At 73.9% G+C, this 57,671-nt stretch carries 45 protein-coding genes and 1 tRNA gene (2 of these 46 only partly in view); 26 read left to right on the top strand and 20 right to left on the bottom strand.

Features of this window, described 5'->3' with window-relative positions:
• Nucleotides 1–291: the 3' end of a Gfo/Idh/MocA family protein gene (locus Q5694_RS22970; protein ID WP_333935112.1), read on the top strand. The gene continues 729 nt to the left of window position 1, outside the view; only the last 291 of its 1,020 coding nucleotides appear in the window; the start codon falls outside the window, past its left edge; the stop codon is at nucleotides 289–291.
• A gap of 83 nt (nucleotides 292–374) precedes the next feature.
• Here Q5694_RS22970 and Q5694_RS22975 read toward each other — a convergent pair whose 3' ends face one another.
• Genes Q5694_RS22975 through Q5694_RS22985 form a run of 3 tightly spaced genes read right to left on the bottom strand, consistent with a single transcriptional unit; the run spans nucleotide 375 to nucleotide 3,367 of the window.
• Nucleotides 375–1,379, bottom strand: coding sequence for a Gfo/Idh/MocA family protein (locus Q5694_RS22975; RefSeq protein ID WP_333935113.1), 1,005 nt, complete (start codon nucleotides 1,377–1,379; stop codon nucleotides 375–377).
• Nucleotides 1,380–1,424: 45 nt separating this feature from the next.
• Nucleotides 1,425–2,201: an SDR family oxidoreductase gene (locus Q5694_RS22980; protein WP_333935114.1), complete on the bottom strand. Its 777-nt coding sequence runs from the start codon at nucleotides 2,199–2,201 to the stop codon at nucleotides 1,425–1,427.
• An 8-nt stretch (nucleotides 2,202–2,209) separates the two neighbouring features.
• Complete coding sequence (locus Q5694_RS22985) at nucleotides 2,210–3,367, bottom strand: phytanoyl-CoA dioxygenase family protein (protein ID WP_333935115.1); 1,158 nt, start codon at nucleotides 3,365–3,367, stop codon at nucleotides 2,210–2,212.
• A 108-nt stretch (nucleotides 3,368–3,475) separates the two neighbouring features.
• On the opposite strand from Q5694_RS22985, the gene Q5694_RS22990 reads away from it, so the two are divergent.
• Together Q5694_RS22990 and Q5694_RS22995 are read left to right on the top strand one after the other, a co-directional pair.
• The gene (locus Q5694_RS22990) at nucleotides 3,476–4,504 is read left to right on the top strand and encodes a LacI family DNA-binding transcriptional regulator (protein WP_333935116.1); all 1,029 of its coding nucleotides are present in this window, start codon (nucleotides 3,476–3,478) and stop codon (nucleotides 4,502–4,504) included.
• Between the two features lie 64 nt (nucleotides 4,505–4,568).
• Nucleotides 4,569–5,180, top strand: coding sequence for a TMEM175 family protein (locus Q5694_RS22995; protein WP_333935117.1), 612 nt, complete (start codon nucleotides 4,569–4,571; stop codon nucleotides 5,178–5,180).
• An 81-nt stretch (nucleotides 5,181–5,261) separates the two neighbouring features.
• On the opposite strand, the gene Q5694_RS23000 is transcribed toward Q5694_RS22995, so the two are convergent.
• Nucleotides 5,262–6,425 carry a Gfo/Idh/MocA family protein gene (locus tag Q5694_RS23000; RefSeq protein ID WP_333935118.1) on the bottom strand — a complete coding sequence of 388 codons (1,164 nt, stop codon included), beginning with the start codon at nucleotides 6,423–6,425 and terminating at the stop codon, nucleotides 5,262–5,264.
• A 110-nt stretch (nucleotides 6,426–6,535) separates the two neighbouring features.
• On the opposite strand from Q5694_RS23000, the gene Q5694_RS23005 reads away from it, so the two are divergent.
• A complete protein-coding gene (locus Q5694_RS23005) occupies nucleotides 6,536–7,543 on the top strand; it encodes a LacI family DNA-binding transcriptional regulator (RefSeq protein WP_333935119.1) in 1,008 nt (335 codons plus the stop codon).
• A 19-nt stretch (nucleotides 7,544–7,562) separates the two neighbouring features.
• On the opposite strand, the gene Q5694_RS23010 is transcribed toward Q5694_RS23005, so the two are convergent.
• Entirely contained in the window at nucleotides 7,563–7,907 is a 345-nt protein-coding gene (locus tag Q5694_RS23010; RefSeq protein ID WP_333935120.1) for a cupin domain-containing protein, read from the bottom strand.
• A 251-nt stretch (nucleotides 7,908–8,158) separates the two neighbouring features.
• On the opposite strand from Q5694_RS23010, the gene Q5694_RS23015 reads away from it, so the two are divergent.
• Entirely contained in the window at nucleotides 8,159–8,473 is a 315-nt protein-coding gene (locus tag Q5694_RS23015) for a hypothetical protein (RefSeq protein ID WP_333935121.1), read from the top strand.
• Nucleotides 8,474–8,515: 42 nt separating this feature from the next.
• A tRNA-Pro gene (locus Q5694_RS23020) sits at nucleotides 8,516–8,589 on the top strand.
• 122 nt (nucleotides 8,590–8,711) lie between these two features.
• Here Q5694_RS23020 and Q5694_RS23025 read toward each other — a convergent pair.
• Complete coding sequence (locus tag Q5694_RS23025; RefSeq protein WP_333935122.1) at nucleotides 8,712–10,379, bottom strand: FAD-dependent monooxygenase; 1,668 nt, start codon at nucleotides 10,377–10,379, stop codon at nucleotides 8,712–8,714.
• Nucleotides 10,380–10,804: 425 nt separating this feature from the next.
• Here Q5694_RS23025 and Q5694_RS23030 point away from each other — a divergent pair, with 425 nt between their 5' ends.
• Nucleotides 10,805–12,514, top strand: coding sequence for a LuxR family transcriptional regulator AbsR2 (locus Q5694_RS23030; protein WP_443040921.1), 1,710 nt, complete (start codon nucleotides 10,805–10,807; stop codon nucleotides 12,512–12,514).
• A 111-nt stretch (nucleotides 12,515–12,625) separates the two neighbouring features.
• Here Q5694_RS23030 and Q5694_RS23035 read toward each other — a convergent pair whose 3' ends face one another.
• Complete coding sequence (locus Q5694_RS23035; protein WP_333935123.1) at nucleotides 12,626–15,232, bottom strand: CHAT domain-containing protein; 2,607 nt, start codon at nucleotides 15,230–15,232, stop codon at nucleotides 12,626–12,628.
• A 138-nt stretch (nucleotides 15,233–15,370) separates the two neighbouring features.
• Between Q5694_RS23035 and Q5694_RS23040 the strand changes: the two genes are divergently transcribed.
• The 3 genes from Q5694_RS23040 (at nucleotide 15,371) to Q5694_RS23050 (ending at nucleotide 18,035) form a co-directional block, all read left to right on the top strand.
• The gene (locus tag Q5694_RS23040; protein WP_333935124.1) at nucleotides 15,371–16,801 is read left to right on the top strand and encodes a S8/S53 family peptidase; all 1,431 of its coding nucleotides are present in this window, start codon (nucleotides 15,371–15,373) and stop codon (nucleotides 16,799–16,801) included.
• A 62-nt stretch (nucleotides 16,802–16,863) separates the two neighbouring features.
• The gene (locus Q5694_RS23045) at nucleotides 16,864–17,439 is read left to right on the top strand and encodes an RNA polymerase sigma factor (RefSeq protein WP_333935125.1); all 576 of its coding nucleotides are present in this window, start codon (nucleotides 16,864–16,866) and stop codon (nucleotides 17,437–17,439) included.
• A gap of 5 nt (nucleotides 17,440–17,444) precedes the next feature.
• Nucleotides 17,445–18,035: a hypothetical protein gene (locus Q5694_RS23050; protein ID WP_333935126.1), complete on the top strand. Its 591-nt coding sequence runs from the start codon at nucleotides 17,445–17,447 to the stop codon at nucleotides 18,033–18,035.
• Between the two features lie 64 nt (nucleotides 18,036–18,099).
• Here Q5694_RS23050 and Q5694_RS23055 read toward each other — a convergent pair whose 3' ends face one another.
• Nucleotides 18,100–18,915, bottom strand: coding sequence for an N-formylglutamate amidohydrolase (locus Q5694_RS23055; RefSeq protein ID WP_333935164.1), 816 nt, complete (start codon nucleotides 18,913–18,915; stop codon nucleotides 18,100–18,102).
• 82 nt (nucleotides 18,916–18,997) lie between these two features.
• Here Q5694_RS23055 and Q5694_RS23060 point away from each other — a divergent pair, with 82 nt between their 5' ends.
• A complete protein-coding gene (locus Q5694_RS23060; protein ID WP_333935127.1) occupies nucleotides 18,998–19,339 on the top strand; it encodes a DUF5713 family protein in 342 nt (113 codons plus the stop codon).
• Between the two features lie 84 nt (nucleotides 19,340–19,423).
• Here the strand turns inward: Q5694_RS23060 and Q5694_RS23065 are convergent, their stop codons facing one another.
• The 3 genes from Q5694_RS23065 to Q5694_RS23075 form a co-directional block, all read right to left on the bottom strand.
• On the bottom strand, nucleotides 19,424–21,643 hold the full coding sequence (locus Q5694_RS23065; RefSeq protein WP_333935128.1) for an NADP-dependent isocitrate dehydrogenase: 2,220 nt from the start codon (nucleotides 21,641–21,643) through the stop codon (nucleotides 19,424–19,426).
• A gap of 246 nt (nucleotides 21,644–21,889) precedes the next feature.
• The gene (locus Q5694_RS23070) at nucleotides 21,890–22,987 is read right to left on the bottom strand and encodes a mechanosensitive ion channel family protein (RefSeq protein ID WP_333935129.1); all 1,098 of its coding nucleotides are present in this window, start codon (nucleotides 22,985–22,987) and stop codon (nucleotides 21,890–21,892) included.
• A gap of 345 nt (nucleotides 22,988–23,332) precedes the next feature.
• Entirely contained in the window at nucleotides 23,333–24,316 is a 984-nt protein-coding gene (locus tag Q5694_RS23075; protein WP_443040922.1) for a lysylphosphatidylglycerol synthase transmembrane domain-containing protein, read from the bottom strand.
• A gap of 216 nt (nucleotides 24,317–24,532) precedes the next feature.
• Between Q5694_RS23075 and Q5694_RS23080 the strand changes: the two genes are divergently transcribed.
• The 4 genes from Q5694_RS23080 (at nucleotide 24,533) to Q5694_RS23095 (ending at nucleotide 28,014) form a co-directional block, all read left to right on the top strand.
• The gene (locus Q5694_RS23080) at nucleotides 24,533–26,410 is read left to right on the top strand and encodes an ABC transporter ATP-binding protein (protein ID WP_333935166.1); all 1,878 of its coding nucleotides are present in this window, start codon (nucleotides 24,533–24,535) and stop codon (nucleotides 26,408–26,410) included.
• 223 nt (nucleotides 26,411–26,633) lie between these two features.
• The gene (locus tag Q5694_RS23085; RefSeq protein WP_333935130.1) at nucleotides 26,634–26,969 is read left to right on the top strand and encodes a hypothetical protein; all 336 of its coding nucleotides are present in this window, start codon (nucleotides 26,634–26,636) and stop codon (nucleotides 26,967–26,969) included.
• Nucleotides 26,970–27,163: 194 nt separating this feature from the next.
• On the top strand, nucleotides 27,164–27,322 hold the full coding sequence (locus Q5694_RS23090) for a hypothetical protein (RefSeq protein WP_333935131.1): 159 nt from the start codon (nucleotides 27,164–27,166) through the stop codon (nucleotides 27,320–27,322).
• Nucleotides 27,319–28,014 carry a response regulator gene (locus Q5694_RS23095; protein WP_333935132.1) on the top strand — a complete coding sequence of 232 codons (696 nt, stop codon included), beginning with the start codon at nucleotides 27,319–27,321 and terminating at the stop codon, nucleotides 28,012–28,014. The genes Q5694_RS23090 and Q5694_RS23095 overlap by 4 nt, the downstream gene beginning before the upstream one ends.
• A 28-nt stretch (nucleotides 28,015–28,042) precedes the next feature.
• Here the strand turns inward: Q5694_RS23095 and Q5694_RS23100 are convergent, their stop codons facing one another.
• Entirely contained in the window at nucleotides 28,043–28,990 is a 948-nt protein-coding gene (locus tag Q5694_RS23100; RefSeq protein WP_333935133.1) for a methionyl-tRNA formyltransferase, read from the bottom strand.
• A gap of 247 nt (nucleotides 28,991–29,237) precedes the next feature.
• Between Q5694_RS23100 and Q5694_RS23105 the strand changes: the two genes are divergently transcribed.
• From Q5694_RS23105 to Q5694_RS23140, 8 genes are all read left to right on the top strand, one after another.
• Nucleotides 29,238–30,593, top strand: coding sequence for a lysine N(6)-hydroxylase/L-ornithine N(5)-oxygenase family protein (locus tag Q5694_RS23105; RefSeq protein ID WP_333935134.1), 1,356 nt, complete (start codon nucleotides 29,238–29,240; stop codon nucleotides 30,591–30,593).
• Between the two features lie 114 nt (nucleotides 30,594–30,707).
• Entirely contained in the window at nucleotides 30,708–31,766 is a 1,059-nt protein-coding gene (locus Q5694_RS23110) for a FecCD family ABC transporter permease (RefSeq protein WP_333935135.1), read from the top strand.
• Complete coding sequence (locus Q5694_RS23115; protein WP_333935136.1) at nucleotides 31,763–32,824, top strand: FecCD family ABC transporter permease; 1,062 nt, start codon at nucleotides 31,763–31,765, stop codon at nucleotides 32,822–32,824. Before Q5694_RS23110 ends, Q5694_RS23115 begins: the two co-directional genes overlap by 4 nt.
• A 38-nt stretch (nucleotides 32,825–32,862) precedes the next feature.
• Nucleotides 32,863–33,720, top strand: a complete 858-nt coding sequence (locus Q5694_RS23120; protein WP_333935137.1) for an ABC transporter ATP-binding protein — start codon at nucleotides 32,863–32,865, stop codon at nucleotides 33,718–33,720.
• Nucleotides 33,721–33,809: 89 nt separating this feature from the next.
• Nucleotides 33,810–34,853 carry an iron-siderophore ABC transporter substrate-binding protein gene (locus Q5694_RS23125; protein ID WP_333935138.1) on the top strand — a complete coding sequence of 348 codons (1,044 nt, stop codon included), beginning with the start codon at nucleotides 33,810–33,812 and terminating at the stop codon, nucleotides 34,851–34,853.
• The gene (locus tag Q5694_RS23130) at nucleotides 34,850–36,643 is read left to right on the top strand and encodes an ABC transporter ATP-binding protein (RefSeq protein WP_333935139.1); all 1,794 of its coding nucleotides are present in this window, start codon (nucleotides 34,850–34,852) and stop codon (nucleotides 36,641–36,643) included. Before Q5694_RS23125 ends, Q5694_RS23130 begins: the two co-directional genes overlap by 4 nt.
• A complete protein-coding gene (locus Q5694_RS23135) occupies nucleotides 36,640–47,544 on the top strand; it encodes a non-ribosomal peptide synthetase (protein WP_333935140.1) in 10,905 nt (3,634 codons plus the stop codon). Before Q5694_RS23130 ends, Q5694_RS23135 begins: the two co-directional genes overlap by 4 nt.
• Entirely contained in the window at nucleotides 47,534–49,234 is a 1,701-nt protein-coding gene (locus tag Q5694_RS23140) for an ABC transporter ATP-binding protein (RefSeq protein WP_333935141.1), read from the top strand. Before Q5694_RS23135 ends, Q5694_RS23140 begins: the two co-directional genes overlap by 11 nt.
• Nucleotides 49,235–49,284: 50 nt before the next feature.
• On the opposite strand, the gene Q5694_RS23145 is transcribed toward Q5694_RS23140, so the two are convergent.
• The gene (locus Q5694_RS23145; RefSeq protein WP_333935142.1) at nucleotides 49,285–50,391 is read right to left on the bottom strand and encodes an alpha/beta hydrolase-fold protein; all 1,107 of its coding nucleotides are present in this window, start codon (nucleotides 50,389–50,391) and stop codon (nucleotides 49,285–49,287) included.
• Nucleotides 50,392–50,485: 94 nt separating this feature from the next.
• On the opposite strand from Q5694_RS23145, the gene Q5694_RS23150 reads away from it, so the two are divergent.
• Nucleotides 50,486–50,698, top strand: coding sequence for an MbtH family protein (locus tag Q5694_RS23150; protein WP_333935143.1), 213 nt, complete (start codon nucleotides 50,486–50,488; stop codon nucleotides 50,696–50,698).
• An 8-nt stretch (nucleotides 50,699–50,706) separates the two neighbouring features.
• Nucleotides 50,707–52,305, top strand: a complete 1,599-nt coding sequence (locus Q5694_RS23155; protein WP_333935144.1) for an amidohydrolase — start codon at nucleotides 50,707–50,709, stop codon at nucleotides 52,303–52,305.
• Between the two features lie 73 nt (nucleotides 52,306–52,378).
• Here the strand turns inward: Q5694_RS23155 and Q5694_RS23160 are convergent, their stop codons facing one another.
• Nucleotides 52,379–52,564 carry a hypothetical protein gene (locus Q5694_RS23160; RefSeq protein ID WP_333935145.1) on the bottom strand — a complete coding sequence of 62 codons (186 nt, stop codon included), beginning with the start codon at nucleotides 52,562–52,564 and terminating at the stop codon, nucleotides 52,379–52,381.
• Nucleotides 52,565–52,671: 107 nt separating this feature from the next.
• Here Q5694_RS23160 and Q5694_RS23165 point away from each other — a divergent pair, with 107 nt between their 5' ends.
• Nucleotides 52,672–52,995 carry a deoxyxylulose-5-phosphate synthase gene (locus Q5694_RS23165; RefSeq protein WP_333935146.1) on the top strand — a complete coding sequence of 108 codons (324 nt, stop codon included), beginning with the start codon at nucleotides 52,672–52,674 and terminating at the stop codon, nucleotides 52,993–52,995.
• A 13-nt stretch (nucleotides 52,996–53,008) separates the two neighbouring features.
• Here Q5694_RS23165 and Q5694_RS23170 read toward each other — a convergent pair whose 3' ends face one another.
• The 6 genes from Q5694_RS23170 to Q5694_RS23195 all read right to left on the bottom strand — a co-directional run.
• Nucleotides 53,009–55,018, bottom strand: coding sequence for a serine/threonine-protein kinase (locus Q5694_RS23170; RefSeq protein ID WP_333935147.1), 2,010 nt, complete (start codon nucleotides 55,016–55,018; stop codon nucleotides 53,009–53,011).
• Nucleotides 55,019–55,875: 857 nt separating this feature from the next.
• Nucleotides 55,876–56,508 carry a DUF6875 domain-containing protein gene (locus Q5694_RS23175; RefSeq protein ID WP_333935148.1) on the bottom strand — a complete coding sequence of 211 codons (633 nt, stop codon included), beginning with the start codon at nucleotides 56,506–56,508 and terminating at the stop codon, nucleotides 55,876–55,878.
• Complete coding sequence (locus tag Q5694_RS23180; RefSeq protein ID WP_333935149.1) at nucleotides 56,505–57,068, bottom strand: hypothetical protein; 564 nt, start codon at nucleotides 57,066–57,068, stop codon at nucleotides 56,505–56,507. The genes Q5694_RS23175 and Q5694_RS23180 overlap by 4 nt, the downstream gene beginning before the upstream one ends.
• A 9-nt stretch (nucleotides 57,069–57,077) precedes the next feature.
• On the bottom strand, nucleotides 57,078–57,278 hold the full coding sequence (locus tag Q5694_RS23185; protein WP_333935150.1) for an MbtH family protein: 201 nt from the start codon (nucleotides 57,276–57,278) through the stop codon (nucleotides 57,078–57,080).
• Between the two features lie 45 nt (nucleotides 57,279–57,323).
• Nucleotides 57,324–57,560 carry an acyl carrier protein gene (locus tag Q5694_RS23190; RefSeq protein ID WP_333935151.1) on the bottom strand — a complete coding sequence of 79 codons (237 nt, stop codon included), beginning with the start codon at nucleotides 57,558–57,560 and terminating at the stop codon, nucleotides 57,324–57,326.
• Nucleotides 57,557–57,671: the 3' end of a class I adenylate-forming enzyme family protein gene (locus Q5694_RS23195; RefSeq protein ID WP_333935152.1), read on the bottom strand. It continues 1,289 nt past the right edge of the window; the window shows 115 of its 1,404 coding nt (coding positions 1,290–1,404); its start codon lies off the right edge, out of view; the stop codon is at nucleotides 57,557–57,559. The genes Q5694_RS23190 and Q5694_RS23195 overlap by 4 nt, the downstream gene beginning before the upstream one ends.

The raw sequence follows: 57,671 nt of genomic DNA on the forward strand, positions 1-57,671 counted from the left end.
CTGGTCTGCGAACGCGGCACCGCCCGCGTCGGCGACGGCCACGCCCTGGTCACCAACATGGCCGGCCGCTGGGGCGGCACCATCGCCCAGGACTGGACCGAACGCTTCGAGACCGCCTACGACCGCGAGATCCAGAGCTGGGTCGACGCCACCCGCCGCGGCGAGGTCACCGGCCCGAGCGCCTGGGACGGCTACGCGGCGACGGCGGTGTGCGAGGCGGGCGTACGGGCGCTGCGGGACGGCGGCCGGGTGGAGGTCGAGCTCGTGGACAGACCCGCGCTGTACGCCTGACAAGCCGCTCGCAGGAGGAAGGGCCCGGTGCCGGCACCGGGCCCTTCCTCCTGCGAGTCAGCCACGCGGCGGCCGCCGTCCGCTCACGCCTGGCGCACCTCGTCGATCGTCACCGGCCGGTGCTCGTGCAGCGACAGGGTGCACGCGTCGGCGATCCAGCCCGCCTCCAAGGCGTCCTCGATCGTGCAGGGGGAGGGGCGGCTCCCGGCCACGACCTCGGTGAACGCGGTCAGTTCGGCGCGGTAGGCATCGGTGAAGCGGTCCATGAAGAAGTCGTGCGGGGTGCCCGCCGGGAACGTCACGCCCGGCTCGACCGAGCGCAGCGGCAGCTTGTCCTCCAGGCCGACCGCGATGGAGTCCTCGAAGCCGTGGATCTCCATGCGGACGTCGTAACCCCGGGCGTTGTGGCGGGAGTTGGACACGACCGCGATGGTGCCGTCGTCCAGGGTGAGGATCGCGCCGGTGGTGTCGGCGTCGCCGGCGTCCTTGATGTAGCCGGCGCCGCGGTTGCCGCCCACGGCGTACACCTCGGTCACCTCGCGACCGGTCACCCAGCGGATGATGTCGAAGTCGTGCACGGAGCAGTCGCGGAAGATGCCGCCCGAGGCGGCGATGTACGCGGCCGGCGGCGGCGCCGGGTCGAGCGTGGTCGAGCGGACCGTGTGCAGCGGCCCCAGCTCACCTGCGAGCACGGCCGCGCGGGCGTTGACGAACCCGGTGTCGAAGCGGCGGTTGTAACCGATCTGGACCGGCACGTCGCTGCCCCGCACGGCCTTGAGCACCTCGACGCCCTCGGCCATGGTGCGGGCCACGGGCTTCTCGCAGAAGACCGGCACCCCGGCCTCGACCCCGGCCAGGATCAGCGCCGGGTGGGCGTCGGTGGCGGCCGCGACGACGATGCCGTCCACACCGGCGGCCAGCAGCGCCTCCGGCGAGTCCACCACCTCGGCCCCGAACCGTTCGGCGGCGGCCTTGGCCGCGTCCGCGAACGGGTCGGTCACGACGAGGGAGCCGACGGCGTCGAGTCCGGAGAGGGTCTCGGCGTGGAAGGCGCCGATGCGGCCGAGGCCGAGGATTCCGATACGCATGGGGTGTTGCTCCTGGAGAGGGTGAGTGGTGCGTGCGGGTGGTGCTCAGTCGAGTCCGCCGAGGACGTTCTGGTCCCAGTCGATCACCGACCCGGTGACCACCCCGGACCGGTCCGACAGCAGCAGGACGACGAAGTCGGCGATCTCGTCCGGCCGGCCGAGCTTGCCCATGGGCAGTTTCGCGGCGGCTTCCTCGCGCCAGTCGTCGCCGGCCCCGTGGAAGGCCCGCTGCGTGGCGTCCTCGCCCTCGGTCGCCGTCCAGCCGATGTTCAGCCCGTTGATCCGGACCCGGTCCCACCGGTGCGCGTGCGCGGCGTTGCGGGTCAGGCCGACCAGCCCGGCCTTCGCGGCCACGTACGGGGCGAGGAACGGCTGGCCGCCGTGGGCCGACGACGTGATGATGTTGACGACCGTGCCGGGCGCCCGGCGCGCCACCATGTCGGCGACGGCCGCCTGCATCGCGAAGAACGGCGCCTTCAGGTTGATCGCGATGTGCTGGTCGAACAGCTCCGGCGTGGTGTCCAGCAGTGTGCCCCGGGACGTCAGCCCCGCGGAGTTGACCAGGCAGTCGATCCGCCCGTAGGCGCCGACGGTCGTCGCGACGGCGCCCTTGGCCTGCTCGGCGTCCGCGAGGTCCGCCCGGACGAAGCGGGCCTTGCCGCCCGCGGCGGTCAGTTCCGCGACCAGCGCCTCGCCCGGCTCCGCCCGCCGGCCCGTGACGGCGACGACCGCGCCCTCACGGACCGCGGCCCGCGCGACGGCCGCGCCGACCCCCTGGCTGCCGCCGTTGACCAGCACGACCTTGTCGTCGAGAAGTCCCATGGAGTTCCTCAGCTCTCTCGCCGTTGCGCGGCGGCCCGCAAGTGCGCCCGGAGCACCGCCGGTTCCCACTGCTCGGTGAGCGCCCGCCGCACCAGATCCGCCTGCGAGGGCGGGGCCAGTCCGTCCAGCGGCGGGTCGCTGTCGAGGTTGGTGGGGAAGGGGTAGCCCTCGGCGCTCGCCGCCACCACGTTGTCCAGCCACGCCCGGTCGGCGCCCTCGGCCTTGCGCCGGAGCAGCACCGGGTACACGGCACCGGCGACGGCCTCCCGGTCCACCGTCTCCATGGCCCGCCCGAACGCCGACGACACCTGCAGCAGATTGGCCGTGCGCCGGATGCCGGACGAGCGGTTGGTGCCGGCGGCGTGGAAGAGGGCGGGGTTGAAGAACACCGCGTCGCCCTTGGCCAGCGGCAGCTGCACCTGGTGCGCCTCGAAGTACGCCCGGAACTCGGGGCGCCGCCAGGCGAGGTAGCCCGGCTCGTACTTCTGCGAGTGCGGCAGGTACATCGTCGGCCCGGACTCCACCGGCATGTCGCAGTGCGCGACCGCGCCCTGGAGGGTCAGCACGGGGGACAGGCGGTGCACGTGCGCCGGGTAGGCGGCGGCCGTCTCGCTCGACAGGAAGCCCAGGTGGTAGTCGCGGTGGGCGCTCTGCGCGGCGCCGCCCGGGTTGACCACGTTCACCTGGGAGGTGACCTGGTAGCCGGGGCCCAGCCAGGCGGTGGCCACCAGGGCGAGGACGTCGTTGGCGTAGTAGTCGGCGAACGCCTCCGGGTCGTACAGGGCGGTCTTCTCCAGCGCGTTCCACACGCGGTCGTTGGCGCCCGGGGCGGCGAAGTGGTCACCGGCCGCGGCGCCGGAGGCGCGCTGGTCGGCGATCAGCGCCTCGAAGACTGCGGTGACCCGGTCCACGACCTGCGGATCGGGGAAGGCCCCGCGGAAGACGACGATGCCGGGACCGTCGGCGAGGGCCCGCACCAGCTCGGCCTGCACCACGCGGTCGCCCTCGAGCAGTGCGCAGTCGTACACCGGCACGTTGCGTTCCACCGCCGAGGCGTGCGGATGGTCGGACGGGTCCGTCGCCTGCTCGACCAGGTCGCGGAACGCGTCGAGGTCGCAGTCCTGCTCGGACAGCCAGGCGCGGTGATGAACGGAAGTGAAGGACATCGTCGTCCCTTCGGGGTCACGGAGCGACGCAGCTCTGCCATTCTTGTCAGTACAAACCCCTCGAACAACCGGCAGCGAGCCGTCAAAAACCCCTCAAGGAGCCGGCGCATGGGCCATCCCTTCCCGATCCGTGAGATCGCACGTCAGGCGGGGCTGAGCGAGGCCACCGTCGACCGGGTCCTCAACGGCAGGGGAGGCGTGCGCGAGAGCACCGCGCGGGAGGTCCACCGGGCCATCGCCGACCTCGACCGGCAGCGCACCCAGGTCCGGCTGGTCGGACGGACGTTCATGGTCGACATCGTCATGCAGGCACCGGAGCGCTTCACCACGGCGATCCGCGCCGCCCTGGAGGCGGAACTGCCGTCCCTGCACCCGGCCGTGCTGCGCTCGCGCTTCCACTTCCGCGAGACCGGCGCCGCCGAGCTGGTGCGCATCCTCGACCGCATCGCCCGGCGCGGCTCGCAGGGCGTCATCCTCAAGGCGCCCGACGTCCCCGAGGTCACCGCCGCGGTCGGCCGCCTGGAAGCCGCCGGCGTGCCCGTGGTGACGCTGGTGACCGATCTGCCCGCCAGCGCCCGCCGCGCCTACGTCGGCATCGACGACCGGGCGGCGGGCGCGACGGCCGCCTATCTCACGGGCCAGTGGCTGGGACGGCGGCCGGGCAACGTCCTCACCAGCCTCAGCAGCGGCTCCTTCCGCAACGAGGAGGAGCGCGAGATGGGCTTCCGCAGCGTCATGCGCGCCCGCCACCCCGAACGCACGCTGGTCGAGATCGCGGAGGGACAGGGCCTGGACGCCACCCAGTACGACCTCGTGCGCGCCGCGCTGGAACGCGACCCGGACATCCGCGCGGTCTACTCGATCGGCGGCGGCAACATCGCCACCCTGCGGGCCTTCGACGACCTGGGCCGCGAGTGCGCCGTCTTCGTCGCGCACGACCTCGACCACGACAACACCCGGCTGCTGCGCGAGCACCGCCTGTCCGCCGTGCTCCACCACGACCTGCGCCAGGACGTGCGCGAGGCCTGCCACACCGTCATGCGCGCGCACGGCGCCCTGCCGCCGGCCGGCCCCACGCTGCCGTCGGCGATCCAGGTGGTGACCCCCTACAACATGCCCCCGCAGGCGGCCGTGTGATCCGCCCGGTCGACCGGGCGTGGGTGCGGGAGAAGGCCCGGCCCGCGCCCTACCGTCGGGCATCATGTGGACCTCGCGCCCGGACGGCGGCCCCGAGCGGCTGGTGACCCTGGTCGACGGCGTGTTCGCCATCGCGGTCACCCTGCTCGTCCTCGACCTCTCCGTGCCCCGGGACCTCGAACCCGCCGCCTACCGCGACGCGCTGCGCGACCTGCTGCCCGACCTCGGGGCCTACGCGATCAGCGTCGCGGTGCTCGGAAGCTTCTGGCGCGACCACCGACGCATCTTCCAGGACGTCCGGGAGATCGACGGGCAGGTCATCGGCATCTCCATGGCCGGCCTCGGGATCGCGGCCCTCGTCCCCTTCCCGACCAGGCTGCTCGCCGAGTACGGCGCCCAGCCCGTGTCGGTCGCGATCTACTCCGGTGCGGTCGCCGCGCTGGCCGCCGCCCACCTCGCCGTCGCCGCCGTCCTGGCCAGGCGCCCCTGGCTGCGTCACGGCCGCATCTCCGAGGCGGCCACCCCGCTCTACCTCCTGGACAGCGCCGCGTCGGTGGCGGTCTTCACCGCGACCGTCCCGCTGGCCCTGGTGGCCGGCCCGCGGATCATGTGGGTGTGGCTGGTGCTCGTGCCGGTGAAGGTCTACCTGGGCCGCCGACTGCACGCCCCGGACTGAACCGGGCGTACGCGGGAGACGGAGCCGGGCCGCGGATTCGAGCCCGCGGGATCTTCGGCGTCCGTCCGCCGGCAGCGGCCCTCACCGCGGCCCGGCCACGTCCTCCCACGTCCCGCTGCCCGCCGACCGGGCCATCGCGTCCAGGGCGGCCGCGCTGTGCACGGCGTCCCGCAGTGTCGCCCCGTACGGGGTCCCCTCGGCGACCGACCGCAGGAAGCGGTACGCCTCGACGACCTTCAGGTCGTCGTAGCCCATGGCGTTGGCCGCCCCGGGCTGGAACGCGGCGAACTCCCCGTGCGCGGGCCCGGCGTAGACCGTGGTGACGGACTGGTCCTGGTACGTCGTGCCGCGGCTGACGCCCAGCTCGTTCATGCGCCGGAAGTCCCAGAAGACCGCGCCCTTCGTGCCGTGCACCTCGAAGCCGTAGTTGTTCTGCTCGCCGACCGAGACCCGGCAGGCCTCCAGCACGCCACGCGCCCCCGAGGCGAAGCGCAGCAGACAGCTGACGTAGTCCTCGTTCTCGACGGGGCCCGGCTCCCCGCCGGAGGCGCGGCTGTGGCCCGCCGTCGCGCCGGTGGGCCGGGCCCGCTCGGGCAGGAAGATCGCGGTGTCGGCGGTGAGGGAGGCGATGTCGCCGAGCAGGAACCGGGCCAGGTCGACGCCGTGCGAGGCCAGGTCGCCCAGCACTCCGCTGCCGCCGCGTTCCCGCTCGTAACGCCAGGTGAGCGCACCGTCCGGATGGGCGGCGTAGTCGCTGAACAGCCGGATGCGGACATGGGTGACCGTGCCGAGCTCCCCGGCGGCGATCAGGTCGCGGGCCGCCTCGACGGCGGGCGCGTTGCGGTAGTTGAAGCCGACCGTGCCCTGCACGCCCGCCGCGGCGACCGCGTCCGCCACCGCACGGGCGTCCCCGGCGGTCAGGCCCACCGGCTTCTCGATCCAGATGTGCTTGCCCGCCTCGGCCATGGTGACGCCGATCTCGCGGTGCAGGAAGTTCGGCGCGGTGATGCTGACCGCCCGCACCCGCGGGTCGGCGGCCACCTCGCGCCAGTCCCGGGTCGTGGCGGCGAAGCCGAACTGCGCGGCCGCCTCCTCCGCGCGGCCGGGCACCTCCTCGGCGACGGTCACCAGCTCCGGGGCGAGGGGCAGCTGCGGATAGTGGTGCCGTACGCGCGCGTACGCCTGGGTGTGCACCCGCCCCATCCAGCCGAATCCGATGACGGCGACGCCGAGCGTGTCCACCATGAGAACCCCTCTTGGACCGTTCCAGAACCTGTCCACGCCACCCTGGGCGGGGTTCGAGCACCCTGTCAACCCTTTGACAAGCACGGGGCGCGCATGGAACGGTCCATGGCATGACGAGACCGCCGACGATCCGGGACGTGGCCGAGCGGGCCGGTGTCTCCAAGTCGCTGGTCTCCCTGGTCCTGCGCGGCTCCGGCCAGGTCCGCCCGGAGAAGCGGGAGGCGGTGCTGCGGGCCGCACGCGAGCTGGGCTACCGGCCCAACGCCGCCGCCCGCAGTCTCAGCGAGCAGCGCACCCGTACCGTCGGCGTCCTGCTGAACGACCTGCGCAACCCCTGGTTCGTCGACCTCCTCGACGGCCTGAACTCCCTGCTGCACGCGAACGGCCTGCGGATGCTGCTCGCCGACGCCCGCCTCAACCGCCGCACCGGTCAGGACCCGGCCGACCCGTTGCTGGACCTGCGGGTCGACGGACTGGTCGTGGTCGGGACGCTGCCCGACCCGGCGGCCCTCGAAGCGGCGGCCGGGCGCATCCCGGTCGTGCTGGCCGGCTCCCGCGAACCGGCGCCGCCCGGCGCCGACGTCGTGGCGGGCGACGACGAGCAGGGCGCCCGGCTGGCCACCGAGCATCTGATCGGCCTCGGGCACCGCCGCATCGCGCACGTCGCCGGCTACGGCGCGGTGGCGGGGCTGAGGCGCCGGAGCTTCGAGGCGACGATGCGCCGCAACGGCCTCGCGGGCCCGGCGGTGGTGGAGCCGAGCGACATGACCGAGGAGGGCGGCTACCGCAGCACCGTCCGGCTGCTGAGCCGCCCCGAGCGGCCGACGGCCGTCCTGGCCGTGAACGACATCGCCGCCGTCGGCGTGCTCTCGGCGGCCGAGGAACTGGGGCTCCGGGTCCCGCGGGACCTGTCCGTCGTGGGCTACGACAACACCAGCATCGCCAGGCTGCGGCACGTGTGGCTGACGACGGTCGACAACGCCGGCCACGAGGTCGGCCGCCGCGCGGCCCGCTGCCTGCTGGACCGCTTCGACGACCGCGCCGCGCCGGGCCGCGAGCAACTGGCCGCCCCCGCCCTGGAGATCAGGGGGACCACGGCCGCCCCGCCCGCGGGCTGACGGCGTCGGGACCGTTCGTTCACAGGCTGATCGCGTAGGCCTTGCGCAGGGTCTCGTGCACCGTCCACGTCGTGCGGTCGCCCGCGCGCAGCACGGCCATGTCCCCGGGGCCGACCGTCAGGGTCGGTCCGCCCTCCACCTCGATCGTCGCCGATCCGCTGACCACCACGAACAGTTCGTCGGCCTCGGTGTCGGTGACCACGCCGGGCGTGATCTGCCAGATGCCGCGCACCTGCCGGCCGTCCTGCGACTCCCAGACCACCTTCCCGGTCACCTCGGGGTCCCCGGCCAGGATCTGCTCGGGCGCGAGGGGCTCGGGTTCGAGCCCGGCGTCGGGGATGTGCAGTGCGAAGCTGTGCGTCATGCGGCGACCCTAGCCGCGGCGGCCCCGGGAGCGGCCTGGACACAGTGTGCGGTGTCCGCGGCGTGCGGCGGACACTCCGTCCCGCCCGGCCCGTGGACGCCACCGCGCGGTGTCCGTCTCAACCCCTATGCCCTGGTCGGGAGTTCCCGCCATTTGGCGTATTGTTTGCGGCATATGCCCGTGCGACGTGGTCCGGGTGTACGAGCACGGCCGAGCAGGCGTACCTGCGCGGGTGAACGGGGGAGCGGCACATGGACGAGACGCGGCACCGATCCGTCCGGCGCGCCGGGCAGGCGGGAGGGGCCGTCACGGCGCTCCTGGCCGTCGCGGCCTGCGCCGGGCACGCGACCAAGACGGGACTGCCCTGGTGGGCCGTCCTCGCCGTCGCGGTGTCGGCGGCCGGTCTGGCGGGCTGGACCGGGGCCCGCATCGGCCGCCGGCCCGGACCCCGGGACGAGCCCTTCGGCTCGGCCCTCCACGTCCACGTCCACACCCCCGGCCCCGTCCGCTCACCCCGCCCCCGCCTCCGCCACGGTGACACCGAGGCCCCGCTCGGTATGCGGTAGGGTTGACCTGCGTGATCACCCGTTCATCCGGGTGGTGCGCATCGGGACGTGGCGCAGCTTGGTAGCGCACTTGACTGGGGGTCAAGGGGTCGCAGGTTCAAATCCTGTCGTCCCGACGTACGAGGCAGCGGGCGGAGGCCGGGCCGGAGCGATCCGGTCCGGCCTCCGACGCGTTTCCGGCCCGCCCGGGCGGGCTCAGGTGCCTCACCGTGTCAGCCGCGTCATCGCCGCAGCCGCCTCACCCGCCGAAGACCCGTTCCACCGCGTCCGCCAGTGGCGAGCCGGCACCCGGTGCGGCGGGCGGGGACTGCCGGGCGGCCAGGTACCCGTCCGGGCGGATCAGGAAGGCCGTGGCGCCCCCGCCGTACTGCCGGGCGAACTCCCCGTCGTCGTCCCGGAAGACCGGCAGGGTCCGGCCGTCCGCGTCCATCTGTCCCCGGGCCACTTCGGGGGCGTCCACGCCGCGCGCGGCGACGACGAACGCCGGCACCCTGCCGGCCGTCAGCCGGTCCACCCCGGCGGCGGCCTCACCGCATCCGGGGAGCGCCTCCACGCCGTCGGCGTACAGGGCGAGGACGTGGCCGCGCTCGCGCAGCAGGTCGTACAGGCGCAGGGGGGCCGCGGCCAGGCGCGCGGTCAGCCCGCGGCAGTCGGGAACCCGCTGCCCGGGCAGCGGCCCCGCGCCCCCGGCCCCGCCGTCCGGCGCGATCAGGGGACTGTCCGGATAGGAGACCAGCAGCTGCGCCTCGCGCAGCATGACCGTCGTCAGGTCGCCGGGAGCGGCCCCGACACCGTCCTGGGCCGCGTTGCGCACCGTACGCCCCACCACCTCCTCGCCGACCGGGCGGCGCTCGGCGTCATAACTGGCCAGCAGTCGCGGACGGGCGCCGCCGTCCAGCACGAGGGCCAGCTTCCAGGCCAGGTTGCAGGCGTCCTGAATGCCGGTGTTCATGCCCTGGGCCCCGGTCGGGGGATGGATGTGCGCGGCGTCACCGGCGACGAGGACCCGGCCCTCGCCGTACCGGTCGACCAGGCGGTGGCTGATGCGGAAGACCGACGACCAGCGCAGCGCCGACGCCGTCGTGGGCTCGGGGGACATCCGGTCGAGTACCGCCTGGACGTGCTCCAGCCCGGGCGCGCGTCCGCTCTCCAGCCCGTGCGCCACCGCGTCCGGCGCCCCGCCCCGGCCGGCCGCCGACAGCTCGGGCGGCACCAGCATCGACATGCGGTACCTGCTCTCCCCGGGCAGCGGGATGCACACCAGCAGGTCGTCGACCCGGCCCTCGGTGTCGTGGTGCGAGGCGCGCACGCCGTAGCCCTGCGGCAGGCTCCAGTCGACCTCCACGTCGGCCAGCATGTACTCCTCGGGGAACCGGGCCCCTTCGAAGGCGAGGCCCAGCTTCTTGCGGACCGTGCTGTGCGCCCCGTCGCAGCCGACCAGGAACCGCGACCGCACCTCCTGCTCCTCGCCCGACGCCGTGACCACGCGGCTGACGACCCCGCCGGCGTCCTGGGTGAAGTCCACCAGCTCCGTCCCCCGCTCGATCACCGTGCCGAAGCGGGCCAGGTGCTCCTCCAGGATCCGTTCCGTCTCGTACTGCGGCAGCGCCGCGAAGACGTACGGAACGTCGGGCGGCAACCGCAGCTCCAGGCGGGCCTGCTCCACGCCGTCGGAGTACCTCACCTGCCCCCGCATCGGCACGGCGGCCTCCAGGACGGCGCGGACCAGGCCCATGCGGTCCCACATCTCCAGGGTCCGCGGCTGTACGCCCACCGCCTTGGCGTACGGCAGCCGGGCCGGCAGCCGGTCGACGAGGCGGCAGGTGGCCCCGTGCCGCCGCAGCTCCGCGGCGGCGGTCAGTCCGACCGGTCCGGCGCCGGCGATCAGTACGTCTGTGTCCACCACGGAGGTCTCCCGCCGAGAGCCCCCCTGCAGCTCCGCCTCCATCGTCCTCCCCCCGGGGACGGCCTGCGAGTCGGCCACCCGGCCCCGGACACGGCGCGGCCGGGGGCGTCACGCACCCCCATGGGTGACGTCCCCGGCCGTTCCCCCGGTGCCGGACTGTGACTCGGGTGCCCGCGCGGCGGTGCTGCGCCCTCACCGGCACCTCACCGCCGTCCTGGCGGAACCGAGGCCGGAGAGCGGGCGACGCGGACGGTTGCGGCCGCCAGGTGGCGGGATCCCCCGTCGTCCCGTTCCTCGCGGAGCACCGCGCCGGCGTCGCCGTCACCGGTGGTGCACCATCCTGCCCGCCGCCCTCCGCCGGCGCCTGAGTCGAGGTCTGCTCAATTCGCCCTGTATCAAGGCTGAGCAGTCGCGCTCATAGGGGTGTGACGACTTACGAGAGGGACGCGACGATGCCGGTGCCGCCCTGGCCGTTCACCGGGCGGGAGGCCGAACTGGAACTGTTGGGGCGGTCGTTGACCGGCGCCCGCCGCGGGACGGTGGTGACCGGTCCGGCGGGTTGCGGGAAGACCCGCCTGCTCACCGAGGCGGTTCGCGGCCGCGACTGCGTACGGGCCGCCGGTACGCCCGAGGGCCGGGCGATCCCCTTCGCCGCCTTCGCCCATGTGCTGCCGGGGGCCGTCACCCTGCCCGGCGCGGTCGACCTGCTGTCCGGGGCGGGCACCCTGGTGGTGGACGACGCGCACCTGCTCGACGACGCCTCGGCGGCTCTGGTCCACCAGCTCGCCGTGCAGGGCCGCACCCGCCTGCTGGTGGCCGCCCCGGCGGGCTCACCGGCGCCCGGGGCGATCTCCCGGCTGTGGACGGGGGAACTCCTGCCGCGCCTCGCGCTGGAGCCGCTGCCCGCGGAGGAGACCGCCCGGCTCCTCACGGCGGCCGCGGGCCCCCTCGACCCGCTCACCGCCGGCCGGTTGCTGGGGCTGAGCGGGGGCGATCTGCGGCTCCTGCGCGAACTGCTGGAAGCCGTCGGGGACTTGCTCACTCCTGGTGCGGACACCGGCGAGCGCTCGTGGCGGGGGCCGCTCCCGCTGACCGCGGCCGTGCGCGCGTACGCCGTCCCCGTCCTCGGCCGCGACTGCCCGCGCGAGCGTGAGATCCTCGACCGCCTCGCCTTCGCCGAGCCGCTGGAACCCAGCGTGGACGGCCTGGACCTCGACGCGTGCGAAGCGCTGGAGTCCGACGGGCTGGTCCACGTCGGGGCACGGGGCGGCGTGCGGTTCACCCACCCGCTGTACGGCCCCGTCCTCCGGGCCGCGGCGGGCCGGCTGAGGGCGCGCAGGCTGTCGCCGGACCCCCGGACGTGCACCGCCGCCCTCGACGCGGAGGCGTCCGCCCTGGTCCGCCGGATCGACCGCGACGACGTCACGGCGCTGCCCACCCCCGTGGGGGACTTCCTGCTCGCCGAGGGCCGGCCCCTGCCGGGGGCGTACGCCGCCGTACGGGCCCGGTTCGCCCGGCTGCGCGGCGAGCCGAGGACCGCGGCCGCCTGGGCCCGGGAGGGACTGCGGGCCGACCCGCAGGACGCGGCCTGCCGGGACGAACTCACCCGCTCCGAAGGGCTCGTGTCCCTCCACGCCACGCCCCGGGACCCCTACGACACCGTCCGGCTCGGCACCCCCGGGGAAGCGGCCGGGCGGTTGAGCGGCGTGTTCGCCCGGCACGCCGGCGCGCTCGCCCGTGCCGACGGGCCGGGCCTGGACGCGGTGGCCGAGGAACTGGAGGAGCGTGGCTTCACGCTGTTCGCCGCCGAGGCGTACGCCCAGGCGGTGGCGGTGCACCGTGATCCGCGCGCCGCCCGGCACGCCCGCACCCGGGCCGTCGCCCTGGCCCGGCGCTGCGAGGACGCCCGCACGCCCGCGCTGTCCGGACTGGCCCTCGGTGAACTCACCGCCCGGCAGCGGCAGATCGTGACCCTCGCCGCGGCGGGCCTGAGCAACCGGCAGATCGCCGAACGCCTCACCCTGTCGATCCGCACCGTCGGCAACCACCTCTACGGCGCCTACACCCGCCTCGGCGCGGGCGACCGCACGGCCCTGCCGCACTTGACCCGGACCCCGGAGGCGCAACCGGCCTGAACGGCGACGGCCCGGGACCGGGCCGTCCCGTCCGCCCCGCCACCGGACGGCCGCCTCTCCACCGCGGCCGTCCGGACACCGGCCGGCGGCCTGACCCGCGCAGGGGACGGGTCAGGCCGCCCCGAACGCCGAGAACGCCCAGCCCGTGGCCTGGTGCAGGGCGTCACCCGGCAGGGCGGCCCGGGCGTCGCGCAGCGCCTCGGCCAGGCACAGCCCGGAGTCCAGGCCCTTGTGCAGGGCGAGCATCAGCGGCACGACCGCGGCGTCGTTCACCGGGGCACTGCACGCCACGACCCCGGCCGTGCCCAGCGGCAGCAAGGCCGTGACGAGACCCAGCAGTTCGTCCGCCCCGACGGACGCGAGACGCGCGGTGTCGCAGCAGGACAGGATGATCCGGTACGGGCTGCGGTCCAGCCGCTCGAAGTCGTGCACGACGATCGGCCCGTCCGCCATCCGCAGCGAGGAGAACAACGGGCTGTCCGCGCGGAACGTGCCGTGCGCGGCGATGTGGGCCAGCCCCGCCCCGTCGAGTTCCCGAAGCACCCGCGGCACGCGCGCCTCGACACCCTCCAGCACCCTCGCCCCGGCGTACCGCCCGGCCAGTTCCGTCACCTCCGCGCCCCCGCCGGCCAGTCCCGGGCCGCGGACCAGCACGGCCCGGCCGTCCGGCGGCGGCGCGGTGTCCCGGGCCCGCAGCCAACTGGCCGCCGACGGCGAGACGCTGAGCACCCGCTCCCGCAGCGACGGCAGCAGCGCCCACGGCACCCGGTGCAGCCGCCCCGGCGGCACGATCACCACCGGCCCGCGGCCCAGTTGCCCCGCCGCCGGGCCCAGCAGCAGGTCCTCCAGCCGCCGCCCCGCCGCCTCCACCACCGGCAGCCGGGCGTCCGCCCCCGGGTGGGCCAGCCGCCTCAGCCCCGCCTGCACGTGCTCGGCCTCCGTCTCCGCCTCGGCCAGCGGCCCGGCCTCGAACCTTCGCACCCGCCCCCGGCCGCACAACAGCACCTGCACGCGCCCGTCGAGCACCGCCAGTTCCACCAGCAGCACCTCGTCGCCCAGCCGTTCCAGCAGCCGGCCCACGTCGAACCGGTTCCCGTCACCGGGCGCCCCGCCCCGCATGTGCAGGGTGCGGGAGCGGATCTCCCGTTCCAGCCGCCGCTGTTCGCGCTCCAGCGCCACCACCGGCCGGCCCTCCATCCGGGCGGCCTCCGCGCGCGCGGCGATCTCCCGGAACGCCGTCATGCCGCTCAGCAGCACGGGATCGGCGGGCGGCCGGGTCGGCGGTGCCGACAGCACGGTGGCCCGCCAGCGTTCGCTCCACACCAGCAGCCGCCGCGGCCCGCCGGAGACGAGACTGGCCCGCTGCGCCAGCGCGGCCAGCTCCGCGCCCTGCGCGGTGGCCCGGGCCCGCAACTCCGAGGCGCCCAGGGTCATCCGGTGGTCGTCGAGGACGTCCAGACCTCGCCGGCACGCCTCCAGCACGCCCCGCGCCGAACCGGCTGCCCGCGCCCGCAGCGCCTGTGCCGCCCAGCCCGTCAGGCGCGCCAGCGGCGGGCCGCTTCGCCGGCTGCGCGCGGCCAGAGCCAGGTGCCGCTCGGCGTCGGCCGTCCACCCCAGGTCCAGCGCGATCCGGCCCGCGAGCAGCGCGGCCTCCGGCGCGGCGGGAGCACCGAAGGACGCCAGTCTCCGCGCCACCGCCGCCGCGTCCGCGACGAGCCGGCCCGAACCGCGCCCGGCCGCGTGCCGCGCCTCGGTCAGCACCAGCCGGGCGTGCGCCTCCCACCAGGTCCGCCGCTGCCCCGCGAACAGCCGGACGGCGACGGCGGCGCGGGCGATCGCCGTCTGCGGGTCCCCGGCCAGGCGGGCGGCCCGCGCGGCGACCAGCAGCAACTCCGCCTTGCGGGTGGACTGCCCGCCGATGCCGTCGAGCCGGCCGACCGCCGCGTCCGCCTCGGCCAGCGCCTCGGGCGCCAGCCCGGCCGCCATCAGCACCTCGCAGCGCCGGATGGTCAGCATGAACGTCGGTGTGCCGAGCCGGGCGTAGCGCTCCTCCGCCTCGTCCAGCAGCCGCAGCGCCGCCGGCACGTCCCCGGACCGGAACGCGGCCAGCCCCCGGCTCTCCACCGCGTCCGCCTTGTCGTGCTCCTGGCCGGTGGTCTCCCACAGGGCCTGCGCCGCGGTGAAGTCCGCCTCGGCCCGCTCCACGGCGCCGAGCGCGAGGTGCACCGTCGCCCGCAGGGTCAGCGCCCGCGCCGTCCAGATCACGTCCCGCGCCTGCCGCAGCACGGGCACGGCCCGGCGCACGTCCTCCAGCGCCTCACGATGGTGCCCGAGCACCCACCACACGTACGCCCGCCGGAACAGCACCCGCGCCCGGGTGTGCCCGGTGCCCCGCGCCACTCCCCGCTCGAACGCGGCCAGCCCGTCCCGGGTGCGCCCCGCGTGCACCAGGGCCACGCCCAGGGTGGCCAGCACATCCGCCTCCCGGTCGGCCGAACCGGCGCGCGCGGCACACCCCCGGGCCCGGCGCAGATGGCCGATCGCGAGCCGCAGATCGCCGAAGTCCCGCTGCCAGATGCCGATCACCTGGTGGGCGACGGACGCCTCCAGCGGGCCCGGACCGGTGTCCAGCAGCGCCCGCGCCCTCGCCAGCGCCTGGCCCGGGTCGGCGAACACCAGGGGCAGCAGCTCCGCAACCGACTCGCTTCCCGCCGTCACTCCTCGGATGGTAGTGGCCGCACCGGCCCGTCCCACAGGCCGGCGGTGTATCAAGTAGGCGGACGGCGGCTCCAGTCGAAGAGAATCGACGACCGCTCCGCGGCACCGACGACGCCGTCGTCCCTGGGAGGACCCGCCATGGCACCTCAGCGCTTCCACGAGCAGTTCGACCAGATCCAGCGCTCGATGCCGGACGTACCGCTGGCCACGGGCCCGGACGAAGCGGCGGAGTTCATGTACGAGAAGGGAGTCGTCCTCGTCCGCGACGGGGAGGAGGCCCGGGTCGTCGAGGACGCCGTACGGGCGCACTTCACGGCGGCGCCCGATCTCGACCAGGAGCAGGTGCGCCGGGCCGGCCCGCTCACCAACCGCAGCGGCATCACCCGGATCCGGGTCGGGGACCCCGGCGAGGGCGGCCGGGACGCCGACCGGGCCGTCGTCCAGGCCCTGCGCTCGGTGCGGGAGCACGAGTCCCGCGCGGGACGCCGGATGGCCGCCCGCAACCACGTGGTGCACATCGCGGTCAACGCCTGCCCCGGCGACGAACCGGTCCCCGCCCCCCTCAGCGAGCCGCCCAACCCGGCCGCCGCCGGCACGCCCCACGACCCGGCCACCGCCGTCGGCGTCCTCGTGGTCGACACCGGCCTGATGCACGACTACCGCTCCTGCGGCCTGCTCGCCCACACCGACGGCGACCGCCAGGTCCGCGAGCGCGACGAACGGGGGATCCTCCAGCAGTACGTCGGGCACGGCACGTTCATCGCCGGGCTCGTCGCCGCCGTCGCGCCCAACACCGACATCACCGTGCGCGGCAGCCTCAACGACGCGGGCGCCGTGCTGGAGTCGGAGTTCGGCGAGAAGCTCTTCGAGGCCGTCGACGCGAGCGGCTGGCCCGACATCCTCAGCCTGTCCGCGGGCACCTCCAACGGCCGCACCGACGGCCTGCTCGGCGTCGAGAACTTCATGCGGGAACTGCGCGCCCAGCGCACCCTGCTGGTCGCCGCCGCCGGCAACAACGGCAGTGACAACCCCTTCTGGCCCGCCGCCTACGCCGGACTGCCCGGCTGGGAGGACTCCGTGCTCTCGGTGGGCGCCCTGCGCAGCGACGGCGAGGCCGGCGCGTGCTTCACCAACCACGGCCCCTGGGTGAAGGTCTACGCCCCGGGCGAGCGCCTCACGGCCCCCCTCACCGGCTTCGACTCACCCGTCCCGTACGTGTACCAGCACTCCACGTACGACGCCTGCCGCTACGGCTCCGGATACGGGTGCACCTGCCAGAGCCCCAGCCACAGCGGGGTGTTGAGCGACGAGGGCAACGCGGCCAAGCCGGACCAGGTGATGTTCGAGGGGTACGCGCAGTGGAGCGGCACCTCCTTCGCCACGCCCGTCACCGCCGGCCTGGTCGCCGCCCACATGACCGCGCACCAAGAGCCCGACCCGCGGGCAGCCCGACGGAAACTGCTCGCCTCCGAGGCGGAGTCGGCGGAGGTCCGCGGGACCGGTGTACCGGCGCTGCGCCCGCCGACCTGGCGGCCGGTCCGGGTCCTGCGTCCGGCGCCGGGACTGTGAGGACCGGAACAGCCCTCTCCACGGCGTACGATGACGTGCCGTACTCGAGGGGTGGGGCTGCCGTGGACCGTACTGATGCCGGCGCGCTCGTCCAGGCCGCGGCCGACGGCGACGCGGCTGCCTGGAAGGCGCTCGTGGAGGGGCTGGGCCCGCTGGTCTGGTCCGTGGTACGGGCCCACCGGCTCTCCGACGCCGACGCCCACGAGGTCTACCAGACGACCTGGTTCCGATTCGCCCAGCACCTGGGGCGGATCCGTGAGCCCGGCAAGGCGGGCGCGTGGCTGGCCAGCACCGCGCGCCACGAGAGCCTCAAGGTGATCAGGAGCGCGCAGCGGCTGACCCTGACCGACGATCCGGGTCTGCTGGACCGGCCCAGCGAGGACGGTGTGCCGGAGCAGTCCCTGCTCGACGCCGAGGAGGCCGCCGCGCAGAGCGAGCGCGTACGCAGGCTGTGGCAGGAGTTCGAGCAACTGGGCGAGCGGTGCAGGCAGTTGCTGCGCGTGCTGATGACCACGCCGCCGCCCAGCTACCAGGACGTGTCCGCCGCGCTCGGCATCGCGGTGGGCAGCATCGGGCCGCTGCGCCAGCGCTGTCTGCGCCGCCTGCGGGCCCGGCTCGAGGCACGGGGGGCGGTGTGAGCGGCATGCGGGACGAAGGCGACGGCATCCCGGGCGACGGCTCACACGACGACGGGGTGCGCGACGACGGCATCGTGTTCGACGGCACGCGGGACGGCGGGTGGAGCGACGGGGTGCGCGACGGCGACGACCTCTTCGGTGACGAGGACTTCGACGACCGGGAGTTCGACGACGCACTGCTGGAGGAGGAGCTGCGGCAGGCCGCCGCCGTTCTCGACCCCGTGCCCCCCGAGCTCCAGCAGATCGCCCTGGACGCCCACGCGCTGCACGACCTCGGCGCGCGGGTCGCCGAGCTGACCTTCGACTCGCTGGTCGACGCCCTCCCGGTGCGGGGCGTCGGCGACGCGCCCCGGATGCTGACGTTCCAGGCGGGCGAGGTGACGGTCGACGTCGAGGTCGGCGCCCACGGTCTGCTGGGGCAGGTGCTGCCGCCGCAGCCGGCCCGCGTCGAGGTCCTGGGCGGCCCCCGTCCGGGCACCCCGCTCACGGTCGACGACCTCGGGCGCTTCTCGGGCGAGCTGCCGCTGTCCGGCCCGTTCGCCCTGCGCTTGCGGACCGGCGGGGACGTGGTGGTGACGGAGTGGCTGCGGGCGTGACGCCCGCGCCGCCGGCGGGCGGGCGCGCCCCGGCACCCGTCCGCCGGTCACCGTGCGGGATGCCTCAGCCGGTGGCGGCCCGGCCGGACACCGCGTCGGTCAGACGGGCCAGCGCGCCCGCGAGCCGCTCCAGTCCCGGCCCGGCGGGGCCGCCCGGCTCGCTCATGTAGGTGTCGCGGCGGATCTCCACCATGAGGGCGCTCACCTCGGGCCGGATCCCGTGGAACTCCAGGGGTACGTAGGTCCCGCTGAACGGGGTGTCGAGCTCCGTGTCCAGCTCCGCCCGCCCGAACGCCCGCCGGGCGGAGTCCACGAGCGCCGCCGGGGTGTGGAAGGAGTCGGTGCCCAGGCACACCGGCGGACGGGGCCCTTCCCCGTGCAGTTCGTAGGGGAGCCGCCGGCTCGGGTACGAGTGCACGTCGATGATCACGGCCCGGCCGGTGGCCGCCAGCCGGTCCGCCACGGCCCGGGTCATCGCCCGCGCGTAGGGCAGGAAGCAGCGCTCGACCAGCGGCCCCGTGTCGGCGCCCGCGGGCCGCAGCGCCTCGCCGTGCGTGGTCCTCGTGTAGACCGCGCCCATGCCGACGGCCAGCATCTCCTCGCGCTCGTCCGGGAACCGCTCCGGGTCGACGACCAGTCGCGACAGACGGTTGACGAACCGCCACGGCGTGACGCCGGCCAGCCCGGCGGCCACCTCGGCGATCCGGTCCGTGTGCGCGTCCGTGATGTGGTCCAGCTCGCGCGCCAGTTCCCCGTCGCCGAGCACGATGCCGGCCCGCACGGCGGCGGGGATCTCGCGCGAGGCGTGCGGCACATGGAGGATGACGGGGGAGCCGGCGGCCCCCGGCAGCAGTTCGAAGGGCGGCGGCGCGTCGGTCACGGGGCGGCTCCCGGGGGCGTTGTCAGTGGTGTCGGGCACGATCAAGGTCCCACATCACCCGACGACCGAGACCGAGGACGGCATGCCGATCGGCAACCAGCAGGTGAGCGCCCATCCCTTCCTGCGAGCCCTGTACAGGTCCGGCTACCACCCCGACCACGTCGTGGACCGGGGCCGTGCCGTCCTGCTCGCCCTGTGCGAGCGCATCGAGCGGGAGCGGCCCGCCGGCCTGCCCGAACTGTACGCGCTGACCCATGCGGCCACGGAGGAGTTCAACGACCTCCAGGCCGCGTTCGAGGAGGCGGGCAGTGAGATCGAGACGGTGGCCCGGGAGGAGATAGCCGGCGACTTCGACTTCGTCGCGCGCGCCTACGGCTTCCCGGACGCGGACGTGGAGGAGCTGATCGCCCCGCGCGACTGGTGAGCCGGCGGGGAGGGGCACACAGGGCTCCGCCCCGGCCGGGCGGTGCGCGGCCGGGGCGGAGCGGGGACCGGTCGGTCCCGGGCGTCAGCTCAGGGACGCCAGGGCCTCGTTCCACGTGGTGGACGGGCGCATGACCTCCGCGGCCCTGGCCGGGTCGGGCTGGTAGTAGCCGCCGATGTCGACGGGCTTGCCCTGGGCGGAGACCAGCTCGTCGACGATCTTCTGCTCGTTCGCGGCGAGGGTCTCGGCCAGCGCGGCGAACGCCTTCGCCAGGTCGGCGTCCTCGGTCTGCCGCGCCAGCTCCTGCGCCCAGTACAGGGACAGGTAGAAGTGGCTGCCGCGGTTGTCGATGCCGCCGACGCGACGGGTCGGGGACTTGTCCTCGTTGAGGAAGGTCGCCGTGGCACGGTCGAGGGTGTCGGCCAGCACCTGGGCGCGGGCGTTGCCCGTCACCTTGGCGTACTGCTCGAAGGAGGGCACCAGGGCGAAGAACTCACCGAGGGAGTCCCAGCGCAGGTAGTTCTCCTTGACCAGCTGCTGCACGTGCTTCGGGGCGGAGCCGCCCGCGCCGGTCTCGAACAGGCCGCCGCCCGCCATCAGCGGGACGACCGAGAGCATCTTGGCGCTGGTGCCCAGCTCCAGGATCGGGAACAGGTCGGTCAGGTAGTCGCGCAGCACGTTGCCGGTGACCGAGATGGTGTTCTCACCGCGGCGGATGCGCTCCACCGACAGCTTCGTCGCCTCGACCGGGGACAGGATGCGGATGTCCAGGCCCTCGGTGTCGTGCTCCGCCAGGTAGGTGTTGACCTTGGCGATCAGGTTGGCGTCGTGGGCGCGGGTCTCGTCCAGCCAGAACACGGCCGGGTCGCCGGTGGCGCGGGCGCGGGTGACGGCCAGCTTCACCCAGTCCTTGATCGGCGCGTCCTTGGTCTGGCAGGCGCGGAAGATGTCGCCGGCCGCGACGCTCTGCTCGATCAGGACGTCGCCGCCCGCGTCGACCAGGCGGACCGTGCCGGCGGCCGGGATCTCGAAGGTCTTGTCGTGGCTGCCGTACTCCTCGGCCTTCTGCGCCATGAGGCCGACGTTCGGCACCGAGCCCATGGTGGAGGGGTCGTAGGCGCCGTTGGCGCGGCAGTCGTCGATCACGGCCTGGTAGACGCCCGCGTAGGAGGAGTCCGGGATGACCGCGAGCGCGTCGTGCTCCTGGCCGTCCGGGCCCCACATGTGGCCGGAGGTGCGGATCATGGCCGGCATGGACGCGTCGATGATGACGTCGGAGGGCACGTGCAGGTTCGTGATGCCCTTGTCGGAGTCGACCATCGCCAGCTCCGGGCCCTCGGCGAGTTCGGCGTCGAAGGAGGCCTTGATCTCGGCGCCCTCCGGCAGGGCCTCCAGGCCCTTGTAGATGCCGCCCAGGCCGTCGTTCGGGCTCAGGCCGGCCGCGGCCAGCTTCTCGCCGTACTGTGCGAAGGTCTTCGGGAAGAAGGCGCGCACCACGTGGCCGAAGACGATGGGGTCGGAGACCTTCATCATCGTGGCCTTCAGGTGGACCGAGTACAGGATGCCCTCGGCCTTGGCGCGGGCGACCTGCGCGGTCAGGAACTCGCGCAGGGCGGCGACGCGCATCACGGAGGCGTCGACGACCTCACCGGCGAGGACCGGGACGGACTCGCGCAGCACCGTGGTGGTGCCGTCCTCGCCGACCAGCTCGATGCGCAGGGTGCCGTCCTCGGCGATCACCACGGACTTCTCGGTGGAGCGGAAGTCGTTCTGCCCCATGGTCGCCACGTTCGTCTTGGACTCGGAGGTCCAGGCGCCCATGCGGTGCGGGTGGGACTTGGCGTAGTTCTTGACCGAGGCGGGGGCACGGCGGTCGGAGTTGCCCTCACGCAGGACCGGGTTCACGGCGGAGCCCTTGACCTTGTCGTAGCGGGCGCGGATCTCGCGCTCCTCGTCGCTCTTGGGGTCGTCCGGGTAGTCGGGCAGCGCGTAGCCCTGGCTCTTCAGCTCGGCGATCGCGGCCTTGAGCTGCGGGATGGACGCCGAGATGTTCGGCAGCTTGATGATGTTGGCGGCGGGCGTCTTGGCCAGCTCGCCCAGCTCCGCCAGGGCGTCCGGGATGCGCTGGTCCTCGGTCAGGTACTCCGGGAAGACGGCGATGATGCGCCCGGCCAGCGAGATGTCGCGGGTCTCCACCGGGACACCCGCCTGCGAGGCGTACGCCCGGACCACCGGCAGGAAGGAATACGTCGCCAGGGCGGGGGCCTCGTCAGTGTGCGTATAGATGATGGTCGAGTCAGTCACCGGGTGCTCCGCTCCACGTCTGCAACATTGCTCGACATCAAGATATCTCGTGATCGACCCGGTCTCGACAGGGGTCCGCGTCCAGTTTCGCGCCATCCGGTCGGCCGTCCGCGAAGCCCCAGGTCGGGGCGGGGGCGGGCGTCGCGGGACCCGCGTGCCCCCGCCGCCGCGAGGCCGGGGCCGGACCCGGGGGCCTCCGGCCGCCCCGGCGCCGCGGTGAGGCCGTGGCGGGACCGCGGGTGGGGCTCAGTCGAAGCTCGCGACCGGCAGTCCGCTCGGCTCGATCTCGCCGGTGCGCTGCTGCGGGATGACCACCGCGCCCTGCTGGAGCGCCACCGTCCGGGTCGGGGCGGGGATGCGGATGCCCTCCGCGCGGTAGCGCTTGTGCAGGCGCTTGATGAACTCGTGCTTGATCCGGTACTGGTCGCTGAACTCGCCCACACCCAGGATCACCGTGAAGCCGATGCGGGAGTCGCCGAAGGTGTGGAACCGGATGATCGGCTCGTGGTCCGGGACGGCCCCCTCGACCTCGGCCATGGTCGCGGCGATGACCTCGTTGGTCACCCGCTCCACGTGCTCCAGGTCGCTGTCGTAGGCCACCCCGACCTGGACCAGGATCGTCAGCTGCTCCTCGGGGCGCATGAAGTTCGTCATGTTCGCCTTGGCGAGCTGGCCGTTGGGGATCACGACGAGGTTGTTCGACAGGTTCCGGATGGTGGTCTGCCGCCAGTTGATGTCCTCGACGTAGCCCTCCTCACCGCTGCTGAGCCGGATGTAGTCGCCCGGCTGGACGGTCTTGGAGGCGAGGATGTGGATGCCCGCGAACAGGTTGGCCAGCGTGTCCTGCAGGGCCAGCGCCACCGCCAGACCGCCGACGCCCAGGGCGGTGAGCAGGGGCGCTATGGAGATGCCCAGGGTCTGCAGCACCACCAGGAACCCGATCGCCAGGACCAGGATCCGGGTGATGTTGACGAAGATCGTGGCGGACCCGGCGACCCCGGAGCGGGACTGGGTGACCGAGCGGACCAGCCCCGCCACCACCCGGGCCGCCGACACGGTCGCGACGAAGATCAGTAGCACGGTGAGCACCTGGTTGGTGGTGTGCTGCACCGCGCGGGTCAGCGGGAGCACCGCCGCCGCGCCCGCCACGCCGCCGACGACCGCGGCCCACGGCACCACGGCCCGCAGCGCGTGCACGATGACGTCGTCACCGCTCCAGCGGGTGCGGTCGGCGTGCCCGCCCAGCCAGCGCAGCAGCACGCGCAGGGCGAACGCCGCCAGCAGGCCCGAGGCCAGGGCGATGCCGGCGAACAGCAGATCGTCCACGGTGAGGGCCCGGTTCACCGCTCACCCCCGGGGACGCGAAGCGCCGCGAACGCCGTCCGGGGCGGTCGGATGTGAAGTGTCGTCACGTCGTCACCTGCTCGTTCTGCGTGATGTCCGATGGTGTCCGGCCACCCTCGCCGGTGGTCGGCACGGTCGTTCATCCTGCCGCATCCCGTACGGGGGTCCGTACCGCGGACCGGGGTGAGCGGAGGGTGACTTGATGCACATGACGCTCCGTCACGCACGCCGGATCCGCCCGCCCGGCGGGTCGGCGAAGGGGCAGGCCCGTCCGGCACGGGTTCGCGACGGGACGGATCCGGTCGGCCCGGCACCGGCGTCCCCCCGAGGTGCCCGCCGCCCGGGTCAGATCACCTTCATCCGCACCAGCGCCGCCAGCGTCAGCGCTCCCGGTACCAGGGGCAGCCAGACGGTGATGACCCGGAAGGCCAGCACCACGGCCGTGGCCACCGCGGCCGGGCCCCCCGCCGCCACCAGGGCCACGACCAGCGCCGCCTCCACCGAGCCGATGCCGCCCGGCGTCGGCACCAGCGCCACCGCGACCGTCGCCGCCAGGTAGGCCACCGCCATGTGGCCGGCCGGCACGTCCAGCCCCAACGCCCGCCCCACCAGCACCAGTGCGGACGCCTGCAGTGCCGGGAACGCGAGTGAGCCGCCCCACAGGGCCAGGGCCCGCGCCGGACGGGTGTGCACCGTGCGCGCCTCACCGAGCGCGGTGCGCAGGAACGACACCAGCCCCGCGCGCAGCCGCCGCACCAGGGCGAGCACCAGTACGGCGATCATCAGCACCGCCCCGGCCCCGGCCAGCAGCGGCCCGAACGCCGTCTCCGGCACCAGCGCCCCCAGCCGCAGCGCGCCGGGGAACACCAGGAGCAGGGCGCCCAGCAGGGCCACCCGGCCGATGCTCTCCGCCAGCAGGTACAGCGCGAGGGCGGCCGAGGAACGGGCCAGCGGCAGCCCGCACACCGTCATGAAGCGCAGGTTGACCGCGCTCGCGCCCAGCCCGGTCGGCAGCATGTGGTTGGCGGCGCCGGCCGCGAACTGCGTGGCCAGCAGCCGCCGTCGGGGCAGCCGCTCGACGACCGCGCCCTGCCGGGTGCAGGAGGCGGCCACCCAGGTCAGGCACGTCGCCCCGGCCGCGGCCAGCAGCCACGGCCACTCGGCGGTGCGCAGGTGCGCGAAGCCCTCGGCGAGCACCGAGCGGTGCCGCACCGCGACCACGGTGACCAGCAGGAGCGGCAGCAGGCACAGGATCTGCCGCACACGGCGGGCCGGGACGCGACGGGGGAGCCGTCCGGGCCGGACGTCGGGGAGTTGGACCGCTGTCACATCGGACGAGGCTTCCCACACCGCCCCAACGGCGGGTTGCGGAAGCGGGGCCTGCGGATGGCGCGCGGGAAGCGGCTGCGTGGGAAGCGTCATCGGGACCTTTGCGCGGTGGGTCGGGGACGAGGGGGATCGGGCCGATTGTGCGGGATGTCGGGGCCGTTGCGCGAGCTCCTTGACCTCAAGGCCGCTTCAGGTTCTACGTTCCCACCCATGAGCATGGAGACCACGGCGTGGACGCAGCTGTACAGCGTCATGAACGCCCAGCAGGAGCGCCGCCCCTTCGCCCTGGCGACGCTGCGCCGCGTCGGCGCCTTCGCCCGTCCGCACCGGCGCCGCATCGCCCTGTTCGTCCTGCTCGGGATGGCGACCGCGCTGCTCGCGGTCGCCACGCCCGTGCTGGCCGGGCGCGTCGTCGACACCATCGTGTCGGACGGCGACGAGGCGACCGTCGTACGCCTGGCCCTGCTCATCGCGCTGATCGCCGTGGCCGAGGCGGCGCTGGGCATCCTCGGGCGCAGGCTGTCCGCGACACTCGGCGAGCACCTCATCCTCGACCTGCGCACGGCCGTCTTCGACCATGTGCAGCGCATGCCGGTGGCGTTCTTCACACGCACGCGTACGGGCGCCCTGGTCTCCCGTCTCAACAACGACGTCATCGGCGCCCAGCGCGCCTTCAGCAACACCCTGTCCGGAGTGGTCAGCAACCTGGTCACCCTCCTGCTGACCCTGGTCGTGATGCTGACCCTGTCCTGGCAGATCACCCTGCTCGCGCTGGTGCTGCTGCCGGTGTTCGTGCTCCCGGCGCGCCGCATGGGCAGCCGGATGGCGCGGATGCAGCGGGAGGCGGCGACCCTGAACGCGGCGATGGGCACCCGCATGACCGAGCGGTTCTCCGCACCCGGCGCCACCCTCGTCAAGCTCTTCGGACGGCCCGCGGAGGAGTCGCGGGAGTTCGCCGAACGGGCGCGCCTGGTCGCGGACGTCGGGGTGCGCACGGCCACGGCCCAGGCCGCGTTCATCACCGCGCTCACCCTGGTCTCCGCCCTGGCCCTCGCCCTGGTCTACGGCCTGGGCGGCTACCTGGCCCTGCGCGGCACCCTGGAGCCCGGTGCGGTCGTGTCGCTGGCGCTGCTGCTGACCCGGCTCTACGCGCCGCTGACCGCGCTCGCCGGAGCCCGGGTCGAGGTCATGAGCGCCCTGGTCAGCTTCGAGCGCGTCTTCGAGGTGCTCGACCTGAAGCCGCTCATCGAGGACAGGCCCGACGCCCGCCCCGTGCCCGAAGGGCCCGTCGCGGTCGAGTTCGACGACGTGCGCTTCGGCTACCCGGCCGCCGACAAGGTCTCCCTGGCCTCCCTGGAGGAGGTCGCCTCCCTGGACGGCCGGGGCGGCGAGGAGGTGCTGCACGGCGTCTCCTTCCGCGCCGAACCCGGCCGGACCGTGGCGCTCGTGGGGTCCTCCGGGGCGGGCAAGTCGACCATCGCCCAGCTGCTGCCGCGCCTGTACGACGTCGACGGGGGCGCCGTCCGCGTCGGCGGCGTCGACGTGCGTGACCTCTCGGCGAGTTCCCTGCGTGAGACCGTCGGCATGGTCACCCAGGACGGGCACCTCTTCCACGACACCGTCCGCGCCAATCTCCTGATGGCCCGGCCGGGAGCCGGCGAGAAGGACCTCTGGGACGCCCTGCGCCGGGCCCGCCTGGAGGAGCTGGTGCGGTCCCTGCCCGACGGACTGGACACCGTCGTGGGCGAGCGCGGATACCGCCTGTCCGGCGGGGAGCGGCAGCGCATGACCATCGCCCGGCTGCTGCTGGCCCGTCAGCGGGTGGTCGTCCTCGACGAGGCCACCGCCCACCTCGACAACACCTCCGAGGCCGCCGTGCAGGAGGCCCTCACCGAGGCTCTCGCCGGCCGTACCGCGGTCGTGATCGCCCACCGCCTGTCCACGGTCCGCTCCGCCGACCGGATCCTCGTGGTCGAGGCCGGCCGGATCGTGGAACAGGGCACCCACGAGGACCTGCTCGCCGCGGGCGGGCGGTACGCCGAGCTGTACCGCACCCAGTTCGAGGGCGCCCACCCCGCCGCCGTAGCACCGTGAGCGGCTCGCCCCTCCACGTGCGTACTCCTCACCGGCAGACCGAGCCCGCAGCCCCGCACCGGAGAGGCGACGTGTCCCCGCAGCGACCGCCCGTACGACCCGACCACCGGACCCCGCCACGCGCCCGGCGCCCGCGCGCCGCGGCGACGGCCGGTGTCCTGATCACGCCGGCCCTCCTCACGGCCTGCCGGGGGAGGAGGGCCGGGCCGCATCCGCCCCGAGCGTGCCGGCGGCACCCGCCGCCGGGGTCGTCGCCCCGGCGAAGGTGGAGGTGATCGCCGGGCCGGCCGGCTGCCGGGCCGACATCCGCACGGAGGCGGAGGAACTGCGCGAGGGAGTGTGCCGCACCCGCGAGGGCGACTTCCCCATCACCACCTTCCCCGAGGAGCGGCTCGAGGAGACCTGGCTGGAGCCGGCCCGCGTCCACGGGGGCACCCACCTGGTCGGCATGCGCCGGGTGGTCAGCGCGAAACCGGCGATGCCGCAGCCTCTGCGCGCGAAACTCGGCGGCGAGATCAGGAGGCCGTCCGGAATCGGACCCCGCCCGGCCGCCTCCTGACGCGGCCCGGCCCGAGTCCCTCCGGGACGTTCCCGCCAGCCCGCCTCCCGACGCCGCCCGGCGCGCTCACGGACCGACCGGCGACCCGGTGCGCTCCGCGTGGCGACGGGAGCGCGCGCCGCCTTGCTGCGGCACCTCACTTCCGATTTCCGCTGGTGGACGTCATGATGGGGCGACTCGGCAGATGACCCCCCGTGCCGGCAGAGACGATTGAGTTCACCGTGGTCGCCACCTTCCGCCGCCGCTCGCCCGCGGGCGAGATGCCGGTGCCCGCCCCCGACGGGGCCCCGGGCAGGGCACGCCCGTCCGTCGGCCACCTCACCGGCACGGTGACGGAAGGAGCCGCCCCATGACCGCGGTCAGCGGCACGGCCGCAGCGATCGACGTCCTCGTGGTCGACGACGACTTCATGGTCGCCCGCGTCCACCGCCGGTACGTCGAACGCGTCGAGCCGTTCCGCGTCGTCGGCGAGGCGCACAGCGGCGGCCAGGCCATCGAGGCCGTCGAGGCGCTGCGGCCCGACCTCGTCCTGCTCGACCTGTACCTGCCGGACCTCTTCGGCCTCGACGTCATCCCGCGGCTGCGCACCGCCGGGCACGACTGCGACGTCATGGTCATCAGCGCGGCCCACGAGGCCGAGACGGTACGCGGCGCCGTGCGCAGGGGAGTGGTGGACTACCTGCTGAAACCCTTCGGGTTCGCGGATCTGCGCTCCCGGCTGGAGCGCTACGCCGCCCAGCGCGGCCGGCTGCTGACGACGGTCGTCCGGGGACAGGCGGACGTGGACCGCGTCCTGGCGGGCGCGTTCGCCCCGGCCCCGACCCTGCCCAAGGGGATGAGCGTGGAGACCGCCGGGCTGGTCGAGCGGGCGCTGCGGGACGCGGACGGCACCCTGTCCGCCACCGAGTGCGCGGCGCTGACCGGTCTGTCCCGGGTCAGCGCCCGCCGCTACCTCGAGCACTTCCACAGCACCGGCAGCGCCGACGTGACGCTGCGCTACGGCGCCGCCGGACGGCCCGAACGCCGGTACGCCTGGCGGGTCTGAACGGCCCGGCAGGCCCGGGGCCGGTGGATCAGGGGCGGTCGGTGAGGTAACCGCCCATGGCGGTGAAGTACTCGGTCGCGGGCAGCTCCCGGCCGTCCTCGGTGCGCACCCGGGTGAGGGCCAGACCGTGGTTGCGGCCCGAGCGGGCGTCGGCCCCGGCGACGACCACCACGCCGGCGCCCTCGCGGTAGAAGATGCGGCCGGGGGTGCCGCCGTAACGGCCCTCGGACACGAACGAGGCCAGGACGTCCAGGCGCCGGCCCCGGTGGAAGGTGTAGGCGCTCGGGTACGGCTCGGACTGGGCGCGCACCAGGCGCTCCAGGTCCTCCGCGGGCCAGGACCAGTCGATGCGGCCGTCCTCGTCGGAGCGCTTGTGGAAGAAGGACGCCTGTGAGCGGTCCTGCGGGGTGAACTCCGTCTGCCCGGAGGCGATCAGGGCGAGGGCGCCGATGGTGACCGGGGCGATGAGGTCGACCGTCTTGTGGAACAGGTCGGTCGCGGTGTCCGCCGGCCCGACCGGCACCGCCTCCTGGCGCACGATGTCACCGGCGTCCAGCTCGTCGTTCATCATGTGGGCGGTGACGCCCACTTCGGGTTCGCCGTTGATCAGGGCCCAGATCAACGGCGAGAAACCGGCGTACTTCGGCAGCAGCGAGTCGTGCACGTTCAGCGTGCCGTGGCGCGGCAGCGCGAAGATGCGCGGCGGGATCCACGTGCGCCAGTTGTTGGCCACGATGATGTCCGGGTCGGCCGCCTTCAGGTGCTCGAACAGCTCCTCGTCGTCGGGGCGGTTGCGGATCAGCACGGGGACGCCGTGCTCCTCGGCGAGGTCGGCGACGGAGTCGCTCCAGATCTTCTCGTAGGCGTGCTCGCTCTTGGGGTGGGTGACCACCAGCACGACGTCGTGCTCGGACTCCAGGAGGGCTTGCAGGGTGCGGTGGCCCCAGGTCTGGTAACCGAACATGACGACCCGCATGGGGTTCCTCCTCAGGGCAGGCGATGGCCGAGGTAAGTAAAGCAAGGCTTGCCTTACTTCACAACGGGGCGTCGCGAAGCGGAAGTTGGGGGCCCCTGGCCATGAGGGGTGTCTGGTTTGTCCTGTCGACACCCCTCGATGATTAGCTTAGGCTCACCTAAGTTTTACGGGATGTCGCTCCGTCGGCATGCCGTTCTCCACTTCCCTCCCCACCCGACACGCGGCTGCCCCGCACGATGGGAGTGACATGTCGCAGGTTCTTCCTGATGACGCACCACCGGTCCACGACCTCATCGGAATCGGCTTCGGCCCGTCCAACGTGGCCATGGCCATCGCGCTCCGCGAGCACAACGCACGCGTCGGCAGGCGGGAGGCGGTCACCGCTCACTTCTTCGAGCAGCAGCCGCGCTTCGGCTGGCACCGCGGCATGCTCATCGACGACGCCACCATGCAGGTCTCCTTCCTCAAGGACCTGGTGACGCTCCGCAACCCGGCCAGCGAATACAGCTTCCTGTGCTACCTGCAGAGCAGGGGCCGGCTGATCGACTTCATCAATCACAAGAACCTGTTCCCGCTGCGCGTGGAGTTCCACGACTACTTCGAATGGGCGGCCGCCCAGGTCGACGACCTGGTCTCCTACGGCCACGAGGTCGTCGGCGTCGCACCCGTCAGCCGCGACGGGGTCGTGGAGCACCTGGAGGTGACCGTCCGGTCCGGTGGCGGCCTGGAGATCCACCGGGCCCGCAACCTCGTCGTCGGCACCGGGCTGCGCCCCCTCCTGCCGGAGGGCGTCGAGCGCGGCGACCGTGTCTGGCACAACTCCGAACTCCTGGCCAAGGTCGAGGGGTTGGCGGGCACCTCGCCCTCACGCTTCGTCGTCGTGGGCGCCGGGCAGAGCGCCGCCGAGAACGTCGCCTACCTGCACCGCCGCTTCCCCGGCGCCGAGGTCTGCGCGGTGTTCTCCCGCTACGGCTACAGCCCCGCCGACGACAGCAGCTTCGCCAACCGCATCTTCGACCCGCAGGCGGTCGACGAGTACTTCGCGGCACCGGAGGACGTCAAACGCCGCCTGATGGACTACCACGGCAACACCAACTACTCCGTGGTGGACATCGACCTCATCGACGACCTCTACCGGCAGTCGTACCAGGAGAAGGTCCTGGGCGCCGAACGCCTGCGCTTCCTCAACGTCTCCCGGCTCACCGGCGTCAAGGAGACGCCGTCCAGCGTCCGGTGCACGGTGCAGTCCCTGGTCACCGGGGAGGAGACCGACCTGGACGCGGACGTCGTGGTCCTGGCCACCGGGTACGCCCCGGCCGACCCCACCGGCCTCCTCGGCGAGGTGGCCGACCGCTGCCTGCGCGACGACGAGGGCCGGGTCCGCGTCGAACGCGACTACCGCATCACCACCGATCCCGCCCTGCGCTGCGGCATCTACCTGCAGGGCGGCACGGAGCACACGCACGGCATCACCTCCTCCCTGCTGTCCAACACGGCCATCAGAGTCGGCGAGATCCTGGACTCCCTCCTGGGAAAGGGGCCCGGAGCCGGCGCCGGCCGTACCCGGACGCTCACCGACGGCACGGGCAGCACGGCCCGCTGAGGGCCGGGCGGACCCACGCCGCCTCGCCCTCGCGCACCGTCCGGCCCTGAACCCGGGCGGTGCGCACGGCTGCCACCGGACCCGCCTCCAGCGCAAGGGATGACGTAGGTCGACATGGGGACGACTGCAGTGGTGGAACGCCCCGCGGCGAGGAGCCCGGGGAAGGCCCGGCGGCGACTGCTGGGGCTGGGCGTGCTCTTCGGGGTGCTCGTGGTGACCGCGGCGCTGTCCCTGGCCGTCGGGGCACGGGCGTTGAGTCCCGTCGAGGTCTGGCACGGGCTCGCCGGCGCACCCGGTTCCGACCGGCGCCTCACCGAGATCAGGCTCATCGTGGAGACGGTGCGGGTGCCCCGGACGGTCCTCGGGATCGTCGCGGGCCTCGCCCTGGGCGTCGGCGGAGCGCTGATCCAGGGCTGCACCCGCAACCCGATCGCCGACACGGGCCTGCTCGGCGTGAACGCGGGGGCCTCCTTCGCCGTCGTGACGGCGATCGCCGTGTTCGGCTTGACCGACCCCTTCCAGTACGTCTGGTTCGCGTTCCTCGGCGCGGCCCTGGCCGGTGTCGTCGTGTTCGGGTTGGCCAGCATCGGACGCGGAGCCGGCAACCCCCTCACCCTGGCCATGGCCGGTCAGGGCATCGCGGTGTTCCTCGCGGCGATGACCACGGCCGTGGCGCTGTCGGACCGGGCGGCGCTGAACGCGCTGCGGTTCTGGAACGCCGGCTCGCTCGCGGGAGTCGGCTTCGACGTCATCGGGCCCGTCGCCGCGTTCACCGGCCTGGGACTGCTGCTGGCCCTGAGCACGCTTCCCGCTCTCAACCTGCTGAACCTCGGCGACGACGTGGCCCGCGGGCTGGGCGTGAACATCGCCCTCAGCCGGACCGTCGGCATCGCCGCCGTCACGCTCCTGGCCGGCGCGGCCACGGCCGCCTGCGGCCCCGTCGCCTTCCTGGGGCTCATGGTCGCCCACATGGCCCGCCACCTGACCGGCCCGGACCACCGCTGGCTGGTGCCCTACGCCGGTCTGCTCGGCGCGGTCGTGCTCCTGGTGTGCGACATCGCCGGGCGGCTGGTGGTGCGGCCGGGCGAACTGGACGCGGGCGTGCTCGTGGCACTCCTGGGTGCCCCCTTCTTCGCGGTCCTCGTCCGGCGCGGGAGGTTCGGGAGAGCATGAACACCGCCCCCGTGAAACCCTCCCTGCCGCCCGCTGTGCGGCTGGGCCGCCTGTCCTTCGTCCTGCGGCCCCGGCTGCTGTCGCTCACGGTGCTGCTGGCCGTGGCCGCCTTCCTGGTGTTCTGCGTGTCCATCGGCGTCGGCGACTTCCCCATCGGCCTGCCGCAGGTGATCCGCACCCTCCTCGGGCGGGGCGAACGCGTCGACGAGTTCGTCGTCCGGGACCTGCGGATGCCGCGGGCCCTGGCCGGGCTCGTGGTGGGGATCGCGCTCGGCGTGTCCGGGGCGATCACCCAGTCCGTCGCCCGCAATCCGCTGGCCAGCCCGGACGTACTGGGGATCACCTCGGGCGCCGGTGCGGTCGCGGTGTTCCTGGTGACGGTCTCGGGCGGCACCGCTGCAGCGGTCGTGGACTCGGTGGGACTGTCCGCCGCGGCGCTCGCGGGCGGTCTCGGCACGGGCCTGCTGGTGTACTTCCTGGCGTGGCGGCGCGGAGTCGACGGTCTCCGGCTCGTCCTCATCGGCATCTCGGTCACCGCCGTGATGGAGGCGATCACCACCTGGCTGCTCGTCACGGCCGACATCAGGGACGTGGCCCGGGCCCAGGCGTGGCTGGTCGGCTCGCTGGAGGGCCGCGGCGCGAGCGAGGTCCGCACGGCCCTGTGGTGCTCGCTGGTGCTGCTGGCCGTCGTGGCGTGCGCGGCCTTCCAGTTCCGGCCCATGCACTTCGGCGACGACGTCGCCGCGGCCCTGGGCGTGCGCTACGCCCTGGTGCGGGCGGTCCTGCTGCTGTGCGCGGTGCTGCTGGCGGGGGTGGCGGTGAGCGCGGCGGGCCCGGTGCCGTTCGTGGCGCTGGTGGCGCCGCAGGCGGCGATGCGCCTGACGCGCTGCCCGACACCGCCGCTGGTGGCCTCCGCGCTGGTGGGCGCCCTGCTGCTGTCCGGGGCGGACCTCGTGGCGCGCACCGCGCTGCCGGTCTCGCTCCCGGTCGGCGTGGTCACCGCCGCGATCGGCGGTCCCTTCCTCGTCCACCTGCTGGTGCGGGCGAACCTCCGGTAGCGGGACGAGAGTCAGCCAATCCGAGCAAGGGGGAACCCGTGGTCGCACCTCCCGTCACCGAGTCCGTGCGCGGCCGCACCGCGCGGCTGGCAGCCAGAGGCGTCTCGGTCGGTTACGGCGCCCGGACCGTCATCGAGGACCTGGACGTCACGATCCCGCCGGGCGTGATCACCACGATCATCGGTCCCAACGGCTGTGGGAAGTCCACCCTGTTGCGGACGCTGGCCCGGCTGCTCAGGCCGGCCCGCGGCGCGGTCGTCCTGGACGGCGAGGACATCGGCGGGCTGCGCACCCGGGACGTGGCGAAGAAGCTCGGCCTGCTCCCGCAGGCGCCGGTCGCACCCGAGGGATTGACGGTCGCCGACCTGGTCGCCAGGGGCCGCCATCCGCACCAGAGCTGGCTGCGGCAGTGGTCCTCCGACGACGCCGAGGTGGTGGAGCGGGCGCTCACCCTGACCGGGGTCGCCGACCTGGCCGACCGTCCGGTCGACTCGCTGTCCGGAGGCCAGCGGCAGCGCGTCTGGATCTCCATGACGCTCGCCCAGGGCACCGACCTGCTGCTGCTCGACGAGCCCACGACCTACCTGGACCTCGCCCACGCCGTGGACGTCCTCGACCTCGTCGACGACCTGCACGAGTCGGGCCGCACCGTCGTCATGGTGCTGCACGACCTCAACCTCGCCACACGCTACAGCGACCACCTCGTGGTGATGCGGGAGGGCACGATCCTTGCGCAGGGCCATCCGCGGGACGTCGTCACCACCGAACTGCTGCAGGAGGCGTTCGGGCTGCGCGCCCGGGTGATCGACGACCCGGTCGGGGACCGGCCGCTGATCGTGCCGATCGGGCGCACGCACGTCCGGTCGGCGCACCTCTCCGGAGGCCCGTCAAAGTAAGGCTAGGCTTGCCTCACTTCGCACGCTATGGTTTTGCCTGCCCTTGAGCCGAGGGCGCGGCGAACCGGCGCTAGAGCAAGGGGACTTGAATGCTCCTCCACCGAACGAACGCCCGGAGGCGGTGGCGGCTGCCGGCCGTGGCCCTCGGTCTCGCCCTCCTCGCAGGCTGCGGATCCGGCACCGACGACACGGCCGGCGGTGGCGGCACCCGGGCCGCGGCTCCCGGGGCGTTCCCGGTCACCGTCGAGCACGCGTTCGGCACCACCGAGGTGGAGAAGGCGCCGCAGCGGGTCGTCTCCGTCGGCTACACCGACGACCAGACCGTCCTCGCCTTCGGCATCAAGCCCGTCGGGATGGTCGACCAGTACCCCAACCCGCCCGGCAGGAGCCCCGACATCAACACCCAGTGGCCGTGGGTGAAGGACGAGTGGGGCGACACGAAGCCCGAGGTCGTCATGGAGAACGGGGACTCCGGGCCCGACTACGAGAAGATCGCCGCCCTGCGGCCCGACCTGATCGTCGCGGTCTACTCCGAGATCGACCGGGCCGCCTACGGCAAGCTCTCCCGGATCGCCCCGACCCTCGCCCGCACCAAGGGCGAGAAGGAGCCCTTCAGCGCCCCCTGGCAGGACAACGCCCTGCACATCGCCAAGGCCCTCGGCAAGGCCGGGGAAGGCCGCAAGAAGATCGACGCCATCGACAGCCGCCTGGAGGAGGCCAAGGAGCGGCACCCCGAGTTCCGCGGCAGGACGGCCGTCGCACTGTCCTGGTACAAGGACTCGATCGCGCCCTTCACCTCCACCGACGTGCGCGGCCGGCTCGTCACGGGCATCGGTTTCGACTACCGGAAGGGGATCGACGAGATCGCCGGCGGCAGCTTCTCCACACAGCTCTCGCCCGAGCGCGTCGACCTCGTCGACGTCGACCACCTCTTCGTCATCAACGACAAGGCCGACACCGAGGCGCTCAAGGAGTTCGAGCTGTTCGCCAACCTGGACGCCGTGCGGAAGGGCGACGTCTCCTATCTGCCGGACAGCGAGGGGTCCGCGGTCGGGGCGGCCATCTCGCAGAGCACCCTGCTGTCGATGCCGTACGCGATCGACGAACTCGTCGAGTCGGTCGAGCAGGAGTGAGCGCCACCGCCACGCGCGTCGCCCCGGCGACCCTGCGCACGACGACCGGCCGGGAAGCCGGCCGCTGGGTGGCGGCGCACTGCCGCCAGACACCCTGGCTGACCGCCGCGACCGTGCTCACCACGGTCGCGGGGGCGGCGCTCCAGGTCCTGCCGGTGCTCCTGCTCGGCCGCGTGGTCGACGGGGTCGTCGCGGGCGAGGACCGGTCCGTCCTCGTCACCGTCGGCCTCCTGATCGGTGCCGCCGCGCTGCTCGGCGCCGCGGCCACCGCCGTGTCGACCTACCTCATCGGCCGGCTGGGCGCCGACCTCCTCGCGCGCCTGCGCGAGGGCGCCGTCCGCGCGGTCCTCGGCATGCCGAGCGCACGCGTGGAACACGTCGGCCGGGGCGATGTGCTCTCCCGGGTCGGTGACGACGTGGCGGTGATCTCCAAAGGCATCCGCACCGCCGTCCCCACGGTGTTCTCGGCGGGTGTGCTGGTGGTCATCGCCACCCTCGGCATGTTCGGGCTGGACTGGCGTCTCGGCCTGGCCGGGGCGGGCGCCCTGCCCGCCTACGCGCTCGCCCTGCGCTGGTACCTGCCCCGGTCCGCGCCCCTGTACCGCCGGCAGCGCATCGCCCAGGCCGACCGCGCCCAGGCCTTCATCAGCGGCCTGAACGGCATCGACACGGTCCGGGCGTACCGCCTGGAAGGCGCCTTCCGGCAGAAGGTCACCGACGAGTCGTGGCGCGTGCGCAACCTCGGCATCGACGTGTTCCGGTTCTTCGGACGGTTCGTCGGCCGCGAGAACCGCGCCGAGTTCATCGGGCTGGTCCTGATCCTCGTGGTCGGCTACGCCCTGCTGGAGGCCGGTGCCGCCACCCTGGGCGAGGTGTCCGCGGCCCCCCTGCTGTTCCACCGGCTGTTCACCCCGCTCGGCGCCATCATGTTCACCTTCGACGAGGCGCAGAAGTCGGGTGCGAGCCTGACCCGCCTGGTCGGGGTGCTGGGGGAGTCCTCCGGCCAGCGGCTGGTCGGTGACGACTCCGTCGCCGTGGCGGAGCCCGGGGCGTACCCGGTGACGGTGGAGGGGCTGACGTTCCGCTATCCGGGCTCCGCCGAGCCGGTGCTGCGGGACGTGAACCTCACCATTCCGGCCGGGAGTTCGCTGGCCCTGGTGGGGGCCACCGGCGCCGGCAAGACGACCCTGGCCGCGCTGATCGCCGGCATCGGCACCCCGCAGGCCGGTGCGGTGCGCGTCGGCACCAGGGACCTCGCCGGCCTGGACGAGGCCGGGGCGCGGGCCCTGGTCAGCATCCTGACCCAGGAGACCCACGTCTTCTCCGGTCCGCTCGCCGACGACCTGCGGCTGTCCGCGCCCGGCGCGAGCGACGCCGAACTGGCCGACGCCCTGCGCACGGTGGGGGCCGGCGAGTGGGTCGAGGCCCTGCCCGAAGGGCTGTACACGCCGGTCGGCGAGGGCGGCGAGCGGCTGGACGTCACGAAGGTCGCCCAGATCGCCCTGGCCCGGCTGGTACTGGGCCGGGCCCCCGTCGTGGTGCTCGACGAGTCGACCGCGGAGGCCGGCAGCGAGGGCGCCGCGGAGCTGGAACGGGCCGTGCAGGCCGCGTGCGAGGGCCGGACCACGCTGTTCGTGGCGCACCGGCTCTCCCAGGCCATGGCCGCGGACCGGATCGCCGTGCTGGACGCGGGACGCGTCGTGGAACAGGGCACGCACGAGGAACTGGTGGCTCGGGGCGGCCGGTACGCACGGCTGTGGCGGGCCTGGAGAGAGGGTAGTCACGCATGATGCAATCGCGCGCTCGTCTCGCACGTCTTTCCTCCCCGGGTCTGGCCGGCGTCCGCCGCCGGATCGGTGACTACCCGGACCGGACCGTCGCCGAGGCCTGCGCGATCTCCCTGGCCTACTGGGCGACCGGCCGCAGCCCGGAGGGTCTCGACCTCGCACCCGGCACCCTCTTCGCCGACGTCCTCGGCTGGGTCGACAACGGCGGTGCGGTGACCGCCGGTTGGGACGTCACCCCGGACGGCCTCGGCATCACCCTGCCCGACGGCGTCGACACGGCCGAAGCGCAGCTCGCCCTGGACGACCTCGCCGACTTCCCCGACCGGCCGCTGGGCACCGTCGGCCCGTCCCGGGTGGCGGACCGGCTCGCCACCCTCGCCCAGTGGAACGACAACCGGGCCGACCGGGACCGCCCCTCCATCGTGGAGATGTTCCGCACCCAGGCGCGGGCCAGACCGGACGCGCTCGCCATCGTGGACGAGCACCGTTCCCTGACCTATCGCCAGGCAGCGGCGCGCGCCTCTCAGTTGGCCCATCACCTGCTGGAGCGCGGGCTGCGGCCCGAGCAGGTCGTCGGCGTCTCGCTGGACCGCTCCGCGGACATGGTGGTCGGGCTGCTCGCCGTCCTCCAGGCCGGGTGCGCCTTCGTCCCGCTCGATCCGCAGTGGCCGGCAGCGCGCCGGGCCGTCGTCGTCGAGGACGCCCGCGTCGTCCTGCAGCTCAACGCCTCCGGCGAGCACGACCCGGCCGAACCGGAGGCCGTCGCCGTCGACCTCGGCCACTGGCGGTACGGCGCGTACCCCGAGGACGGCACCGGCGTCACCGTCCCCGGCGACGCCCTGGCCTACGTCATCTTCACCTCCGGCTCGACCGGGCGTCCCAAGGGCGCGATGATCCGGCACGAGGCCATCAGCGAGCGCCTGCTGTGGCAGGTGAACGAGATCCTCGGGTTCGGACCCGACGACGCCTCCCTGTTCAAGGCGCCGCTGTCCTTCGACATCTCCATCAACGAGATCTTCCTGCCCCTGGTCTGCGGCGGCCGGCTCGTCGTCCTGCGGCCCGGCGGCGAACGCGACCCCCAGCACCTGCTGGCCGTCATCGCCGAACAGCGCGTCACCTTCACCTACCTGGTGTCGTCCATGCTGGACGTGCTGCTGGAGATGGCCGGCGACTCCGGGAGCCTGGACAGCCTGCGGCACGTGTGGTGCGGCGGCGAGGTCCTCACCCCCGAGCTGTACGAGCGGTTCCGCACCAGGCTCGACATCCCCATGTACCACGGATACGGACCGGCGGAGACGACCATCGGCGTCTCCCACGTCGTCTACCGGGGCGCCGCCGAACGCCTGTCGACCTCCATCGGCAGGGCCAACCCCAACACCCAGCTGTACGTCCTGGACGAGGAACTGCGCCCCGTCCCGGTCGGCGTCGGCGGCGAACTGTACGTCGGCGGGTTCCTCCTCGGCCGCGGGTACGTGGGCGCACCCGGCCTGACGGCCTCCCGGTTCGTCGCCAACCCCTTCGCGGACGACGGCTCCCGCCTCTACCGCACCGGAGACCTGGCCCGCTTCGCCCCGGACGGCTCCCTGGACTTCCTCGGCCGCGCCGACAACCAGATCAAGATCCGCGGCATGCGGCTGGAGATCGAGGACGTCGAGATCGGCCTCGCCGAACACCCCGCCGTCCGGCACACCTGCGTCGTCGCGCGGAAGAACGCGGCGGGCGGCACGTACCTCGTCGGCTACGTCATCCCCGCCGCCGGGAGGGAGGACCTGCGGGCGGAGGAGGTCAAGGCCTGGGCCACCGCGCACATGGTCGCCTACATGGTGCCCGCCCAGGTCGTCGTGCTGGAGGAGTTCCCGCTCACCGCCAACGGCAAGCTCGACCGCAACGCCCTGCCCGAGCCCGCCGCCGGCACCGGTTCCCTCGCACGGCCCGCCACGGACGACGAGCGCACCGTGTGCGCCGCCGTCGCGGAGGTGCTGCGCCTCGACGAGGTCGGCGTCGACCAGGACTTCTTCCAGCTCGGCGGCGACAGCATCCTCGCCATCTCCCTGCTGAGCGCCCTGCGCGAACGGGGTCTGCACGTCACGGCACGGCAGATCTTCACGCACCCCACGGCGGGAGCGCTCGCGGCGGTCGCCGGCCGGGAGGACGGCCGGGCCGTGGACCACGCCGACGTCGCCACCGGCACCGTCGTGGGCGCGCCCGTCGTGCAGTGGCTCGGCGAGACCACCGACGCCGTCGACGGGTTCGTCCAGTCGGTCGTGCTGAACACCCCCGCCGAGCTGACCCCGGACGCCCTCGACGCGATGCTCACCGCCCTCCTGGACGCGCACCCCATGCTGCGCGCCCGCCTGGTGCGGGCCGGGCGCTGGAGTTTCGACATCCCCGATGCCGGCCGCGGCAGGGCCCGGTGGCGCGAGAGCGACCTGCCGCTCGACGCCTGCGTCGCCCTCGCCACCGAGGGCCTGGACCCCTCGGACGGCGTCATGCTGAGCGCCGTCCTGCGCCGCGCGGCCCGCCAGCTCGTGCTCGTCGCCCACCACGTGGTGATCGACGGTGTCTCGTGGCGGGTGCTGATGGACGACCTGGCCACGGCCTGGCGCCGGTACAGCTCGGGCGTCCCCGTCGAACTGCCCCCGGAGGGCACCTCGTTCCGCCGCTGGACCCACCTGCTGGAACGCGCCGCGTTCGACGCGGACAGCTCCTACTTCCGGCGCCCGCTGCCGGGCGAGGACCTGCCGCTGGGCCGGCGCCCCCTGTCCGCCGCCGACACCGTCGCCCGCGAGCGCCTGCGCACCGTCACCGTGGGCCCCGAGGTCACCGCCGCGCTGCTGGGCGAGATCCCCGCGAAGTTCCACGCCGGCGTCAACGACGTGCTGCTCACCGCCCTCGCCGTGGCCCTGGCCCGGTGGCGCCGCGACCTCGGCCAGGACCAGACGTTCGCCCACGTCGAGCTCGAAGGCCACGGCCGCGAACCGCAGTTCGCCGCCGGATCGGCCGGGTTCGAGCCGGACCTGTCCCGGACCGTCGGCTGGTTCACCACCCTCTTCCCGGTCGTCGTCGACCCCGGCCCGGCAGCCGACTTCACCGATCCCGCCTACCTGACCGCCGCCCTCAAGGCCGTCAAGGAGGACCTCGCCCGGGTGCCCGACCACGGCGTCTCCTACGGCGCCCTGCGCTACCTCGCCGACGTGGAGTTCGACACCCCCGCCCCGCAGGTGCTGTTCAACTACCTCGGCCGCTTCGCCGCGGGAGCTCCCGGCGACTGGCAACTCGCGGGCACCACCGGGCACCTGGGCGAGAAGCGTGACCCGCGGATGCGCCTGCCGCGCGCCCTGGAGTTCAACGCCATCGCCGAACCCGCCGCCTCCGGCGGATACGAACTGGTCACCACCGTCTCCTGGCCCGAGGGCATGTTCACCGACGCGGACATCACCGCCCTCGGCGGCTGCTTCCGCACGGCCCTGACCGGACTCGCCGCCCTCGACCGGGGCGGGCACACTCCCAGCGACTTCCCCCTGGTGCCGCTCACCCAGGCCGACGTGGACGCCCTGGACGGACCGGCCCTGCGGGACGTCCTGCCGCTCACACCACTGCAGGAGGGCCTGTACTTCCACTCCGTCTTCGACGACGACTCCGCCGGGGCCTACGTCGAGCAGCAACTGCTCACCCTGGACGGCGAGGTGGACGCGGACCGGCTCGCCACGGCGGCGACCCGGCTGCTCACGCTCTTCCCCAACCTGGCCGCCCGCTTCACCCCGCTCGCCGACGGCCGGGTGGTGTCGGTACTGGACGACGGCGTGCCGGCGCCCTTCACCACGATCGACCGCCCCGGCATCAGCGACGAGGAGATACGCGACCTCGCCGAGCGCGACCGCCGCGCCGGCTTCGACCTGGCCACCGGCCCGCTGATGCGTTACACCCTGGTCCGGACCGGAGAGCGCCGCAGCGTCCTGGTGCAGACCGTCCACCACATCGTGGCCGACGGCTGGTCCGTCCCGCCGATGCTGCGCGCGCTGCTGGCCGAGTACCACGCGCCGGGGACCGTGCACCCGGCCGGCGGCTTCGCCGACTACGTGCACTGGCTCGCCCGCCGCGACGCCGAGGAGAGCGACCGGGTCTGGCGCGGGGAACTGGCCGGGCTGCCCGGACCCTCCCTGGTCGCCGAGGGCCACACCCCCTCCGACCGGTTCGCCGACACGGCCGTGCACCCCCGGGACGACCTCGACACCGCCGTCCGCGAGGCCGGTGTCCCGCTGAGCGTGGCCGTGCACACTGCCTGGGCGCTCACGCTGGGCGGCGTGCTGCACCGCGACGACGTGGTCTTCGGCTCCACGGTGTCCGGCCGCGACGCCGACCTGCCCGGCATCCGGGACATGGTCGGCCTGTTCATCAACACCGTGCCGGTGCGCGCGCGTTGGACGCGGAGCACCACGGCGGGCGAACTGCTCGCCGCGGTGCGCGACCACCAGGCCCGCGTCCTGCCCCACCAGCACGTCTCCCTGGCCGGGATCGGCCGCCAGGCCGGCACCGGCCCCCTCTTCGACACGCTCGTGGTCTTCGACGTCGCCACGGACGTGACCGCCCTGCGGCGCCCCGGTGACACGCTGACCATCACCGAGGTCGTCAACGAGGGCGCCCCGCACTACCCGCTCACCCTCGTGGCCGAGCGCGCCCCCGACGGCCGCCCCCGCTTCAACCTGGTGTACGACGGCGCGTTCCTGCGAGAGGCCACGGCCCGCTCGCTCCTGCACACCTTCACCAGGACACTGACCGGCCTGCTCACCCGCCCGGACGCCCCGGCCCACCGTCTAACGCGGGAAGGCGGCCGACGGCCCGCCCCGGTCGCCCCGGCCACCCTGGACGCCCTCTTCGACGCAGCGGCCCGCCGCGACCCGGACGCGACCGCCGTCACCCAGTGCGGCCTCGACGGCGGCACGCGAACCGTCACCTACGGCGAACTCGCGCGTATGAAAGACGAGTTGGCGGCATCCCTGCGCGCCGCCGGGGTCGGACCGGGCAAGCGGGTGGCCGTCGCCGTCCCGCGTTCGGTCGAGCAGGTCGTCGCCCTGGTCGCGACCGTCGCCGCCGGCGGGGCCTATGTACCGCTGGACGTGGCCTACCCGGACGAGCGGCTGGAGTACATCCTCACCGACGCCGCCCCGCAGGTCGTCCTGGTCGACCGTGAGCACCGGGACCGGGTCACGACCCTCCTGTCCGGGACGGGGGTACCGGCGCGCGTCCTGGTACAGGGCGAGACGCCCCCGGCCGCCGGCACCGCGCCCGGGCCCGCGCCGGACTGGCGCGACCCCGCGTACGTGATCTACACGTCCGGGTCGACCGGCCGGCCCAAGGGGGTCGTCGTCCCGCACTCCAGCGTGGTCACGCTGCTCGCCCGCACCCGGCCGGACATGGACTTCGGCCCGGACGACGTCTGGGTCCAGTTCCACTCCTTCTCCTTCGACTTCGCCGTCTGGGAGCTGTGGGGCGCCCTGGTCCACGGCGGCGAACTGCTCCTCCCCGACCATGCGTTGACCCGCTCGCCGGTCGACTTCCACCGGCTGGTCCGCGAACGTGGCGTGACCGTGCTGAACCAGACCCCGTCCGCCTTCCACCAGTTCGCCGAGGCCGACCGGCTGGCCGGCGAACCGCTGCCCGCGCTGCGCCGCATCGTGTTCGGCGGCGAGGCCCTGGGCCTCGGCCGGCTGCGCGGCTGGGTGGAGCGGCACGGCACGGCCTCGCCGGAGCTGGTCAACATGTACGGCATCACCGAGACCACCGTCCACGTCACCCACCGGGTGCTGCGCGAGGAGGACTTCACCGAGAAGAGCGGGGTGAGCCCGATCGGCGGCCCGATCCCCGGCCTGGTCACCCACCTCCTCGACGACCGGCTCCGGCCCGTCCCGCCCGGCCGCGTGGGCGCCATCTACGTCGCCGGCGACCAGCTGTCCCTCGGCTACCTGGGCAGGCCCGGGCTCACCGCCGGACGCTTCGTCGCGGACCCCTTCGCGGCCGACGGCTCCCGCATGTACCACACGGGCGACCTCGCGGTCCGCACCCTCGACGGCGAACTGCGCTTCACCGGACGCGCCGACGACCAGGTGCAACTCAAGGGCTTCCGCATCGAGTCGGGCGAGGTGGAGGCCGCCATCAGGGACGTCGACGGCGTGCGGGACGCGGCCGTGACGGTGTCGGCGGCCGGTGACCACCTGGTCGCGCACGTGGTCGGCCGGGTGCCGGACGACCTCGAGGACCGGCTGGCGAAGAGGCTGCCCGCCCACATGGTCCCGCGCCGGGTGCTCCCGATCGACGCCCTGCCCCTGACGGTCAACGGCAAGCTGGACCGCCGGGCCCTGACCGAACGCGCCCTCGCCGGCCCCGGCAGCGACCCGGCAGGCCACGCAACGGCCGTGGACGAGGACGCGGCCGTCACCGCACTCGTGGACATCTTCGCCGGGGCCCTGCCCGGCGCCGACGTCACCCCCGACACCGACTTCTTCCGCGCCGGAGGCGACAGCATCGTCGCCATCACCGTCGTCAACCGGGCCCGGGCCTCGGGTCTGCCGGTCGCTCCCCGGGACGTCTTCCTCCTCAGGACGCCCCGCGCCCTGGCCGGGCATCTGCGGAGCAGCGCAGCCGTCAGCCGCGCCCCCGATGCGGTCCACCGCGAGGACGGTCCGCTGCCCCCCACCCCGATCATCCTCCGCCAGCGCGAACTCGGCGGATCCCTGCGCCGGTTCGCCCAGGCCCGCACCCTGCGGGCACCCGAAGGCACCGGGCACGCCGACGCCGTCCGGGCCGCCCGTGCCGTCGTCGCCGCGCACCCGGCCCTCCGGCTGCGCCTCGGTACCGCACACGGCGTGTGGACCCTGCGCACCGGCCCGGCCCGCCCCGTCACCGTGGCGCGCCCGGACACCACCGACGCGACGGCCGTCGCCGACGAGGCGGCCGGGCGGCTCGACCCCGCAACCGGGGACCTGATCGCCTTCGCGTGGCTGGAGGCGAGCAGGACCCTGGTCGTGACCGTGCACCACCTCGCCGTCGACGCGGTCTCCTGGCTGATCCTGCTCGACGACCTCGCGGCGGCCCTGCGCGGCGAGCCCCTGGCCCCGCCGACCACCTCCTACGCCGAGTACGCCGAGGCCCTCACCCTCCGGTCGGCCACCGACACCGACACCCTGGACCACTGGGTGGGCACCCTGCGGGCGCCCGAGCCCCTGCCCCGCGGCGGGCCGCTGCGCGAGACGACGGTCGTCGTCGCCCCCGACGTCAGCGACCACCTCACCCGGACCGCCCCCGCCGCGCTCGGCGTCGGCCTCACCGAGCTGTTGTGCGGAGCCCTGCGCGCCGCACTGACCCGCGTCCAGCCCGAGCCCACCGACCTCGCCGTCGACCTGGAGCGGCACGGCCGGGTCCCGGTGCTCCCGCGGCACGACTACAGCCGTACCGTCGGCTGGTTCACCGCCGTCGCGCCCGTCCGGCTCACCCCGCACACCGACCCCGTCGCCGCCGCCCGCGAACTGGCCGCGCGCCAGCCGGACGAGTCCGGGCACCTCGCCTACGGGCGGCTCAGGTACCTCAACCCGCAGACCGCGCCGCTGCTCACCGGCCGGCCGCAGGTGCTGTTCAACTACCTGGGCCGGAGCGGCGAGTCCCGGGCCCCGCACCTGACCCCGGGCGAGCAGCCGAGCCCGTACGCCGTCGAGGTGAACGCCTGGACCGACGACGGCACCGGCAGCCTGCTCGCCGAGTTCGTCCTGGCCGACGGCGTGCCGGACGAGATCACCGAGCACTTCCGCGACGCCCTGCGCAACGTCGCGGAAGCCGCCGTGACCGCCGAGCGCACCGCGCCGGTCACCCCGCTCCAGCGCGGCCTGTACTTCCAGGCCCAGCTGGCCGGTCCGGCCGGGCACTACGTGGCACAGAACTGGTTCACCTTCGACCGGCGCCTGGATTCCGGCGCGCTGGCCGAGGCGATGGCGTACGTGATCGCACGGCACCCGGTGGTGGGCGCCGGGTTCACCACCGACGACGACGGCAACCCGGTCCAGGTCCTCAGGGCCGGCCGACGGGTGGACGTCCGCACGGTCGAGCTCGCCACGCAGGCGGAGGCCGACGACCTGCGCGCCCGGGACCGCGCGACCGGGTTCGACCCGGGCGAGCCGCCGCTGGTCCGGATGACCCTCGTGCGCCTGCCCGGCGACCGCGACGGCCTGCTGCTGAGCTACCACCTGATCCTGTGGGACGGCTGGTCCCGCGAGATCGTCCTGCGGGACCTGTTCGACGCCTACCGCGCCGTCCTCGCGGGCCGGCCCCTCGACCCGGCACCGGCCGTGCCCGGCTTCGAGGAGTACGCCCGGGCGCTCGCCGCCAGGGACCCGGGACCCTCGACGCGCTTCTGGGCGGACCACCTGTCCGCTCTGCCCGGCCCGACCCTGCTGGCCGGACCGGCGCCCTCCTTGCCGGACGACCTGCCGAAGGCCCTGGTGCACACGCTCACCGCCGAGCAGTCCGATCTCGTCCGGGAGGCGGCCAGGACCCACGGCGTCACCCTGAACTCGGTGCTGACCGGCGCGTTCGGCCTGCTGCTCGGCGCCCGCACGGGCCGCGGTGACGCCGTGTTCGGCGTCACGGTCTCCGGCCGCGAGGGCGAGGGGCTGTCCGGCATGGTCGGGGTGCTGCTCAACACGGTGCCGATGTGGACCCGGGCCCGCCCGGACGACTCCGTCCGGGCGTACCTGACGGCCGTGCAGGCGGCCCGTGTCGAGGCGATGGAGCACGAGCACCTGGGACTCGGCGAGATCCAGCGGGCCGGCGGGCACGACACCCTCTTCGACAACCTGTTCGTGCTGCAGAACTTCCTGGACATGGACGCGTTCGCCGAGATGAACACCCGGCACGGCATCACCTCGGTACGCGCCGACGACTCCACCCACTACCCGTTCACCTGGGTGGTCACGCCCGGCGACCGGCTCACCGTCAAGCTGGAGTACCGCGACGGCGACACGGCCGGTGCCCGCCTCCTCCTCGACGACTACCTGAGCGTCCTGGCGAACCTGACCCGCGCGACCGGCCCGGTGGGCGCCCTGCCGGGTCTGGCACCGGCACCCGGCGCGGGGGAGCGGACCGGCATCGGCACGGACACCGTCGTCGACCGGTTCGACCGCGCCGCCGACCGGACCCCCGGCCGGGTGGCCCTCGTCGCCCACGGTTCCACGATGACGTTCGCCGACCTCCGCGACCGCAGCCGCGAGGTCGCCGGAGTGCTCGTCGCGCGCGGCATCGGGCCCGAGACCACCGTCGGGCTCGCGATCCCGCGCTCCCTCGACTCGATCGTGGCGCTGTTCGCCGTCCTGCGCACCGGCGCCGCCTACGTGCCGCTGGAACTCGACCACCCGGACGAGCGGATCACCGCCATCCTCGGCGACGCCCGGCCCGAGGTGATCCTCACCGTGAGCGCGGTCGCGCACCGGCTGACCGGCGACCTGATCGCACTGGACCGGCCGCTTCCCGAGGCCGAGCCGTACACGACGTTCGCCCCGCACGACCCCGGCCGGCTGCGGCACCCCGCCTACACCATCTACACCTCCGGCTCGACCGGCAGGCCCAAGGGCGTGGTCACCGAGTACGCGGGCCTGACCAACATGCTGGTCAACCACCGGCGCCGCATCTTCGAGCCGGTGCTGGCCCGGCACGGCCACCGGGTCTTCCGCGTCGCGCACACCGTGTCGTTCGCCTTCGACATGTCCTGGGAAGAGCTGCTGTGGCTGGCCGACGGACACGAAGTGCACATCTGCGACGAGGAGTTGCGCCGCGACGCGCCGCGGCTGGTCGCCTACTGCCTGGAGCACGGCATCGACGTCGTCAACGTGACCCCGACGTACGCGCAGCAACTCGTGGCCGAGGGGCTGCTGGACGACCCGGGCCGGCGGCCGGCGCTGGTGCTGCTCGGCGGTGAGGCCGTCACCCCGGCCCTGTGGCAGCGCCTGGCACAGACCGAGGGCACGGTCGGCTACAACCTGTACGGACCCACCGAGTACACCATCAACACCCTCGGCGTCGGCACCTTCGAGTGCGCGGACCCCGTGGTGGGCGTCCCCATCGACAACACCGACGTGTACGTCCTCGACCCGTGGCTGCGGCCCCTGCCCGACGGGGTGCCCGGCGAGCTGTACGTGTCGGGCGTCGGCATCGCGCGCGGCTACCTGGGCCAGCCCGGCCAGACCGCGCACCGCTTCGTCGCCTGCCCCTTCGCGGCGCCCGGGGAGCGCATGTACCGCACCGGCGACCTGGTGGTACGCCGGCCCGACGGCAACCTCGTGTACCTCGGCCGCACCGACCAGCAGGTCAAGATCCGCGGCCACCGGGTCGAACTCGGCGAGGTCGAGGCCGCGTTCGCGGACCACCCGGCGGTGCGCTTCGTGGCGGCCGTCGCCCAGCCCGACCCGCAGGTCGACGGCGCCCACCGCCTGGCCGCCTACCTGGTGCTGGACGGGGCCGGGCTCGCGGAGGTCGCCGCCGAGGTGGGCGCCGCCCTGCCCGACTTCCTGCGCCCCACCCACTACGCCCGGGTGGACGCCATACCGCTCACGGTGAACGGGAAGGCCGACACCAGGGCCCTCCCGGATGCCAAGCCGCTGGGCGCCCTGACCACCGCGGGGGAGCGGGGCCCGCGGACCGCGACCGAGACGGTGGTGTGCGAGATGTTCGCCGAGGCACTGGACCTGGACGACGACGAGGTGAGCGCGGTGAGCGACTTCGTGTCCCTGGGCGGACACTCCATGCTGGCGGTGCGGCTGGCCGGGCTGCTCCGCCGCGAGTACGGTCCCGTGATCACCATCCGCGATCTGTTCACCCTGCGCACCCCGGAAGCGATTGCCCACCACCTCGATGACCACTGACCCGCAGCGGCCCCGCCACGGGGCCGCCATCCTGCGCACCGCCCTGCGCCGCAACCTCGGCGCGATGACCTGGGGCACCCTCCTCATGGGCCTGTACCAGGCCGGTGAGACGGCCTTCCCCATCGCGCTCGGCCTGATCGTCGAGCACACCATGCGCGGCGGTCGCGGCCTCGGCGCGCTCGCGCTGTCGATCGGCGCCCTGGCCGTGATCATCACGACGGTGTCGCTGTCGTGGCGGTTCGGCATGCGGATCCTGCAGAAGGCCAACACGACCGAGGCGCACCGCTGGCGGGTGCAGGTCGCCGCCTGCGGGCTGCAGCCGGTGGCGCGCGACGTCGACCTGAGAGCGGGCGAGGTGCTCACCATCGCCACCGAGGACGCCGACCAGACCGCCGACATCATCGAGGTGGTGCCGCTGCTGGTCAGCTCGCTCGTCGCGGTGCTCGTCGCGTCGGTCGCACTGGGGCTGGCCGACCTGCGGCTGGGCCTGCTGGTGATCGTGGGGACCGTGGCCATCCTGTCGATCCTCAGCGTGATGTCCCGGCGCATCGGCTCCAGCACCCAGGAACAGCAGGCACGCGTGGCCCGGGCAGGGGCCAAGGTCGCCGACCTGATCACGGGCCTGCGCCCGCTGCACGGCTTCGGCGGCAACCACGCCGCGTTCCGGTCCTACCGGAAGGTCAGCGCTGAGGCGCGGCAGCAGTCGATCACCGTCGCCAAGGTGAACGGCGCCTACGCGGGTATCGCGCTGGCCCTCAACGCGGTCCTCGCCGGAGCCGTCACCCTGACGGCCGGTCTGCTGGCCTTCGAGGGACACATCACCATCGGGGAACTCGTCATGGCCGTCGGCCTCGCGCAGTTCATCATGGAGCCGCTGAAGCTGTTCTCGGAGATGCCCAAGTACGTGATGATCGCGCGGGCTTCGGCCGAGCGCATGGCGCTGGTCCTGGCGGCGCCGCCGGTCATGACCGGCGGCACCGGTCACCCGGCCCCGGGCGGCGGTTTGGAGGTCGACGGCGTGCGCCACGGCACCCTCGACGGCCTCACCTTCAAGGTGAAGGCGGGCGAGTTCGTCGCCATCGCTCCCTACCAGCCGCGCGCCGCGGCCGATCTCGCCGCCGTCCTGGCCGTCGGCGTCCCGCCCACCGCCTACGAGGGGACGGTCCGCATCGGCGGGCAGGACCTGGCGGAGCTGTCCGTCGAGGCCGTCCGCGCGCACCTGCTGGTGAACCCCTACGACGGTGAGATCTTCGCCGGCACCCTGCGCACCAACATCGATCCCTCGGGCACCAGCGGCACGGTCCCGGAGGCCGTCGCGGCCTCGCTGCTCACCGACGTCGTCGCCCTGCACCCCGAGGGCCTCGACCACCCCGTCCGCGACCGGGGCGCCAACCTCTCCGGCGGCCAGCGCCAACGCCTGTCCCTGGCCCGCGCGTTGGCCGCCGACACCGAGGTCCTCGTACTGCACGACCCGACGACGGCGGTGGACGCGGTCACGGAGCAGCTCGTCGCCCGCAACGTGTCCGAGCTGCGCAGGGGGCGTACCACGATCGTCATCACCAGCAGCCCGGCGTTCCTGGACGCGGCGGACCGGGTGCTGGTGCTGGACGGAGGAGCCGTCGCGGCGGAGGACACCCACCGCAACCTGCTGGCGAACGACCCGGACTACCGCGCGGCGGTGGCACGCTGACCGCTCGTGCGGCGGACTGCCGGCCAGGGCGCCGCGGGAGCGGCGGCGACTCACTCACCGAGGGCCCAGCCGACGTCCCTGAGCAGCGCGTGCCGCCATCCGGCCCGGTCGTGCCCCGCCGGGGACCGGGACACCCGCACGGTCGCCCCGGCCCGCGCGGCCAGGTCCTCCACCACCGCGCAGTGGGGCAGCATCCGTCTCTCGTGCTCCCCGACGTCGAACGCCACCCGCAGTCCGGACAGATCCGCACCCCGCCGCAACCGCTCGGCGAGGGCGCCGCCCACCGGCCCGTCCAGCGGATCGTCCCGCCGTGACGCGTCGGCCGTCCACCAGAACGACCCGGACTGACAGGCGACGCGCGACACCAACTCGGGGTATTCCAGAGCCGCGTGGAGCGCGCTCAGCCCGCCGAGACTCTGCCCGGCGACCACCAGCCGGCCCGCCTCGGCCGGCACACCCGACTCCGCGACCAGCGGCAGCAGCTCGTCGCGCACCGCCTCCCACAGCTCGGACCGGCACCCGAACTCGGCCGCCCGGTCCCTGGCCGGCAGGAAGACCAGGGTGACCGGCGGCATCTCACCGGCCGCCACGGCCGAGTCGAACGCGGTCACGGCCGGGTGCAGATGCAGCCAGTCGTCCCCGTCGAGCAGCAGCACCAACGGCCCGCCCCCGCCCGCCGGATGGATCCGCACGGTGCGCCGGCCCCCGAGCCGCTCGCTCGCCCAGCGCACCCGCGCACGCGGCAACGGCAACACGTCGCCGGACCCGACGACGGGCCAGTGCGGCTGTGCCGGAGCGTCCGGCGTGGCCGCGAGGGACCGTTCACCCCCCGCCCCGGCGGGGTTGAGGGGGTCGGCGTACGACGCGTCCGGCGTCACGAACCGGTAGGTCACCCGCAGCCGCGCCGGCATCGGCACCTCGGCGTACCAGCAGTCCGAGCCCTCCCACCGCTCCAGCGGGACCGGGTCCGCCCAGCTCTCGAACTCCACGATCACCGGCCCGGATCCGCGCCACAGGAAGAGGGTCACCCAGCCGCCGTCCCCGTCCGGCACCGCCGCAGGCGCACCCGCGGCGGCCCAGAACGCGGCACTGCCGGGCGCGCCCGGCAACCCGAACGCGGCGAAGGCGTCCTCCCTGTCGGCCGCGGCCACGCGCATGAACGTCTCCTTGTGAGCCGGAAGGGCAAAGGCTAGGCTCCGTCAATTAGGCGAGCCTAACCTAATGTTGGCCCCATCGAGGAGGTATCCGCGCATGAGCACCAACCCCTTCGACGACACCGAAGGCCGCTTCCTGGTCCTGGTCAACGACGAGGGCCAGCACTCCCTGTGGCCCGCCTTCGCCGAGGTGCCCGGAGGGTGGACGGTCGCCTTCGCCGAGAACACCCGAGAGGCCTGCCTCGCATACGTCGAGACCCACTGGACGGACCTGCGCCCCCGCTCCCTCGCCGCGTCCCAGGACGCCTGAGCGCTCCCGTGCTCTGCACCCGGCTGACCAACGCCCGTTTCCTCACCATGGATCCGGACCACCCGGTCGCCCACGACCTGGGGGTCTGGCGAGGCCGGATCGTGGGCCTCGACGAGGCCGTGACCGCCCTGCCCGCCCGTGAGGTGATCGACCTGCAGGGCGCCACGGTCCTGCCCGGCTTCGTCGACGCCCATGTGCACCTGGCCTGGACCGGGTTCAAGCAGACCACCCCGAGCATCGCCGGCCGCACCCGTGTCGACGACGTGCTCGCCGTCGTGACCGAGGCGGTGGCCCGCAGCCGGGGGCCCGGCGACTGGGTGAGCATCGCCGGCTACGACCAGCGGGCCCTGGGCCGTCACCTGACGGCCGCCGAGCTCGACCGGGTCAGCGACGGGCGCAGGCTCTACCTGCTGCACGACTCCGGGCACGGCTGCGTCGTCAACAGCGCGGTGCTGGACCTGCTGCCCGCCGGCGTCCCGCACGACAACGGATTCCTCGCGGAACAGGCCATGGGTGCCGCCCGCGCCCTGCGCCTGCCCCACTCCCAGCGGGACCTGGCCGAGGCGATCGGCCGTGCCGCCCGCACCTGCCTGGCCGAGGGCATCACCGCGTGCGCCGAAGCAGGCATCGGCGGCACCCTGTTCGGCCACAGTCCCGTGGAACTCGGCGCCTACCAACGGGCCCGCGACGAGGGCCTGTTGCCGCTGCGCGTGCAGCTCATGGTGTCCGCCGACCGGTTGCGCCCCGTCGCCGCGCACGAGGACGACGGCATCCCCGCCGCCGTCGACCTCGGCCTGCGCACCGGCTTCGGCGACGACCGGCTCGGCGTCGGCGCCCTGAAGATCTACACCGACGGCGGCATGATGGCCCGTACGGCCGCGCTGACCGCCCCGTACCAAGGGCTCGACCACACCGGCCAGTTGCAGGACGACCCGGAGGCCCTCACGAAACTCGTCGTCGACGGGCACCTCGCCGGCTGGCAGCTCGCCGTGCACGCGATCGGCGACCGCGCCGCCGACCTGGCCCTGGACGCCATCGAACGCGCCCAGCGGCTCCGCCCCCGCCCCGGGGCCCGTCACCGCATCGAGCACGCCGGGCTGATCCGCCCCGACCAGCTGCCGCGCTTGGCGCGACTGGGCGTCACGGCCGTCGTGCAGCCGGCCTTCCTGCGGTACTTCGGCGACGACTACGCCACGATCATGGGCGAGGAGCGGGCCCCCTGGCTCTACCGGGGAAGGGCGTTCCTGGACCACGGCATCCCCCTCGTGGGCAGTTCCGACCGGCCCGTCGCCGACGGCTCCCCGCTGCGGGCCGTCCAGTTCATGATCGAACGGGCCTCCACGTCCGGCCGGCTCATCGGGCCGGACGAGGGCATCACCCTCGACCAGGCCCTGCACGCCTACACCGTCGCCGGGGCCCGTGCCTGCCACTGGGAGGACACTCTGGGCAGCCTCACCCCGGGCAAGCGCGCCGACCTGGCCGTCCTCGGCGACGACCCGTACCGCGTCGACACCTCACGCATCGGCGGGATCGACGTCGTGCAGACCTGGGTCGACGGCCGCCCGGTCGGCCCGGGGGACCGGGACGCGGTCGCGCCGCCCGGGTGACCCGGGATCCGTCCCGGCGAGGCTCCCGTCGGCCCCGGGCCGCGACCCGTACGACCCGCGCCCGGTCCGCGGTTCACGGCATGAACAGCGCCAGCAGAATCACCACCAAGGCGACGAGCAGGATGATCATCCATACCGGCTTGCCCCGCCCGCCCCCGCTTCGGCCCTCGGCGTCCTCGGGCCCACCGCCGCGGGGGCGGTCCTCCGGCAGCGCCGCGTCGTCCGGACGGTCACGCGTGTAGAAGTCGTCGTCCGCCATGTCGGACTCCCTCCGTGAGGACCCACGGGTGCCCCTCGCCTCCCGGACCGAACACCTTGTTCGAAAAGGAGTCGCAGGGCGACGTTCTCCCTGGTTAGGCTGCCGTCATGGGCCACGCGAAGACCTCCTACGTCTGCCTCCCGTGCCGGGCGTCGTACAAGCAGCCCCACGACCGGGACAGGGAGCGGGTCTGCCCGCGCTGCGCTCGGCTCCTCGTCCACGTGGGCTCCGCCTTCGCCCCGCCCCGCCGCAGGGACACCGCGGCCTGGCGCACGCTCTCCGTGCTGCTGCACGCCGGCGTCCGCTTCCACAAGAGCTGCTGCGGCGGCCCGGGCTACCGCCCCCGCACGCCGAGGGAGGTGCGCGAGCGCCTGACCCACGCCGCGCGCACGGGGGAGCCCGTCGCGGCGGCCCTCGTCCGCCACCTCTGAACGAGGCGCCCGCTCAGGCCGGGCAGTCGCCCCGTGTGGTGGCCGTGCCCCAGCGGACCATCAGGTATCCGGATCCGCCGATCTCGGCGACGGCGTAGCGGGAGTACGGCCACGCGCCCCCCGCCCGTTCCCGTTCGCTCACCAGGGCCCGGCACGCCTCCCCGGCGGCCAGCGCCGCCCAGGACTCGACCTGCCCCTGGTTCCACTGCAGGTACTCGGACCAGACGTACATCGCCGAGTTCCCGGGGTCGAAGCCCACCTTGATGTGGTCGTGGCCCAGCACCCGGTCCGTACCGAGCGTCCCGCGCATCCCGTTGGTCCCCGAAATGATCTTCTTGGCGGTGGCGTCCGCGACCCGGATCTCCGCGCTGTCGGTGCTGGGGATCATCGCCTGCCCCAGCCCCTCCTCGCCCGGCCGCCACTCCTGCCCACCGTCACCGCCGCCCCCGCCCGTCCCGCCGCCGGCGGCCGACGGGCAGTCCGTCCCGGTGAAGCCGTCCTGCCGGGTCACCCGCGGCTCGCGGCCCTGCTCCTCCTCGACCATGACGTACGTCCGGTACGGCAGCTCCGGGTGCTGCCGCACGACGACGTCGCGCAGTGTCAGGCACATCGACCTGGCGATCTCCGTCTCCGCGCGGAGCGTCCCCCGCCCGTCGGAGGACAGCCGGTACGAGAGATACACCTCGCGGCGCGACGCGTGGAAGCGCACGGCCCCCGGAGCGACGTCGACGCCGTCGCCCAGCTGCTGCGCCCGGACGCCCTGGTCGTGCAGCACCGCGCGCGCCACGTCGTGCTCCGCCGCGCCCTCGGCTGCTCGCGCCCGGTTCCAGCTCGCCGCACTGGCCGAGCCGGTGCTCCCGTCCCGCTGCGCCGCCTTGCCGTTCCCCTGCGCGGTGCCGGCCGTGGCCCGCCCGGATCCGGCCGTCGTCAGCGGCGAGGCCGACGCGGCGGACGAGGCGGCGTGACGGCCACCGCCGGTGTCGCCGGGCAGCAGCGCCGCGACTCCTCCGGCCAGGCCGCCGACCAGGCCCGCCGCGAGGGCGACGGTGGCCACCACCCGCTTCCGTGACCGGCTCCGGTCCGACGCGACCGGCCAGGTGGAGTCCTCGACGGCGGGTATCTCCCACGCCGCCGTGATCATGTCGCCGGTCGCCTGAGCCGCGCCCGTGCCCGCCGCCTGGGTGACCTGAGAGGCCAGCAGTCCCGCACACTCCTCGGCGACCTCGGCCGCCGTGGGCCGGTCACCGGGCTCCTGGGCCAGCGCCTTCACCACGACCCGGCGCAGCGGTTCGGGGACTCCGTCGAGGTCGGCCTCGCCGGACATGACCCGGAAGGCCACCACATCGGGTGCGCCGGCCCCGAAAGGCAGCCGCCCGGTGGCCGCGTAGGCCACCAACGCCCCCCACGCGAACACGTCACCGGCCGGACCCGCGCCGCCCTGGCGGTACTGCTCGGGGCTGATCCAGCCGGGGGTGCCGGTCATGATCCCCGTCCGGGTGACGCTGGTTCCGTCCGCGGCGTGCGCGACACCGAAGTCCAGCAGCCGGGGGCCGGCGGGTGTGAGCAGCACGTTCTGCGGCTTCACGTCACGGTGCACCACGCCCACGGCGTGGACGGCGGCGAGCGCCCGTGCGGTGGCGGCCGCGAACGCGTACGGGCCGCCGTCCGTGAGCGGTCCCCGCGCGTGGATGTACTGGGTCAGCGTCGGTCCCGGAACGTAGGCGGTCGCCAGCCACGGCGTCGGTGCGTCCGGATCGGCCCCCAGCAGGGGGACCACGTGCGGTCCGGCGACGCGGGAGGACAGTTCCACCTCCCGCCGGAGACGGGCCCTGAACTCCGGGTCCTGGGCCTGCTCCGGGTGGATCACCTTCACCGCGACGCGCAGCCCGTCGGGGGCGACGCCGGCGTGGACGGTGCCCATGCCGCCCGCGCCGAGACGGCCGATGATCCGGTAGGGGCCGATGCGGGACGGGTCGCCCGGACGAGCCGGCTGCACCCTTCCGCCGGAGCCGATTGCGCTCACGAACACTTCCTTGCGACGAAGTAACGATCCGGGCCGGGCGAGAGCCGACGACGTCGGGCGCAGGCCGGGCAAACGGGGCGAGGCGCACGGCAGTCGGACGGCATGCGCCCTGTTCGGACAGCCGCGAGCGCCGGTCGGACGGCACGCGCCGCAGTCAGCACAGCGCGCACCCTGGTTCTGACGGTCGGTACGGGCGTGCTCAGCCGCCCGTACCGCGCACCCTCCACCCCGGCGGCATCCCGGTCATGGCGTCCAGCGGCTGCTCGTACCCGGAACTGCCCCGTCGCATCGCGGTCCCTCCCCGGCCCTCGACCTGTGCGCGTGAGCTTATGCGGCTTTCCCGCCGGAGGCGGCCGGAATCGCCCGGTCGGGCAGGGGCCGACCTCCGGGAGCACTCCCTGCTGCGCACCATGTTCCGGTCCGGGATCCAGCGTTCGGACGTTCGCGAGGTCGAGGACGCGGGACGACGACGCTACCGAGCGCCTCACGCAGCTCTGCGCCGAGAAGCAGGACACGGCGCCGTCAGTCGCCGAGGTGCGGCGGGAGCCGGGGCAGCGGACGGTCGGGGAATACGCGAGGCAGTGGCGACCACTGCGGCGCAGAACGACTCAGTACTCGACAGGCGATCACGTCGACAGCTCGATCGATGTGCGTCGAGCGGGGTTCACCGGCGGTGTATGAGGCCGCTCGACGACAGCACGTCGGGCGTCCGGGTCTTGGTGTGGGCAGCGTTGACGGCACGCTGGCCCACCAGCGATCGCGATGGCCCCCCGGGCCGGTTCGGGGGACATGGCTCGCCGGCGGGGGACTCCGACACTGTCGGAGTCCCCCGCCGGTGGCCAAGAGGTCGGCGGGATCTACGGCGGACCACCGTAAGTCTGCTCGGCCTCCCGGTAACGCTCCATCAACAGCGGGTCCATCACGGTGGACCCCGGTCCGAAGAACTTGCCGAACCGCTTCCGGTACTCCTGGAACCAGTGCGGCCGCTCGGACAGGAAGAAGACGTCGTGCAGGGCGATGGCGCGGATGGCGAACAGGGGCAAGGGTGCCTTGCTCACCGCGAAGCGGGGGTTGCGTGCGGCCGTCACCTCGCAGTTCTCGTGGAACTGGCCGATCATGAGCCCCTGTGCCACGAAGTCGTCCTTCACCCGGGCATGGGCCTGGTCGAGCAGTCCCGTGTCCTCGCTGCGCAGGTCGGGAAGTGCGACCACCATGGCCCGCAGCATGGGATTGCGGCCCTGCCAGGTCGTCAGTTCGTACTCCCGCAGACTGCTGCGGGCGATCTCCTCGATCAGCTCGAGGGTCGGCGCGTGGCCGGCCAACCGCAGGCGGATCTCCATCGTCCGGTTCTTGCGGGAGGGTGCCACGAAGGGACAGATGGGCCCCGTGCGGCCGATCTCCGGATGGCTCGCCGAGATGTACTCGGTCAGCCATTCCTCGACCGTCTCCAGCGCGGACGCGAAGTCGACCAGGGACGCCGTGGACGTCATGAGGCACCGGTCAGTTCGGCGACGCGGTCGACGGCGATGCGTGCGAGCCGCTGGATCTCCGACTCGTCCGGGACACGGGCGTTGACGAAGGTGAGAACGTCGTCCTTCGCGACGATCACCCAGGCGGTCTCGATACGGAAGTGGTCGACGGCGGACAGCCACCGCACCAGAAAGCCGCCGTCTCCCAGCTCGACAGGCCCCAGGTCCACCCTCGAGATGTCGAGCTGCACGCCGTCGTTGAGTTCCATCCGGTACTGCGCGCAGGCGTGCACCGCGTCGAAGAGCTCCTGGTAGATCTGCCGGCAGGTCCCGTGGCCGAACCGGGCGACATGGTGGAACACCACCGATCCCACGACGTTGGTGAACAGTGCGGAGGCGTGGTGCACCGTCTCGGGATGCGTGCCGTGCGTGAGCATGTTGGTCAGGTCGACGATGGCCCGCCCCGACTCGTCGCCGGAGACGAAGGCGGGATCGTAGGCGGCGCTCGGTTCCTCGCCGTAGAACGACTCCTCGAGGTCCTCCTCCCGTAACAGCAGCTGCTGGAATGCGGCGTCGTCCATCGAGGTCTCCTATCGGCGCACGAGGCTCAGCGGGCGCATGTCGGTCCAGTGCTCCTCGACGTAGGCGAGGCAGGTCTGGCGGTCGTTCCGGCCGAGCGCGACGGTCCAGCCCGCGGGCACCTCGGCGAACGAGGGCCACAGCGAGTGCTGGCCCTCGTCGTTGACGAGCACCAGGAAGGTGCCGTCGGGGTTCTCGAAGGGGTTGCTCATCATCGCTCCCTGCGCATGCGGTCGGATGGGGGCCGGGTGTGCCGGTCAGTGCTCCTGCGCGACCCTGGTCACGTAGGTGTGGATGCCGTCGATCGAGGTGAACTGCGCCATGTCGTCGAACTGCGGGTCGATGGCCACGCCGTGCCGCTCCTCCAGGACGTGCTGAAGGACCACCAGGGTGAAGGAGTCGATCACCAACTCGGCGTCGTCGGTCAGTTCCTCGAGCGGCCCGAGTCCCGCGTTCTCGGTCAGAATCGCCCTGAGGTCGTCCTTCGAGATCACCGGTCCCCCTGTGCCCGCGACGGCGATTCCGACAGGACGCGTCCGTGCATCAGCGCACGGTCCCGGATCAGCTTCCCCATCGAGTTCCGCGGCAGCAGTCGCGTGACGTGG

The organism is Streptomyces sp. AHA2 (assembly GCF_036857595.1).
Lineage (GTDB): Bacteria > Actinomycetota > Actinomycetes > Streptomycetales > Streptomycetaceae > Streptomyces.

What these genes read in the sequence shown, in the direction of transcription:
- Q5694_RS22975 (WP_333935113.1), bottom strand. Translation starts at nt 1,379, where the DNA reads ATGCGTATCGGAATCCTCGGCCTCGGCCGCATCGGCGCCTTCCACGCC.
- Q5694_RS22980 (WP_333935114.1), bottom strand. Translation starts at nt 2,201, where the DNA reads ATGGGACTTCTCGACGACAAGGTCGTGCTGGTCAACGGCGGCAGCCAG.
- Q5694_RS22985 (WP_333935115.1), bottom strand. Translation starts at nt 3,367, where the DNA reads ATGTCCTTCACTTCCGTTCATCACCGCGCCTGGCTGTCCGAGCAGGAC.
- Q5694_RS22990 (WP_333935116.1), top strand. Translation starts at nt 3,476, where the DNA reads ATGGGCCATCCCTTCCCGATCCGTGAGATCGCACGTCAGGCGGGGCTG.
- Q5694_RS22995 (WP_333935117.1), top strand. Translation starts at nt 4,569, where the DNA reads ATGTGGACCTCGCGCCCGGACGGCGGCCCCGAGCGGCTGGTGACCCTG.
- Q5694_RS23000 (WP_333935118.1), bottom strand. Translation starts at nt 6,425, where the DNA reads ATGGTGGACACGCTCGGCGTCGCCGTCATCGGATTCGGCTGGATGGGG.
- Q5694_RS23005 (WP_333935119.1), top strand. Translation starts at nt 6,536, where the DNA reads ATGACGAGACCGCCGACGATCCGGGACGTGGCCGAGCGGGCCGGTGTC.
- Q5694_RS23010 (WP_333935120.1), bottom strand. Translation starts at nt 7,907, where the DNA reads ATGACGCACAGCTTCGCACTGCACATCCCCGACGCCGGGCTCGAACCC.
- Q5694_RS23015 (WP_333935121.1), top strand. Translation starts at nt 8,159, where the DNA reads ATGGACGAGACGCGGCACCGATCCGTCCGGCGCGCCGGGCAGGCGGGA.
- Q5694_RS23040 (WP_333935124.1), top strand. Translation starts at nt 15,371, where the DNA reads ATGGCACCTCAGCGCTTCCACGAGCAGTTCGACCAGATCCAGCGCTCG.
- Q5694_RS23050 (WP_333935126.1), top strand. Translation starts at nt 17,445, where the DNA reads ATGCGGGACGAAGGCGACGGCATCCCGGGCGACGGCTCACACGACGAC.
- Q5694_RS23060 (WP_333935127.1), top strand. Translation starts at nt 18,998, where the DNA reads ATGCCGATCGGCAACCAGCAGGTGAGCGCCCATCCCTTCCTGCGAGCC.
- Q5694_RS23080 (WP_333935166.1), top strand. Translation starts at nt 24,533, where the DNA reads ATGGAGACCACGGCGTGGACGCAGCTGTACAGCGTCATGAACGCCCAG.
- Q5694_RS23095 (WP_333935132.1), top strand. Translation starts at nt 27,319, where the DNA reads ATGACCGCGGTCAGCGGCACGGCCGCAGCGATCGACGTCCTCGTGGTC.
- Q5694_RS23100 (WP_333935133.1), bottom strand. Translation starts at nt 28,990, where the DNA reads ATGCGGGTCGTCATGTTCGGTTACCAGACCTGGGGCCACCGCACCCTG.
- Q5694_RS23105 (WP_333935134.1), top strand. Translation starts at nt 29,238, where the DNA reads ATGTCGCAGGTTCTTCCTGATGACGCACCACCGGTCCACGACCTCATC.
- Q5694_RS23110 (WP_333935135.1), top strand. Translation starts at nt 30,708, where the DNA reads ATGGGGACGACTGCAGTGGTGGAACGCCCCGCGGCGAGGAGCCCGGGG.
- Q5694_RS23115 (WP_333935136.1), top strand. Translation starts at nt 31,763, where the DNA reads ATGAACACCGCCCCCGTGAAACCCTCCCTGCCGCCCGCTGTGCGGCTG.
- Q5694_RS23125 (WP_333935138.1), top strand. Translation starts at nt 33,810, where the DNA reads ATGCTCCTCCACCGAACGAACGCCCGGAGGCGGTGGCGGCTGCCGGCC.
- Q5694_RS23135 (WP_333935140.1), top strand. Translation starts at nt 36,640, where the DNA reads ATGATGCAATCGCGCGCTCGTCTCGCACGTCTTTCCTCCCCGGGTCTG.
- Q5694_RS23140 (WP_333935141.1), top strand. Translation starts at nt 47,534, where the DNA reads ATGACCACTGACCCGCAGCGGCCCCGCCACGGGGCCGCCATCCTGCGC.
- Q5694_RS23145 (WP_333935142.1), bottom strand. Translation starts at nt 50,391, where the DNA reads ATGCGCGTGGCCGCGGCCGACAGGGAGGACGCCTTCGCCGCGTTCGGG.
- Q5694_RS23150 (WP_333935143.1), top strand. Translation starts at nt 50,486, where the DNA reads ATGAGCACCAACCCCTTCGACGACACCGAAGGCCGCTTCCTGGTCCTG.
- Q5694_RS23160 (WP_333935145.1), bottom strand. Translation starts at nt 52,564, where the DNA reads ATGGCGGACGACGACTTCTACACGCGTGACCGTCCGGACGACGCGGCG.
- Q5694_RS23165 (WP_333935146.1), top strand. Translation starts at nt 52,672, where the DNA reads ATGGGCCACGCGAAGACCTCCTACGTCTGCCTCCCGTGCCGGGCGTCG.
- Q5694_RS23175 (WP_333935148.1), bottom strand. Translation starts at nt 56,508, where the DNA reads ATGACGTCCACGGCGTCCCTGGTCGACTTCGCGTCCGCGCTGGAGACG.
- Q5694_RS23180 (WP_333935149.1), bottom strand. Translation starts at nt 57,068, where the DNA reads ATGGACGACGCCGCATTCCAGCAGCTGCTGTTACGGGAGGAGGACCTC.
- Q5694_RS23185 (WP_333935150.1), bottom strand. Translation starts at nt 57,278, where the DNA reads ATGAGCAACCCCTTCGAGAACCCCGACGGCACCTTCCTGGTGCTCGTC.